The organism is Streptomyces sp. DSM 120436 (genome assembly GCF_055778765.1).
Map to the genome: position 1 here is coordinate 569,628 of NZ_JBSKBS010000001.1, position 55,373 is coordinate 625,000.

Genomic DNA, 55,373 nt, shown 5'->3' on the forward strand with positions numbered 1-55,373 from the left:
CGCCAAGGTGACCTTCGTCCCCGCCCAGGACCCGATCATCAACTTCCTCGGCTCGAAGATCGCGGGCGGCGCCCCGCCGGACGTGGCGATGCTGCCGCAGCCCGGCGCCATCAAGCAGGCCGTGGAGAAGGACTGGGCCAAGCCCCTCGGCCCGGAGGCCACCAAGGAGCTGGCCGAGAACTACTCGCAGGGCTGGCAGGACATCGGCAAGGTCGACGGCAAGCAGTACGGCGTCTACTACAAGGCCGCCAACAAGTCGCTGATCTGGTACAACGCCCAGGTCTTCGAGAACGCCGGCGCGTCCGAGCCGAAGACGTGGGACGAGCTGCTGGACACCGCGCAGATGGTCTACGACTCCGGCGTCACCCCGTTCTCCGTCGGCGGGGCCGACGGCTGGACCCTCACCGACTGGTTCGAGAACATCTACCTCTCGCAGGCGGGCCCCGAGAAGTACGACCAGCTCGCGAAGCACGAGATCAAGTGGACCGACCCCTCCGTCAAGGAGGCGCTGACCACCCTCGCCGAGGTGTGGGGCAAGAAGGACTACGTCGCGGGCGGCCCGGACGGCGCGCTGCAGACGGAGTTCCCGGCGTCCGTGACGCAGACCTTCACCGGCGGCGACCAGCCCAAGGCCGGCATGGTCTACGAGGGCGACTTCGTTCAGGTCAACATCGGCGAGACCGAGGCGGAGGTGGGCACCGACGCGAAGGTGTTCCCGTTCCCCGCGGTCGGTGACACCCCGCCCGTGGTGTCCGGCGGCGACGCCGCGGTGATCCTGGAGGACTCCGAGGCGGCCCAGGCCCTGGTGACGTTCCTCGCCTCCCCGGACGCGGCGAGCATCCAGGCGAAGCTCGGCGGCTACCTCTCGCCGAACAAGAACGTGCCCGCCTCGGTGTACCCGAACGAGGTCCAGCGGAAGATCGCCGAGGCGCTGGTCGACGCCGGCGACGACTTCCGCTTCGACATGTCCGACCAGGCCCCGCAGGCCTTCGGCGGCACGCCCGGCAAGGGCGAGTGGAAGGCGCTGCAGGACTTCCTGAAGAACCCGAAGGACGTCGCCGGCGCCCAGGCGAGGCTGGAGGCCGACGCGGCCGCGGCGTACGGGAACTGATCCGGCGATGACGTCGCAGACGGCGGCGGGGGCCCCGAAGACGGCCCCCGCCGCTCCCAGGTCGCGCAAGAGCGTCACCGGCACCCGGAGAACCGTGGCGGCGCTGTTCCTGCTGCCCGCCCTGGTGCTGCTCGGGGCGCTCGTGGTCTACCCGATCGGGTACTCGGTCATCCGCAGCTTCTACGACCAGTCCGGCGGCTCCTTCGCCGGGTTCGACAACTACCGTGCGCTGTTCACCGACGACGGCATCCGCACCGCGCTGAAGAACAACGTCATCTGGGTGGTGTTCGCGCCGACGGTCGCGACCGCGCTCGGTCTGATCTTCGCGGTGCTCACCGAACGGGTGCGCTGGGGCACGGCGTTCAAGCTGGTCGTCTTCATGCCGATGGCCATCTCCATGCTCGCGGCGGGCATCATCTTCCGCCTCGTCTACGACCAGGCCCCGGAGAAGGGCGTGGCGAACGCGGTGTGGGTGGGGGTGCACGACACCTTCGCCCAGTCCTCGGCGTTCCCGAAGGCGCACCCGGGCCGCGAGTCGCCGCTGGAGCCGGCCGGCGGGGGCGCGTTCGTCACCAAGGAGACCGTCCGCGCCGGCGACACGGTGACGCTGCCGCTGGTGGGCGTCGCCCCGGACCTGATGCCGGACGACGCGAAGCCGGCCGCGGCGCCGAAGCCGGAGGACGACCGGATCACCGGCAGCACCTGGCAGGACTTCACCCGCGGCAAGGGCGTCGGCACGCTCAACCGGGCCGACTCCTCCGAGCTGGGCTACGCCGGGATGCGGATCGAGGCGGTGAAGGACGGCACGGTGGTGGAGACGGCCACGGCCGCCGCCGACGGCACGTTCTCCTTCTCGTCGAAGGCCGACGGGGCGCACCTGCGGCTTCCGGCGAGCAACTTCGAGGAGCCGTACAACGGGCTGGACTGGCTCGGCCCGTCACTGGTCACCCCGGCCGTGATCGGCTCGTACATCTGGATGTGGGCGGGGTTCGCGATGGTGCTGATCGCGGCCGGGCTGGCGGGCATGCCCCGTGAGCTGCTGGAGGCCGCCCGGGTGGACGGCGCCAACGAGTGGCAGGTGTTCCGGCGGATCACGGTGCCGCTGCTGGCGCCGGTCCTCGCGGTGGTCACCGTCACTCTGATGATCAACGTGCTGAAGGTGTTCGACCTGGTGTTCATCATCGCGCCGGGCTCGTCCCAGGACGACGCCAACGTCCTCGCGCTGGAGCTGTACCGCAAGGGCTTCTCCGAGGACCAGCCGGGCGTCGCGAGCGCCATCGCGGTGCTCCTGCTGCTGCTGGTGATCCCGGTGATGTGGTTCAACGTACGGCGGCTGAGGCGGGAGGTGCGGCGATGAGCGCGGACGCCGGAAGCGTCACGAAGACGGGCGTGCGGCCCGCCGGGCCCGTCCGGGCGGAACGGTCGCTGGGGTCCCGGCTCGCCCAGTGGGTGAGCGGCGGGGCGGTCCGCGTCTTCCTGATCGTCGTCGGCCTGTTCTGGCTGGTGCCGACGATCGGGCTGCTGCTGGCCAGCCTGCGCACGCCTCAGGACATGGCGGCGGACGGCTGGTGGACGGTGTTCACCGAGCCGTCCCAGCTCACCTTCGACGCCTACCGGACCCTGCTGGAGAACGAGGACATCACCGGCTCGCTGCTGAACACGGTGTACATCACCGTGCCGGCGACCGTGCTGGTGGTGGTGATCGGCGCGCTCGCCGGGTACGCCTTCGCGTGGATGGACTTCCCGGGCCGCGACTGGTGGTTCCTCGCCGTGGTGGGGCTGCTGGTGGTGCCGGTGCAGGTGGCGCTGATCCCGATCGCCGAGCTCTTCGGCGAGCTGGGCATCTTCGGCTCCCTGACCGGTGTGGTGCTGTTCCACGTCGGCTTCGGTCTGCCGTTCGCGGTGTTCCTGCTGCGGAACTTCTTCGCGGAGATCCCCAAGGAGCTGCTGGAGGCGGCCCGGCTGGACGGCGCGGGTGAACTGCGGCTGTTCGTCCGGGTCGTGATGCCGCTGGCCGGTCCGGCGATCGCGGCGCTCGGCATCTTCCAGTTCCTGTGGGTGTGGAACGACATGCTGGTCGCGCTGATCTTCACCGACTCGGGCAGCCAGCCGATCACGGTCGCGCTGCAGACGCAGGTACGGCAGTTCGGCAACAACATCGACGTGCTGGCGCCGGGCGCGTTCATCTCGATGGTGGTGCCGCTGGTGGTCTTCTTCGCGTTCCAGCGGCAGTTCGTCTCCGGCGTGATGGCGGGCGCCGTCAAGTAGGCACACGGCACGCACAGTTGAAGGGCGGACCGGCCGGGGTCCGCCCTTTCGTGCGACGTGATTCCCCCGGATGCCGCAGGGGGCGTAACCAAGCCGGGCCAACGGGCGTTGCCGGGCAGAACGCCCGCACCGACCGTTGGATGCCCCTTGCCCAGGTTCAGTGTCATTGTCCCCGCGTACCAGGTCCAGGCGTATCTGCGCGAGTGCCTGGAGTCGGTGCTGACCCAGTCGTACCCGGACCTCGAACTGATCGCCGTGGACGACTGCTCGCCGGACGCCTGCGGAGCGGTGATCGACGAGTTCGCGGCCCGCGACCCGCGGGTGCGGCCGGTGCACCTGCCGGCCAACGCCGGCCTGGGGCCCGCCCGCAACGCGGGCATGGCCCGCGCGACCGGCGACTACCTGGTGTTCCTGGACGGCGACGACACCCTCACCCCGGACGCGCTGCTCGCCGTCGCCGACCGGCTGAAGGAGACCGGCGACCCGGACGTCCTGGTCTACGACTACGCCCGCGCCTACTGGACCGGCGAGACCGTGCGCAACCAGGTCGCCGCCCAGCTCACCGAGCACGGCCCGGCGCCGTTCACCCTCGCCGACCGGCCGGGGCTGCTCACCCTGCTCGCGGTCGCCTGGAACAAGGCGTACCGGCGGGACTTCGTCGAGCGCTCCGGGTTCGCCTTCCCGCCCGGCTACTACGAGGACACCCCGTGGACGTACCCGGTGCTGATGACGGCGGGGACGATCGCCACCCTCGACCGGGTGTGCGTGCACTACCGGCAGCGGCGCGCCGGCGGCATCCTGCACACCACCAGCGAGCGTCACTTCGAGGTCTTCGGCCAGTACGACCGGGTCTTCGCCCACCTCGACGAGCACCCCGCGCTGGAGCGCTGGCGGCCGGTGCTGTTCCGCCGCATGGTCGACCACCTGCTGACCGTGTACACCCGCCCGGACCGGCTGCCGCGCGGCTCCCGCGCCGCCTTCCTGCGCCGGGCCCGCGACCAGTACCGCCGCCACCGCACGCCCGGCGCGCCCGTCCCCGCCCGCGCCCGGGTGCGGCACGCGCTGGTCCGGTTCGGACTGCACCGCACCTACCGCGCCCTGCGGCTGGCCGCGGCCCTGGGCCGCCGCGCGGGCCGGCTCCGCCGCCGGTCGCTGCGCGGACTGCGCCGCGTCCTGCTGCGCACCCACTACCGCGTGCAGCGGCTGCGCCCGCTGGACACCGGCCGCGCCCTGTTCACCGTCGAGGACGACGGCGGCTACGGCGGCGACCCGGCCGCCCTGGAGTCCGCGGTGCGCGACCACGCGCCGCACGTCCGCACCGCCTGGGCGACCCGCCCCGAGCTGCACCACACCCTGCCCACCGCCACCCGCCGGCTGGTGCCCGGCACCGCCGCCCATCTCACCGCGCTCGCCCGCAGCGCGTACCTGGTGACCGACCGCGCGCTCGTGCCCGGACTGGTCAAGCGCCCGGGGCAGATCCTGGTGCACACCCCGCCCGGCACCCCGCTGGCGTACGCGGGGCTCGACCTCCAGGACCGGCCGGCGGCGGCCCGCTCCACCGACTTCGCCCGGCTGCTGGAGGGCGTCGGCCGGTGGGACCACGTCGTCACCGGCGACCGCCATTCCACGCTCACCTACGAGCGGGTGCTGCCCGGCCGCTACACGACCCTGGAGTACGGCAGACCGCGCACCGACCGGTTCCACACGGCGACCGCGGCCGACGTGGCCGTGCTGCGGGACTCCCTGGGCGTCCCCGCGGGCGCGGTGGCGATCCTGTACGCGCCCGCGCCCCGCGACTACCGCCGCACCCCGGTGCGCCTGCTCGACCTGGAGCGCGTGGTGCGCCGGCTCGGCCCCCGCTTCGTGATCCTGTCCCGCGCCGGGCGGCCGTACGACGAGCCGCTGGAGGCCGCCTCCGACCGGGTCGTGGACGTGAGCGCCCACCCCGACCTGATGACGCTGTGCCTGGCCTCGGACGCCCTGGTCACCGACTTCTCCCCGCTGATGTGCGACTACGCGGGCCTGGACCGGCCGATCGTGCTGCACGCCGAGGACCGGGAGGCGTACGCGGCGGCCCGCGGCCTGTACGTCGACCCGTGGACCTTCCCGCCGGGCGCGGTCGCGGACAGCGAGGACGAGCTGATCGAGATCTTCGCCGGGGGCCGCTGGTGCGGGCCCCGCGCGACGCGGCTGCGGGCGGCGTTCCGGGACCGCTTCTGTCCGCACGACGACGGCCGCGCCGCCGAGCGGGTGGTGCGCACGGTGCTGCTCGGGGAGTTCGCGGAGCCGCTGTCCGTCCCGCCGGAGCGGCGGCGCCCGGTGCCGGCGGCCGCCGTCGCGCCGCGGACCCCCGTGGTGTCGCTGCCGCCGCAGCCGGCGGTCTTCTGACCGTCACCGACCCCGTCCGCCCGTCGTTGCCCCACTGGGAGTACGCGTGTCCCCCGGCTCGTCACGGCCCGCCCCGGCCCGGCCGCCCGCGCGGCGGCCGACGGGGCGGCCCGGGCGGCGGCCCGCCCGCTGAGCGGCCGTCGTCACGCCCTCGTCAACGGAAAGAGCAGAATGCCCCGTTTCAGCATCATCGTCCCGTCCCATGGGGTCGCAGGCCGGCTGGGCCAGGCGCTGGACTCGGTCCTCGCCCAGTCCTTCGGAGACTTCGAGCTCATCCCGGTCTGCGACGCGGCCGGGTCCCCGGCGGCCGGGGTGGCCGACGGGCACGCCGAGCGGGACTCGCGGGTGGCGCCCGTGCACGCGCCGCCGTCACAGGGGCTGGCGGGCGCGCGCAACGCGGGCGTGCGGGCGGCGACCGGGACGTATCTGCTCTTCCTCGACGGGGACGACGTGCTGGCGCCGGGCGCGCTGGCGGCCCTGGACGCGCGGCTGGCGCAGACCGGCCCGGTCGACGTGCTGCCCTGTGAGCACGAGCGGGTCCCCTGGTGGGAGGGCGAGGCCACCCGCCCGGTGGCGACGCTGCTGGAGAGCGCCCCGTCCGGCGCCTTCGCCCCCGCCCGCGCCCCGCACCTCACCGGGGTGCGGCTGCCCGCGTGGAGCGCCGCCTGGCGCCGCGCCTTCGTCACCGAGCACGGACTGGACTTCCCGCCCGGGTACTTCACCGACGTCGGCTGGTGCGGGCGGGCGCTGCTGCGCGCGGAGCGGGTGGCGGTGTCCCGCCGGGTGCTGGTGCGGCACCGGGCGCGCCGCCAGGGCGACCGGCTGCGGCTGCCCGGGCCGCACCACGCGGACCTGCTGGACCAGGCGGAGCGGGTGCTTCGGGAGGCCGCCGCGCTGGGCCTGCCGCCCGGGCGGTCGGGGCCGCTGTTCGAGCAGCTCTTCGCGGCCGTGCTGAAGACCGCCGCGCACCCCCGGCGGCTGCCGTCCGGACGCCGGGAGTTCTTCCGCCGGGCGAGCGCCCTGTACCGCCGTCACCGCCCCGCCGGGTACCGGCCGCCGGGCGGCAGCCTCGGCGTGCAGCACCGGCTGCTGGCGGCCGGGTCGTACGAGGCGTTCGCCGCCCTGCGCGACACCCGGCGCGCGGCCGGCCGGGCGGCGGCCGCGCTGCCCCGGCCCCGCGGTCTGCGCACCCGGCTGCACTACGGCCTCCAACTGCGCCGCCCGCTCGACCCGGACCTCGTCGTGTACTGCGCGTACTGGGGCCGGGGCTACGCCTGCAACCCGGCCGCGATCCACGCCAGGGCCCGCGAACTCGCCCCGCGCCTGCGGGGCGTGTTCCTGGTGGAGGCCGACCAGGCGCACACCGTGCCCGACGACGTGGAGCACGCGGTCCTCGGCAGCCGGCGCGCCTGGGAGCTGCTCGCCCGTGCCACGTACCTGGTCAACAACGCCAACTTCGCGGAGGGCGTGGTCAAACGCCCCGGCAGCGTGCACCTGCAGACCCAGCACGGCACCCCGCTGAAGACGATGGGCGTGGACCAGTCGACGTACCCGGTGGTCGCCGCCGCCACCGGCAGCTTCACCAAGCTGCTCGGGCGGGTGGACCGCTGGGACTACAACCTCTCCTCCAACCCGCACTCCACCCGCGTCTGGGAGCGCGCCTTCCCCGGCTCCTACGAGCACCTGGAGTACGGCTATCCGCGCAACGACGTGTACGTGACGGCCGGCGCCGACGACGTGGCCCGGGTCCGTGCCGAGCTGGGCGTCCCCGAGGGCGCGCGGGCCGTGCTGTACGCGCCGACCCACCGCGACCACCGCACCGGCTTCGAGCCGGGGCTCGACCTGGAGGCGTTCTGCGAGGCGGCCGGCGAGGACGTGGTGGTGCTGCTGCGCGCGCACTACTTCTACGACCGGGGCGGGCGCGGGGGACGGGCCGGCCGGGGCAGCCGGGTCATCGACGTGTCCGCGCACCGCTCCTCGGAGGACGTGTGTCTGGCCGCGGACGCCCTGGTCACGGACTACTCGTCGATCATGTTCGACTACGCCAACCTGGACCGCCCGATCGTGGTCCACGCCGACGACTGGGAGGTGTACCGGGAGACGCGGGGCGTCTGCTTCGACCTGATGGCCGCCCCGCCGGGCCGGGTCACCCGGACGCCTCAGGAGCTGGCCCGGGTGTTCCGCGACGGCTCGTACGCGGACGAGGAGTCGGCGGCGCTGCGGGCGGCGTTCCGGGAGCGGTTCTGCCCGTTCGACGACGGGCGGGCCGCCGAGCGGGTGGTGCGCCGGGTGCTGCTCGGCGAGCCGCCCGAGGCCCTGCCGCCCGTGATCCCGCTCGCGGAGCGCGTCCCCGCTCCCGCGGCCGTCCCCCCGGTGAGGAGCTGACGTGCCCCGCTTCAGCGTCATCGTCCCCGTCCACCACGTGCAGGGCTATCTGCACGCCTGTCTCGACTCGGTGCTCGGGCAGTCGTGCCGCGACCTCGAGCTGATCGCCGTCGACGACCGCTCCCCCGACGGCTGCGGGCGGATCCTCGACGAGTACGCGGCCCGCGACGAGCGGGTCCGGGTGCTGCACCTGGAGGAGAACGTGGGCCTCGGCCGGGCCCGCAACGCGGGGATGCCGCACGCGACCGGCGACTACCTGCTCTTCCTGGACAGCGACGACACCCTCACCCCGGGCGCGCTGCGCGCGCTGGCGGACCGTCTCGACGAGACCGGCGACCCGGACGTGCTGGTCTTCGACTACGCCCGCACGTACTGGTGGGGCGGCACCCGCCGCAACGTCCTCGCCCATGTGCTGGCCGAGGCCGCCGGGAGCACCTTCACGGCCGCCGAACGGCCGGAGATCCTCGACCTGCTGATGGTGGTGTGGAACAAGGCCTACCGCCGCGACTTCGTCGAGCGGGAGGGCTTCACCTTCCCGCCCGGCTACTACGAGGACACGCCCTGGACCTTCCCGGTGCTGCTCAGCGCGGAGCGCATCGCCGCCCTGGACCGGATCTGCCTGTACTACCGGCAGCGCCGCCAGGGGAACATCCTGTCCACCACCAGCCGCAAGCACTTCGACGTGCACGAGCAGTACGCGCGGGTGTTCCGGTTCGTCGACGCCCGTCCGGCGCTGGCGCACTGGCGGCCGTTCCTGCACGCCAAGATGGGCGAGCACTGTCTCGACATCCTGTCCAAGCCGGACCGGCTGCCGCCGGCGGACCGGGCCGAGTTCTTCCGCCGCACGGCGGAGATGTTCCACGCGCACCGCCCGCCGGGTGTGCGCGTCCCCGCCGAACTGCGGGATCTGGAGGGCGGTTACGCCGGGTACGTGCTGCGCCGGAGGGCCCGGCGGACCGGGCGGGAGCTGCGGCGCCGGGCCGGGCGGGCCCGGGCGGCGACGGCGGCGCGGGCGGTGGGCGCCCGGTCGCTGCTGCGCCGCCCGCTGGACCCGGACCTCGCGGTGTACTCGGCGTTCTCGCACCGCGGGATGCTCGGCGACCCGGCGGCCGTCCACCGCGCGGCCCGTGAACTCGCCCCGCACATCAGGGGCGTGTGGGTGGTCGCCGACGAGGAGCGGGCCGCGGCGCTGCCGCCGGGCACCCCGTACGTGCTGCCGGACACGCCGGAGTACCGCCGGGTGACCGAGCGGGCCACGTACTTCGTGAACAACGTCAACTGGTCGGGCACGCTGGTCAAACGGCCCGGCAGCGTGCACGTCCACACCCACCACGGCACCCCGCTGAAGTACGCGGGCGCCGATCTGCTGGGCAAGCCGGGCGCGCGGCTGCACTTCGACGTGCCGCAGATGCTGCGCCGGGCCGACCGCTGGGACCACGTCCTGGTCGCCAACCGCCACTCCGAGCTGGTGTGGGAGCGGGCCTTCCCCTGTCACTTCACCGTGCTGCGGTCGGGCTCCCCGCGCAACGACGTCCTGGTGCGCGGGGACGAGGAGCGCGCCCGCGCGACGCGGGAGCGGCTCGGGATCCCGGAGGGCGACACGATGGTGCTGTACGCGCCGACCCGCCGGGACTACCGCAGGGACGGGCTGGTGGAGCGGATCGACCTGGCCCGGTTCGCCGCCGACCTGGGCGAGGGCCGCACCCTGGTGGTCCGGCTGCACCCCACGCTGGCCGACGGCCCGGTCCGGGGCCTCGGCCTGTCGGAGCTGCACCGGCGGGGCGTGCTGGTGGACGCCACCGACGAGCCGGAGGTGCAGGACGTGCTGCTCGCGGCCGACGTCCTGGTCACCGACTACTCGTCCGTGATGTTCGACTACGCCCTGCTGGACCGGCCGATCGTGGTGCACGCCGACGACTGGGACGCCTTCCGGGCGAGCCGGGGCGCGTACCTGGACGTCACGGCCCGGGCGCCGGGCCATGTGACGCGCTCCTACCGGGAGCTGGCGTGGCTGTTCGCCTCGGGGGCCTGGGCGGACGAGGAGTCGGCGCGGCTGCGGGCGGCGTTCCGGGAGCGGTTCTGCGCGTACGACGACGGGCGGGCCGCCGAGCGGGTGGTGCGCGCGCTGATGCTGGGCGAGCCGATGCCCGAGCCCGCCGCCGGTCCCGGCCTGCTGCCCGCCCAGCCCGCCGTCCGCGACCTGCTGGCCCCGTCGTGAGGCCGCGCACCTGGGTGCTGCTGCTGGCCGCCCTGTTCGCGCTGATGCAGCTCGCCACCGTGGAGGGCCGCGACACCCCCGACTCCAAGAACTACGTGTCGTACGCGCTGAGTCTGGGCGGTGCGGACAAGCGGGAGGCGGCGACCGCCACCATCGACCACTACTGCGCGGGGAAGGCGGCGATGGCGCACCGCGCGCAGAACGTGGACGTGGTGCGCTTCCACGCCCCGGATCCCGCGCCCCGGGTCAGGGCGGAGTGCCGGGAGCGGGAGTGGCGGCAGGTGGAGGCGCGGCTGGCGGCCGGGCAGACCGGCGGGCACACCGTGCCGTTCATGCCGGAGCGCTTCATGCGGATCTTCGAGGTGCGGCCCGGCTACCCGGTGGTCCTGGTTCCCTTCATCGCCCTGCTCGGGGTGACCTGGGGGGTGTGGGCGGCGGGCGTGGTGATCACCTGCGCGGGCGGGGTGCTCGCGTACCTGGTGCTGCGCGCGCTGGCCGCCCCGGCGCCGCTCGCGCTCACCGGGATGGCGCTGTACCTCGTCCTGCCGTGCGGGACGACGGCGATGCGCCCGATGACGGAGGGGCTGATGCTGGCCCTCACCCTGGCCGCGCTGTGGGGCTGCGCCCTGGTGCTGGGCGGGACGCGGCCCCGGGCGGGGCCGGCGCTCGCGGGCGGGGCGCTGCTCGCGCTGTTCACGGTGAAGCACTCCCAGGCGCTGTTCCTCGGGGTGTGCCTGGCGGGCGCGGGCGCCGCGGTCGCCGTACGCCGGCGGCGGCGGGGGATGCCGTCGGGGCGCGGGCCCGCGGCGCTCGCGGTGGTGGGGTGCGCGGGGGCGGTGGGCACGGTGCTGCTGGCCCGGCTGCTGGACTACCCGTCGACGTCGGACAGCGTGCAGGACCTGCTCACCGGCCACTTCGCCCGGCCCGACCGGGAGCGGCCGTGGGCGGAGTTCTTGCAGCTCCAGGGCAACTTCTGGATGGAGTGGGCGCGGCGGCAGCTGTGGGAGCCGCTGTTCGCGGCGGCGCTGGCGGCGGGCGCGCTGGGGGCGCGGCGGCGGCCGGCGTTCGGCGCCTTCCTGGCCGCGGCGGCCTGCACGGGGTTCCTCAACCAGGCGGGGCACCCGGACATCAACATCTGGGGCGACCGGCTGATCACGCTGGCCTGGCTGCTGCCGGTGCTGGGGGTGCCGCTGCTGCTGGAGCCGGTGCCGCGGCGGGCGGCGGTGCCCGCGCGGGGGTCGCTCATGGAGCCGGTGAGCTGACCGGGTGTCACTCGAAGCGGTGACGGCAGGTCGATCCCGGGCGGCGGGCGGGAACATTGGGCGAATGCCCCGAATGCCCCTTTCCCCTCGCGTCCGGTGAGCGCCGGCGTCCTCGTCCGGCGCCGCACGGTGGACGGCGCCACGGCGCTGCGCGGCGGCGGGTCCTGGCGCCCGACGCCGTACCAGTGCGCCGGTTTCCTGTTCTTCCTGGTGATGTCCCTGGCGTTCTGGCGGGTGCCGCTGTGCTGCGACGCCGGCCAGCACGCGGCGGTCGTGGAGCGCCTCGAGGACGACCTGCTGCGCCCCCGGCACCCGATGGCGGACCTGCCGGGCGCGGGCAGTCCGTACTACTCGCCGTACGCGGTGGCGCAGGGCGTGTTCGCCCGGCTGACCGGGCTGGGCGGCTGGGAGGTGCTGCGGCTCACCGGGCCGCTGAACCTGCTGGTGCTGCTCACGGGCCTGGGCCGCTTCGTGCGGGTGCTGACCCCGCGCCCCTGGGCGCCGGTGCTGGCACTGGCCGCGATGGCCCTGCTGTGGGGGGTGGAGCGCGCCTGGTGGAGCGGCTACCTGAACCTGATGTCGCTGACGGGCAACCTGCCGTACCCGTCGGCGTTCGCGATCGGGCTGGCCTTCTGGGCGTGGGCGCTGACCGGCGCGCGGGCCCGGGACGCGCGGGCCGTGCGGTACCTGGGTCCGGGCGGCCTGCGCCCGCTGTCCGGGTACGCGGGCCTCGGGCTGCTGTACGGGCTGATCCTGCTGGTGCACCCGATCACCGCGGTCGCGGCGGCGCTGGGGGCGCTGGCCCTGGTCGCCGGGTGGCAGCGGGGGTGGTCGGCGGCACTGGCCGGGCGCTGGGCGCTGACCGGCGCGGTGGCGCTGACGGCGGCGGCCTGCTGGCCGTACTTCGACGTGTTCGCGCTGGCCGGGGACGGCAGCGTGGACGCGATGCACCGGCGGCTGTACCTGGACCTGGCCGGCCAGTTCGGACTGGCGCTGCTCGGACTGCCCGCCCTGTGGCTGCGGGCGCGGCGCTCATGGCGCGACCCGCTGGTGCTGATGTTCGTCCTGGACTGCCTGGTCGTGGCGTACGGCTGGGTGAGCGGCCACTACACCTACGGGCGGGCCCTGGGGCTGACGCTGGTGCCGCTGCAGTTCGCCCTGGCGGTGGAGCTGGCGGCGCCCCGCCCGTGGCCGGTGTGGCGGCGGCTGCTGGGCGGGGCCGCGGCGGCGGGGGCGTGCGCCGGGTTCCTGACCGTGCACGCCGGGGCGGTGGTGCCGCCGGCGGCGGACCCGGTCGGTTTCCGGCAGCCCCCGGACTGGCCCGCGTACGACTGGGCCGCGCGGCACATCGCCCCGGGCGAGGTGGTGATCGCCGACGGCTACTACGCCGTCCACGCGATCGCCGGGTACGGGCCGAACCTGGCCGCCCCCGCCTGGCCGGACGCCTCGCTGGACGAACGGGAGCGGCTGCGGCGGCTGGCCGATGTGCGGGCGTACCTGGATCCCGCCTCGACCCGCGCCCTGCGGGACACGGTGGTCCGCCGCTACGGGGTGCGCTGGCTGCTCCTCACCCGGCACCAGCGGGTGCCCGAGGAGGCCGTGGTGGTGGCCTGGAGCCGGCGCACCGGCGAGGTGCTGGCGCGGGTCGGGGACGGGCGGCGGGACTACTCGATGACGAGCTCGACCGGGATGTTGCCGCGGGTGGCGTTGGAGTAGGGGCAGACCTGGTGGGCCTGCTCGACCAGCGTGCGACCGGTCTCCTCGTCGAGGCTGTCGGGCAGCTCGACGCGGAGCGTCACGGTGAGCGCGAAGCCCTCGCCCTGCTTGCCGATGCCGACCTCGGCGGTCACCGCGGCCTCGCTGACGTCCACCTTCGCGGCGCGGCCGACGGCGCCGAGGGCGCTGCCGAAGCAGGCCGCGTAGCCGGCGGCGAAGAGCTGCTCCGGGTTGGTGCCCTTGCCGTCGCCGCCCAGTTCCTTGGGGGCGCTCAGGCCGACGTCCAGCTTGCCGTCGGAGGTGACGGCGCGGCCCTCGCGACCGTGGGTGGCGGTGGCGACTGCGGTGTAGAGCGCGTCCATGGGGACACCTTTCCTTTCGGCGGGTGGCCGGCCGGGCCACGGGGACCCGGCCTCCGTGCACTCAAGTAGAGCACACAATTTAGTTGTGCACAATCAAATGGCTCGCACGGCGCTACCCTGGACGCATGACAGCGACACCCAGCCCCGCCCCGGCGACGGACGCGCCGGCCGCCCCGGACGACTGGCTCCGGCTCGACCAGCAGATCTGCTTCAGCCTCAACTCGGCCGTCCGCGCCTTCAACGGCGTCTACCGGGTGGTGCTGAAGGACCTCGGCCTCACCTACCCGCAGTACCTCGTCATGCTGGTGCTGTGGGAGGACGGCACGCTGCCGGTGAAGCGGCTCGGCGAGCGCCTGCGCCTGGACTCCGGCACCCTGTCCCCGCTGCTCAAGCGGCTGGAGGCGGCCGGTCTGGTGCACCGGGAGCGCAGCGCGCGCGACGAGCGGTCCGTCGAGGTGCGGCTCACCGAGGAGGGCGCCGCGCTGCGCGAGCGGGCCGCGCGGGTGCCGCGCCGGATCGCCGCCGCCACCGGGCTGCGGGCCGAGGAGATGCGCGCCCTCGGCGCCACCCTCGCCGGCCTCACCGCCGCGCTGGACCAGGCCGCCGCCGAAGGGGCCTGACGCCCGCGGGGACGCCCTCGGCATGCGGAAACCCACGGGGCGGGCGACGTTGTAGAGGACCTCTGCAGCGTGCCCCGAGGATGCCATGCCCCCCGACCCCGCCGCCGTTCCGGCCGACGCCGTCTCCGTCGTCGTCATAGGCCACGACGACGCCGCCCATGTGGCCGACGCGGTGCGCTCCGCGCTGGGGCAGGGGCCCGCCGTGCGGGAGGTCGTCGCCGTGGACGACCGCTCGACGGACGGCAGCGCCGCCCTGCTGGAGCGGCTGGCCGCCGGCGAGCCCCGGCTGCGGGTGATCCGGCTGCCGGTCAACAGCGGCGGCTGCGGCACCCCGCGCAACACCGGGCTGGACGCGGTGGCCACCCCGTACGTGATGTTCCTGGACAGCGACGACGTGCTGCCGCCCGGCGCCGTGGACGCGCTGCTGGCCGCCGCGCGGGAGACGGAAGCCGAGGTCACGGGCGGTCTGTGCGTGCGCCGCGAGCTGCCCTCGGGCCGCGAGGTGCCGTGGGAGCCCGCCCTGTACGCCGCCCCCGCCGTCCTCGCCCGCCCGGCCGGTCTCCCCCGCCTGGTCCGCGACACCCTCAGCGTCAACAAGCTGTACGCCACGGCCTTCCTGCGCGCGCACGGCATCCGGTTCCCCGACGGCCGCTTCCCCTACGAGGACATCGTGTTCACCGCGCGGGTGTGGGCCGCCGCGCCGCGCGTCGCCCTGGTCCCGGACCGGGTGTACGTCTGGCACGTGCGCCGCTCCGCGCGGCGGCTGTCGATCTCGCTGGACCGCGCGGACGTCGACAACTGGCGCGCCCGCACGCACGCCTGCCGCACCGCCCACGCGATCCTGCTGGACGCCGGGGAGAAACGGCTGGCGCGCGCCGTCCGGGCCAAGTTCCTCGACCACGACCTGCGCATGTACGTCCGTGAGCTGCCGCTGCGCGACGAGGCGTACCGCCGTCAGTGGTGGGCGCACACCCGCGGCCACCTCGCCGAGTACGACGCCGCCGACCGGTCGGGCGACCCGGCAGCCCCCGGCCCGCTCCTCGCGCGGGTGCTGCTGGCCTCTCCCGAGCCGCGCGACCTGCCGCGCCTGCGCGAGCTGGCCGCCCGCCCGGCCCGGCTGTGCCCGCCGTACGCCCGGACGGCCGACGGCACGCCCTGCTGGTCGGCGGAGCTGCCCGGGGTCACCCTGGAGTCCCTGCCGGACCGCCCCGTCCGGCTGCTGCCGCTCGCCGTGGACGCGGAGCTGCGGCCCCGCGCCCGCCTGCTGCGGCTGCGCCTGCACGAGCTGTACGGCGCGGTCGCGCGGGCCGGTCCGGTGGACGCGGAGGTGGAGTGGCGCCACCGGGACCGCGCGGGCGCGGTGCTGCGCCGCACGGTGCCGTTGCGGCCGTCCGCCGAAGGCGTCTGGACCGCCGGGGCGCCCGTCCCGCTGGAGCGGCTGGCGGCCCTGGGCGGGGGCGCCTGGGACCTGCGGCTGCGGCTGCGCTTCCGCGACGGCGCGGCCCGGACCGTCTCGGCCCACGCCCTCACCGGCCCCGGCCCGCTGCGCCCCCGCGCCGTCCCGAGCCGCCGGTACGGCCTGGTCCTCGTCCGCCCCTACGCCACCCACGCGGGCGCGCTGGCCCTGCGGGTGGCGGCGGGGCCGCACGGCGCGGGCCGGGTGCTGGCCGGACGGCTGCGGCGACCGGCGCCGTGACCCGCGCCGCCCTCCGGAGCGCCTTGAGGGCGTCGCGTCCTCCCGCAGCATCGCGTCGATCCAGCCCTTGGCCGGATCCAGGACCGTGGCCCTCGGCGCCGGTTTCCTCCTCGGCGGCGGGACCGCAGAGGTCAGTGCCCGCCGCACCGTCCGGCGTGCACTCCGCACCTCTCCGCGAGTGCCCGCCGCGGCGTCTCCGGATCGAGACGCTCGTCCCGCCGGACCGCGGCGAACGGCTCCGTCCGCGGCAGACCCCTCCCGGCCTCCCGACAGGACCGTGATGAAGTAACACCGCCTCCGACAGGACCGTGATCGACGCGCGAACCCTGCCGCCGCCGGGCGGACGGAGCGGCTCATTCACCCCGAAGAGGGCACGTCGCGGGGGCTCGTGTCACTTTCGCCAGAACAGGTGGTGCGTCACGCCGCTCGGGCTGGGAACGACCTCGAGGTGGAACCGGTCGAGCAGCTCGTCGGGGGAGTCCCACAGCCGCAGACCGGATCCGAGCCTCACCGGTGAGACCGCCACGTGCATGGTGTCGACGAGGTCGGCGTCGAGGAACTGCCGGATGGTGGTGACCCCGCCGCCGAGTCGGACGTCCTTGCCCTGAGCCGCCTCCCGCGCCTGCTCGAGGACCGCGGCCGGGTCGCCGGCGACGAAGTGGAACGTGGTGTCGGAGAGCGTGAACGAAGGACGCTTGTGGTGGGTCATGACGAACACCGGAGTGCGGAACGGGGGCTCGTCACCCCACCAGCCGCGCCACTCGTGGTCCTGCCAGGGCCCGCGCTGGGGCCCGAACTTGTTGCGGCCCATGATCTCGGCGCCGATGTTGCGCGCGTAGTCCCGCGTCACGTAGTCGTCGAGGCCCCGGCTGCCCCCGGGGTCAGTACGCATGGGCCAGCTGGCCGTGGCACCGGCCCACGCGAACAGCCTCGCCGGATCGACGCCGTGGCCGAACGGATTCTCCAAGCTCTGGTCCTCACCGGCGCCGATGCCGTCACTCGAGACATTCAAGTTCTGAACTCTCAGTAGCTGGGTCACGTGTTCCCTCCTGCGTCGTCGATGACGGGGACGAGACTCTCCAGGCCGCGAAAACTCATCGTTGCGTCCATGACTGGCCAGGATTCCGCCGTCCGGCCACCCGGCGGCCCAGCCTGGTCCTGATGCTCCGCGACCGCCCGTCGGTCTCATCGACCGCATAGTCCGTCCGCCGGGCCTTCCACGGCCTCCCTGACCCCCGGGTGGAGCCGGATCGACTTCTCACGCCGCGGAGCCGGTTCCGATCCGTGCGGCGGGGCGCGATGAGGTGCCCGTAGACGCTTCAGAGCGCCTTGAGGGCCTGGGCGGTCGCGCGGGCGAGACCCTCCAGGTAGCCCTTGGGCGGCTTCGGGCCGCGGATGACGACCGAGCGCCAGTACAGCGGGCCGGAGATCAGGTCGAGGGCCAGGGTGTGGTCCGCGCCGGCGCTGATCTCGCCCCGCTCCTGGGCCGCCGTGACGATGCCCCGGGCGACCCCGTCCTGGCCCTCGCGCAGGGCCTTCTGCACGGCCTCGGCGATGTCGGGGTTGCGGGCGGCCTCGGCCTGGAGGTCGGGGAGGATCTGCGAGGCGACGGGGTGGCGCAGGGCGCGCGAGCTGACCTCGTAGAGCAGCCGCAGGTCGCCCTCCAGGGAGCCGGTGTCCGGCGCGGGCAGGCCCTGGACGGCGAGCGCGGACACCACGTCGAGCACGACGTGCAGCTTGGAGCGCCAGCGGCGGTACACGGCGGTCTTGCCGACGCCCGCGCGGCGCGCGATGCCCTCGATCGACATGCGGGCGTAGCCGACTGCGGCGAGCTCCTCGTAGACGGCCGCCCGGATGGCCTCCGTGACGTCCTCGCGCAGGACGGCGGCCCCGGCGGGAGCCCGGCGGCGCGGTCGCGGCTCGGGCGCGTCGGCGTTCGTCATGCGCTCCAGCATAGGCCGCTCTCGTAGCGACGATACGGTTGCGTTCCGACGCGTATTCGACCTACGCTCGTCGTCACGACGATACGGTCCCGTTCCGACGCCGGATTCGTTGCACCCACCCCCTCCTAGCGAAAGCAGCGGATGTGAGTCAGGCACTCCACACACCGCCCGCCGCGTCGGCGCGCCCGGAACCGGACGAGACCGACCTCGCGGCCCTCGCCGCCCGGCACGGCCTCACGGTCAGCGGCGCCCGCCCGTCCCTCGGCGCGTACGTCCGTCAGCTGTGGGGGCGGCGGCACTTCATCCTGGCCTTCTCGCAGGCCAAGCTGACCGCCCAGTACAGCAGGGCGAAGCTGGGTCAGCTGTGGCAGGTGGCGACGCCGCTGCTGAACGCGGCGGTGTACTTCTTCATCTTCGGTCTGCTGCTGGGCGCCCGGAGGGGCATTCCGAGCGATGTGTACGTGCCGTTCCTGGTGACGGGTGTGTTCGTGTTCACCTTCACGCAGAGTTCGGTGCTGGCGGGGGTGCGGGCGATCTCGGGGAACCTGGGGCTGGTGCGGGCGCTGCACTTCCCGCGTGCGTCGCTGCCGATCTCGTTCGCGCTGCAGCAACTCCAGCAGCTGCTGTTCTCGATGATCGTGCTGGTCGTGATCGTGGTGGCGTTCGGGAGCTATCCGGGTCCGTCGTGGCTGCTGGTGGTGCCGGCGCTGGCGCTGCAGTTCGTGTTCAACACGGGTCTTGCGCTGGTCTTCGCGCGGATGGGCAGCAGGACGCCGGACCTGGCGCAGCTGATGCCGTTCGTGCTGCGGACGTGGATGTACGCGTCGGGGGTGATGTTCTCGATCCCGGCGATGCTGGAGGACAAGGACGTGCCGGCCTGGGTGGCGGACGTGCTGCAGTGGAACCCGGCCGCGGTCTACATGGACCTGGTGCGGTTCGCGCTGATCGACGGGTACGACGGGTCGTACCTGCCGCCGCACGTGTGGGCGTTCGCGCTGGGCTGGGCGGTGCTGGCCGGCGTGGTCGGCTTCGTCTACTTCTGGAAGGCAGAGGAGAGGTACGGCCGTGGCTGAGACCGACCGGCAGAGGATCCCGACCGTCATCGCCGACGGCGTCGACGTGGTCTACCGGGTCAACGGCACCGGCGCCGGGCGCGGCTCCGCGACCGCCGCCCTCAACCGCATGCTGCGCCGCAGGCAGACCGAGAAGGCGTCCGGCGTGCGCCGGGTGCACGCCGTGCGCGGGGTGTCCTTCGTCGCCCACCGGGGCGAGGCGATCGGCCTGATCGGCACCAACGGCTCCGGCAAGTCCACGCTGCTCAAGGCCGTCGCCGGGCTGCTCCCGGTGGAGAACGGCCGCATCTACACCGACGGCCAGCCCTCCCTGCTCGGCGTCAACGCGGCCCTGATGGCCGACCTCACCGGCGAGCGCAACGTGCACCTGGGCGGACTCGCGATGGGCATGTCCCGCGAGGAGATCAAGGCCCGCTACCAGGAGATCGTCGACTTCTCCGGCATCAACGAGAAGGGTGACTTCATCACCCTGCCGATGCGCACCTACTCCTCCGGCATGGCCGCCCGCCTGCGCTTCTCCATCGCCGCCGCCAAGGACCACGACGTGCTCCTCGTCGACGAGGCGCTCGCGACCGGCGACCGCTCCTTCCAGAAGCGGTCCGAGGCCCGCATCCGCGAGCTGCGCAAGCACGCGGGGACGGTCTTCCTGGTCAGCCACAACAACAAGTCCATCCGCGACACCTGCGACCGCGTGCTGTGGCTGGAGCGCGGCGAGCTGCGCATGGACGGGCCGACCGACGAGGTGCTCAAGGAGTACGAGAAGTTCACCTCGGGCCGCTGACGGGGGCGGCGCGGGCCCGGCGGGCTCCCTCCGGGCGCCCCTTCCGCCGACCGATCCGTCGCATCGGTGTCACTATGACTGGATACGACCGGATGACTGGTACGACCGACGGGACCGTCCGCGCCGCCGAGCAGCCGAAGGAGCCCCGTGATGCCCCAGCTCAGCGTCATCGTCCACGGGCCGAACACCCAGGACCACCTGACCGGCCTGCTCGACTCGCTCGTCGCCCACCCGCTGCCGGACGTGGAGGTCGTCGTCGCCGCCGTCGGCGACTGGGCCCGTGAGACGGCCGAGCGGCACGCCCCGCAGCTCCAGGTGGTCCCGCTGCCCGAGGGCACGTCCGACGCGGCGGCCCGGGCGGCCGGGGCGGCGCGGGCCGGCGGACGCTGGCTGCACTTCGTCCGCGCCAAGGACGGCCTCCCGCCCGGCAGCCCCCGCACCGTCGCGGAACGCACCGCCGAGCTGCCCGGCACCGCGGACGTCCTGCTCCTGGACCACCTGCGCAGCACCTGGCGCAGCTCCGCCCTGCCGTCGGCGGACGGCCCCCTCCTGGTCCGCGCCGGCCGCACCGAGCCGGCCCTCGCCGACAGCGCCTACCTGCTGCGCCTCACCCCGCTGCTCGGCACCCGCGTGCTGCGCGCCGACTTCTGGCGGGCCCACGAGGAGCGGCTCACCACCGACGACGAACCCCACGCCGCCCTCGCCGCCCTCCTGCTCGCCGACCGCGTCGCCTGCCTGCCGCACATCGCCTACGAGGACCGGCGGCTGCGCCCCGCGAGCCTCCCGCCCGTCACCCCCGAGCAGCACCTCGCGGCCGTCGACCGCTACGAGGCCCTGCTCGACCTCGCCCAGGACCGGCCCGCCGTCTACACCGTGCTCTACGAGATCATGGTCCGCGACTGCCTGCGCACCTTCGCCCGCGGCGCCGTGCCCGAGCCGGCGGCGCGGGAGTTCTTCCTGCGGGCCGGCTCCGCCGCCGTGCGCCGCCGCCCCGAGGGGTACCGCCGCCCCGGCGGCCCGGAGGGCGTGCGCCGCTCGCTGCTGGAGGAGGGCGCCCACACCCGCTACCGCGCCTTCCAGGCCGCCAACCGCGCCCGCCGCGCCGTGCGGTCCACGGTGCGCGCCGGACGGCGGCAGGCCGGCGCCCGGATCCGCGACCACCAGTACCGCGCCGCGCTGCGCCGCCCCGTCGACCCGCACCTCGCGGTGTTCTCCGCCTACTGGAACCGCGGCGTCGCCTGCAACCCGGCCGCGATCGCCGCGACCCTCGCCGAGCTGGCCCCGCACATCCACCCGGTGTGGGTGGTGAGCGCGCGCAACGCGGCCCTGCTGCCGCCCGGCACCGACCACGTGGTCCCCGGCACCCGCCGCTACTGGGAGACGCTCGCCACGGCGGCGTACCTCGTCAACAACGTCAACTTCCCGAACGCCGTGGTCAAACGCCCCGACGCGGTGCATGTGCAGACCCACCACGGCACCCCGCTCAAGCGCATGGGCCTGGACCAGAGGGCCTATCCCGCCGCCGCGCAGGGCCTGGACTTCGACGCCCTGCTGGAGCGGGTCGACAAGTGGGACTACAGCGTCTCCGCCAACAGCCACACCACCCGCATGTGGGAGCGCGCCTACCCGTCCCGGTACGTCTCCCTCGACCACGGCTATCCGCGCAACGACGTCTACTACACGGCCGGCGCGGACGAGGTGCGCGCGGTCCGCGAACGGCTCGGCATCGCCCCCGGCCGCCGGGCCGTCCTGTACGCGCCCACGCACCGCGACTACGAGGCCGGCTGGACCCCGCGCCTGGACCTCGCCACGCTCGCCGACCGGCTCGGCGAGGACACCGTCCTGCTGGTGCGCGCCCACTACTTCTACGACTCCGGCGTCTCCCCGCTGGCCGGCCTGCGCCGCTCCGGCCGCGTCGTCGACGTGTCGTCCTACGACCCGGTGGAGGACCTGTGCCTGGCCGCGGACGCCCTGGTCACGGACTACTCGTCGATCATGTTCGACTACGCCGGCCTCGACCGCCCCATCGTGATCCACGCCGACGACTGGGAGACGTACCGCACCACGCGCGGGGTGTACTTCGACCTGATGGCCGAGGCGCCGGGCCCGGTGGCGCGCACCCAGGACGACCTCACCGAGATCCTCGCCACCGACGCCTGGCGCGACGAGGGCGCGGCGAAGGCCCGGGCCGCCTTCCGCCGCCGGTTCTGCGAGTTCGACGACGGCCGGGCCGCCGAGCGGGTGGTGCGCCGGGTGTTCCTCGGCGAGGACGAGGCGTCGCTGCCCCCGGTGCTGCCGCTGGAGGAGCGCACCCCGGCGCCGGCCCCCCAGGAGGTGACCGCGTGATGTCCACGTCCCGGCTCCCCGACGTCACCGTCACGGTGATCGTGCACAACGACGCCGGACGGCTGCCCCGCGCCGTGCGGTCCGTGTGCCGCCAGACCCACCGCGACCTGGAGATCGTCATCAGCGACGACCACTCCACGGACGACACCCCCGAGGTGGCGCGGGCGCTGGCGGCCGCCGACCCCCGCGTCCGGTACCTGCGGCTGCCGGAGAACAGCGGCGGGTGCAGCGCCCCGCGCAACCGCGCCCTGGAGATCGCCCGGGCGCCGTACCTGATGTTCCTCGACAGCGACGACGAACTGCCGGAGGGGGCGGTCGCGGCGCTGCTCGCCGCGCACCGGGAGCGCGAGATCGACTTCGCGATGGGCGCGGTGCGGCGGATCCGGGTGGACACCGGGCGCCGCTCCACCTGGATGCCGCACCTGGTGGGCGAGCGCCGCACCCTGGACGGCGTCGAGGACGACCCGCGGCTGTTCTTCGAGCACCTGGCGACCAGCAAGATGTACGCCCGCGCCTTCCTCGACCGGCACGCGCTGCGCTTCCCGGAGGGCATCCACTACGAGGACCAGCTGTTCTCGGCGCAGGCCTACTGCCTGGCGAAACGGTTCACGATCGTCCCCGAGCCGGTCTACCTCTGGTACGTGGCCCCCTACGTGAGCACGGAGGCCGCGTCCATATCCAACCAGCGGCACCTGATCGGCAACGTCCGCGACCGGATCCACGTGCAGCGGCTGATCGACGCGTTCCTGGTGGAGAGCGGGCACGCGGGACTGCGCGAGGACAAGGACCACAAGTTCCTCAAGCACGACTTCCGGATGTACGCGGGCGACCTGCCGTACCGGGACGAGGAGTGGCTGGCCGCCTTCGCCGACGAGGTGAACCCCTACCTGGAGACGCTGTCCCCGGGCGCGTACGCCCGGCTGCCCCGCGCCGAGCGGGTGGTGCTCCGGCTGGTCCGGGACCGCAGGCTGCCCGAGGCCGCGCTGGCGGCACGGGGTCTGGGGCACGGCGTCGCCCCGAGGCGGCTGACCGCCGACGCGGACGGCCGGCTCTACTGGGGCGACCGGGTGCCGGACACCGTGGCCGCCCGCCGCGAGCTGGACCTGACCGAGCTGGAGCCGGACACCCGCCCGTTCCCGGGTGCGCTGTTCCGGCACGAGATCACGGGGATCGCCCGTGTCCCGGGGGGCGGCGCCCGGATCGACCTGACCGTGCGGACCTACGACCCGGCGCTGCGGCTGCCCGTCGGCCCGCAGCGGGCGAGCCTGGTGCTCTCCCCCGGCCGGCGCCGCCTCACCGTGCCGTTCCGCCTGGACCCGGTGCGGCCCGGCGTGTTCGAGGGGACGGTACGGCTCGACCTGGCCGGGGCCCGGCTGCCGCTGGGCGGCTTCGCCGGCGTCCGGCATCCGCTGGTCCGGCTCACCAGCGGCGGCCAGGGCAACCAGGCGCTGCTGCTGGCGCCCCTCGAGTTCCCGGCGCTGACCGCCCGTGTCCCCTACCGCTCCGGCGCCGCCCCGCACCGCGTCACCGTCGAGCCGGAGGGCCACAACCCGGGCCGCCTCCAGATCCGCTGGGAGCCGGCCGGCGTCACCGGAGCGCTCCGCCCGGTGGCCGCCCGCCTGGCCCGCCCGCGTCTGCGCCGCGCGGCGCGGCTGGTGGCGGGCGCCGTGCGCTGACGCCCGCGACCCGCCGCCGGCCGCGACCACCAGGAACCCCGTCAGCTCACGGCACGGCGTACAGCACCTCCCCGCGCGGCCCCCGGGCCACCGGCCGCAGCGCGGGGTCGTCCAGGACGCCGCGGTGGTCCACCACCCAGCGCACCCCGTACTCCCGCTCGGTGCCCCGCCGCTCGGCCGCCGGCGTGTCCGCGGCGAAGTACGCCCGGGTGGCGGCCGTGCGGCGCTCCTCGTCGGCGAGGAAGAAGTCGGGGTAGCCGGGGGCGACCGTGTAGGGGCCGTAGGCGGGCACCTGGCGGGCCGCCCGGCCCTCGGCCATGACGACGTCGCCGTACCGCACCCAGCGGGTGAGCCACCCGTACCCCGGCCACGGCGGATCGTACGTGCCGGCCACGGGCCCCGGCAGCGCGTCGGCCGGGACCACGTACCCGAGCGCACCCGCCTGCGCCCAGCCGCCGGCCAGCAGCGCCCCGGCGAGCAGCGCCGTCCACACCGCGCGCACCCGCCGCGACCCCGCCTCCACGACCGCGACGGCCGCCGCGATCTGCGCCGGGATCACCGCCGCCGGCAGGGCCCGGCCCCACGAGTGGTGCCCGGTGATCCGTCCCGCGACGACGATCAGCACGCCCAGGGCGCAGCAGACCACCAGCGGGTCCCGGTGGTCGCGCCGCCAGCGCGGCACGAGCGCGGCCACGCCCAGCAGCACCAGCCCGAACCGCGCCACCGGGTGCGCGTACAGCACCCGGTGCACCGTCTCCAGCCCGTCCCCGGCGTCCGCCAGCGCGAAGAAGTCGTAGTACGGCCACGCCCCCAGCACCGACACGCCCAGCAGCAGCGCCGCGCCGAGCCGGGGCCACACCGCGCGCCCGGGACGCGCCGCGACCACCGTGGCGGCCGCGCCCGCCGTGGCCACCACCCCGGAGAACTGGTGGCAGAGCAGGATCACCGCCCACAGCACGCCCAGCCCCAGCCACATCCCCCACCCGGCCCGGCCGCGCAGCGCGCCGGTCAGCCAGGTCCAGAAGTGGAAGGCGAGTCCCAGGGTGAACGTGCTCGGGTAGGCCGCCGTCAGGGCGAGCGAGTGCAGCCCCGGGAAGCCGCTCCACAGCAGGGGCTCGGAGCCCCACAGGAACAGCAGGCACAGCAGCGCGAGCGGGGGCGCGGCCGGGTGTGCGCTCAGCGTCCGCACGTACCGCCACACGCCCGTGACCAGCAGCGCCAGCCCGGCCACGGCGGCCAGCCGCAGCACCACGAACACGTCGAGTCCGCTCGCCCGGGCGACACCGCCGAGCACCAGCGTCCACGGCGAGTAGTACGGGCTCGGGGTGTTCGCGTCGACCAGCGGGTTGCCCGGGGCGAGCGGGTCGTGCCGCAGCCGCTGCACGGTCGCCGCGTGGATGCCGAGGTCGCCCCTCCACGGCAGCCGTACGACGACCGGGACCAGCAGGAGCAGGACGAGCCCGGTGACGCCCGTGGCCAGGGCCCGGCCGACGGCGGCCGGGCGGAGCGCGGAGCGGCGCGGGCCGGACCCTCCGGACGCTCCGGATCCCCCGGACCCTCCGGCCCCCCCTGATGCTCCGGACGCTCCGGACCCCCCTGATGCTCCGGACGCTCCGGACCCCCCTGATGCTCCGGACGCTCCGAACGCTCCGGACGACGAGAATCGGGCAGTCACACCAGAGCCCTATCCCGTTCCCGGGCCGTCCCCACGGGTTCGCCGCCGATTCCCGCCCAAGGCACCACACACGCGCGAGGGGCGCCGCGGACCGTGACGGTCCGCGGCGCCCCTCGACGGGTCCGGTGCCTTACGAGTGCGCCCTCAGCAGCGTGCGCATGGTCCGCATCGCCACCGACAGGTTCGCGAGGTCGAACGAGTCGGAGCCGTGGATCTCCTCCAGCGTGGTGCGGGCCCGGCCGAGCAGCGCCGCGTTCTTCTGCTCCCACAGCGCGAAGCGCCGCTGCGGCGTCGCCGAGCCGTCGCCCTCCGCCAGCACGTCCGCGGTGACCGCCGCGTGCGCCGCGTAGAGGTCCTCGCGGATCGCCGCACGGGCCATGGACTGCCACCGGTCCGCGCGCGGCAGCTCGGTGATCCGGTCCATCAGCTGGGTGATGCGCAGCCGGTCGGCGAGGTCGTAGTACACCTCGGCGACGTCCAGCGGCTCCTTGCCCGTCCGGTCGGCCACCGACACGATGTCGAGCGTCGGGAAGGCGGAGGAGAACCCGGCGACCCGGGTGGCCAGCTCGTCCGGGACCCCGGCCTCGCTCAGCTCGTCGTAGATCTTCTGGTACCAGGCCAGGTCCTCGCCGCGCAGCAGCTTGGGCAGCTCCGCCCAGACCTGCTCGACCCGCTCGGCGTAGAACGACACCGTCTCCTCGAGCTGCAGCGGCTGCGGCCGGTTGTTGAGCAGCCAGCGCGTGCCGCGCTCCACCAGGCGGCGGGAGTGCAGCCGGATCCGGGTCTGGGTGGCGGTGTCGACCCTGGTGTCGAGCGCCTCCACACCGTCCCACACCACCGAGGAGCGGAAGATCGCGCGGGCCGCGGTCTGCGCCCGGACGATCTCCTCCAGCGACGCCCCGGTCTCCTCGCGCATCCGGTGCAGATACGTGGTGCCGCCGGTGTTGACCGTGTCGTTGACCAGCACGGTCGTGATGATCTCGCGGCGCAGCGGGTGGCTGTCGATGTGCTCCGCGAACCGCTCGCGCAGCGCGGTCGGGAAGTAGGCGTGCAGCAGGCCCTTCAGGTAGGGGTCGTCGGGCAGCGAGGTGTGCAGCAGCTCCTCGGCGACCGTGATCTTCGTGTACGCCAGCAGGACCGCCGTCTCCGGCCCGGTCAGGCCCTGCCCGGAGGCGAGCCGCTCGCGGATCTGCCGGTCGGTGGGCAGGAACTCCAGCGCCCGGTCCAGGTGGCCCTCGCGCACCAGGTGCTTCAGGAAGCGCTGCTGCGCGTGGATCATGTCCTTCGACTGGGCCAGCGCGTTGGCGATGGCGGTGTTCTGCGCGTAGTTGTTGCGCAGCACCAGCCGGCCGACCTCGTCGGTCATCTCGGCGAGCAGCTTGTTGCGCTGCTTCACCGTCATGTCGCCTTCCTTGACCAGGCCGTTCAGCAGGATCTTGATGTTCACCTCGTGGTCGGAGGTGTCCACGCCCGCGCTGTTGTCGATGGCGTCGGTGTTCTGCCGGCCGCCGTGCAGCGCGAACTCGATCCGGCCGAGCTGGGTCATGCCCAGGTTGCCGCCCTCGCCGACGACGGCGACCCGCAGGTCCTTGCCGTCGACCCGGATCGCGTCGTTGCCCTTGTCGCCGACGTCCGCGTCGGACTCGGTGGACGCCTTGACGTAGGTGCCGATGCCGCCGTTCCACAGCAGGTCGACCGGCGCCTTGAGGATGGCCTTCATCAGGTCGGCCGGGGTCATCTTGGTGACCTCGGGCTCGATGCCGAGGGCCTCGCGGATGTGCGCGTTGATCGGCACGGACTTGGCGCTGCGCGGGAAGACGCCGCCGCCCGCCGACAGCAGCGCGGTGTCGTAGTCGGCCCAGGAGCTGCGCGGCAGTTCGAACAGTCGGCGGCGCTCGGCGTAGGAGACGGCCGCGTCCGGGTTCGGGTCGATGAAGATGTGCCGGTGGTCGAAGGCGGCGACCAGGCGGATGTGCTCGCTGAGCAGCATGCCGTTGCCGAACACGTCACCGGACATGTCGCCGATGCCGACGACCGTGAAGTCCTGGGTCTGGGTGTCCACGCCCAGCTCCCGGAAGTGCCGCTTGACGGACTCCCAGGCGCCGCGGGCGGTGATGCCCATGCCCTTGTGGTCGTAGCCGGCCGAGCCGCCGGAGGCGAAGGCGTCCCCGAGCCAGAAGTTGTACGCCTCGGCGACCTCGTTGGCGATGTCGGAGAAGGTCGCGGTGCCCTTGTCGGCGGCGACGACCAGGTAGGTGTCGTCCTCGTCGTGCCGGACGACGTCCGCCGGCGGCACGACCTCGCCGCCCACCATGTTGTCGGTGATGTCGAGCAGCGCGGAGATGAACGTGCGGTAGCAGGCGACGCCCTCCGCCATCCACGCGTCCCGGTCGACGGCCGGGTCGGGGAGCTGCTTGGCGACGAAGCCGCCCTTGGCGCCGACCGGCACGATGACGGTGTTCTTCACCATCTGCGCCTTGACCAGGCCGAGGATCTCGGTGCGGAAGTCCTCACGCCGGTCGGACCAGCGCAGACCGCCGCGCGCGACCTTGCCGAAGCGCAGGTGCACGCCCTCCACCCGCGGCGAGTACACCCAGATCTCGAACGCCGGGCGCGGCGCGGGCAGGTCGGGGATGGCCTGCGGGTCGAACTTCATGGAGACGTAGTCGTGCGGCTCGCCGCCGCTCGTCTCCTGGAAGAAGTTGGTGCGCAGCGTCGCCTTGATGACGGTGAGGAAGGCGCGCAGGATGCGGTCCTCGTCGAGGCTGGCGACCTTGTCGAGGGCGGCGTCGAGCTCCTCCAGCAGGGCGTCCACCAGTTCGTACCCGGCGCGCTGCCGGTCCGGCGACATCCGCGCCTCGAACAGGGAGACCAGCAGCCGGGTGGTGTGGACGTTGTTCCGGAGGGTGTCCTCCATGTAGTCCTGGCTGAAGGTGGACCCGGCCTGGCGCAGGTACTTGGCGTACGCGCGCAGCACCGTCGCCTGGCGCCAGGTCAGCCCGGCGCTCAGCACGAGGGCGTTGAAGCCGTCGTTCTCCGCCTTGCCGGTCCAGGTGGCCGCGAAGGTGTCCTGGAAGCGCTCGCGGGCGTCGTCGCCGAGGTGGTCCCCGCCGCCGGGCGCGTGCGGCATGCGCAGGCCGAAGTCGTAGATCCAGGCCACGCTGCGGTCGGAGCGCCGCAGCTCGTACGGCCGCTCGTCGATGACCTCGACGCCGAGGCGCTGCAGCACGGGCAGCACCGCGGACAGGGAGACGGCCTCGCCGGTGCGGTAGATCTTGAAGCGGCGCTCGTCGGGCCCCGCGCCCACCGGCTCGTACAGGCTGAGCGCGAAGTCCCGCTCCTCGTCCAGCTCCTCGAGACGCACCAGGTCGGCGACGGCGCTGCGCGGGGAGTGGTCGGCCTTGTAGCCCTCGGGGAAGGCGCCCGCGTAGCGGCGCAGCAGCTCGGCGGCGCGCTCCTCGCCGAACTCGGTGGTCAGCGCCTCGGCGAAACCGTCGGACCAGGAGCGGGCGGCCTCGGCCAGCCGGGCCTCCAGGCGCTCCTTGTCGCTGTCGGACAGGTGCCGCAGTGAGGTGCCCTGCGGGACGCGGACGACGAAGTGCAGCCGGGAGAGGACCGATTCGGTGTTCCAGGCGGTGAAGTCGACGCTGACGCCGCCGAGCTCCTCCTTGAGGATGTCGATGATCCGCAGCCGGACGCCGGTGGTGTAGCGGTCGCGCGGCAGGTAGACGAGGGCGGAGTAGTAGCGCCCGTACTCGTCCTGGCGCAGGTACAGCCGCAGCCGGCGGCGCTCCTGGAGGTAGAGCACCGAGGTGGCGATGGACCGCAGTTCCTCGACCGGGGTCTGGAACAGCTCGTCGCGCGGGTAGGTCTCCAGGATCTGCAGCAGGTCGCGCCCGTCGTGGCTGTGCGGCGAGAAGCCGGCCCGCTCCAGGACGTCGTCGACCTTGCGGCGGATCACCGGCACCCGGCGCACGGACTCGGTGTAGGCGGCGGAGGAGAACAGCCCGAGGAAGCGGCGCTCGCCGACCACGTTGCCGTCGGCGTCGAACTTCTTCACGCCGATGTAGTCCAGGTACGACGGCCGGTGCACGGTGGCGCGGCTGTTGGCCTTGGTCAGGATGAGCAGCTTGTGCTCGCGGGCCTTGGCGCGGGCGTCGGCGGGCAGCCGCTCGAAGGACGGGCTGACCGGGTGGTCCTCGTCGGCCGCGTGGCGCGGGTCGGAGCGCAGGATGCCGAGGCCGGTGCCGGGCAGGGCGGCGAGCGAGTCGTCGTCGCGCAGCTCGTACTCGCGGTAGCCGAGGAAGGTGAAGTGGTCGTCGGCGAGCCAGTGCAGCAGCTCGCGGGCCTCCTCGACCTGCAGCGGGGGCAGGTCGGCGGGGACGGGCTCCTCGGGCAGCGCGTCGGCCAGCGAGGTGGCCGCCTGGCGCATCTTGCCCCAGTCCTCGACGGCCTCGCGGACGTCGGAGAGGATCCGCAGCAGGTCGGTGGTGATCTGCTTGAGGTCGCCGCGGTCGGTCTCCCGGTCGATCTCGACGTGGATCCAGGACTCGACGTGCGCGTCGTGCGGCAGGTGGCGGGCGTCCTGGGGGAGGTCGCCGCCGACCGGGTCGGAGAGGACCTCGATCAGCTTGCCGGTCACGTCCCGGCGGACCACGAACTGCGGGTGGATCACCACGTGGATGCCGCGGCCCTGGCGGGTCAGCTCGTTCGTGACGGAGTCGACGAGGAAGGGCATGTCGTCCGTGACGACCTCGACGACGGAGTGGCTGCAGGTCCAGCCGTTCTCCTCGACGGTCGGGGTGTGCACCCGGACGTTCGCCGTGCCCTGCGGGCGGTTCTCGGCGAGCCGGTGGTGCGAGACGGCGGCCCCGAAGACGTCGACCGGGTCGCGGTCGGTGAGGTCCTCCGGGGCGGTGTGCAGGTAGTAGCGCTGGAGGAACGCGAGGACGGCATCCCGGTCGGGCGTGTCCCCCTCCGCGGTCCCGGTCGGGAGTTTCCCCCCGGCCGGGCTGTTCTCAGCTACCCGGGCGGCCCGGTCGAGCAGCTCGGCCTTGGCTTCGTCCAGCTTGGTCTGCATGGTCCTCTGGCTCCTGTCGCGCGCCGTTGCGTGACGTAGAAGGAAGTACGGTCTCCGACCTCGCGGTGCGGTGGTACGACACGGGGTGTCCGGTCTGTGCCGACGCTATGCCGCGAGAGGGGAGGAACGGGGGCCTTCCGTCGGAATCCGATGCGTCCGACGGGTGTGACTGCGCTCTCCGGAACGCCTGCCCCTGAGGGGTGCGCCGCGTCCCGTGCCGCCCGCGAGGATCAGCGGTCGCCACCCGGACACGGACGTCGTCCGTGCTCCCCGGGCGCACAGCGGGAACGCCACGGTCCCCGCGAGCTATCGCGCTGATCACGCCACCTAGGCTATCGCCCCCCGGAGGGGCCCCGTCATGAGCCGTATGTGTACAAAACCGGGGGGTGAACTTTGACGTTTCGCACAGTGCGGCCGGGTCTTCCCGGTCAGCCGGAGGCCGCCAGGCGCTCCGCCTCCGCCACCGCCTCGCTCAAGGTGTCGACCACCGGAACCCCGGCCGTCTCCAGGCTCGCCCGGCCGTGCGAGCCGCCGGTGTAGAGCACGGCCCGCGCGCCCGCGTGCCGCGCGGCCAGCGCGTCGTCGGCCGCGTCCCCGATCACCACCGTGCGCCGCGGGTCCACCCTGTCGCGCAGCGCGCCCAGGTGGCGCACCATGTGCTCCGCCTTGCTGCCGCCGGAGGGGCCGGTGCGCCCGTCGACGCGCAGGAAGTGGGACGAGATGCCGAAGGTCTCCACCAGCGGGACCAGGTCCTCGTGCCCGTGCATGCTGAGGATCGACTGGCTGCGGCCCGCCGACGCCCACCCCGTCAGCAGGTCCTCCACGCCGTCGGCCAGTCCGCAGCGCACCCGGTGCTCGGTGTAGTGCCGGTGGAAGACGGCGTCCATCCGCTCCCACTCGGCCTGGCTGGGCAGCCGGCCCATCAGCCGCTCGTAGAACGCCGGCACCGGCACGCAGTACAGCTCCCGGTACCGCTCCAGCGTGAGAGGCTCGAGGCCCAGCTCGGCGAAGGCCGCGTTCGTCGCCGCGACGACCGCGTCGACGTCGTGGAAGAGCGTGCCGTTCCAGTCCCAGACGATGTGTGCGTCCGTGTGCGTCCCCATGCGCAGAACCTACCCGGGCGGTCAGGCGACGAGCTGCGGGATTTCCTGCGTCGCGAACCACAGCAGCTCGTGGCCCTCCGCGCCGTCCACGACGAACCGCGCGTCCTCGTCGCCCCCGTCCGCCGCGTCCAGCGCCCGCGCCGCGGCCGCCACGTCCTCCTCGGCGTCCTCCGCGTCCACGTGCACGGCGGCCGCCTTCGCCAGCCGTACGGCCCCGGCGAGGCGCACCTCGCCCGGCGCGGCCGGGTCCGGGCCCCGGCCGGGGTCGGCACAGGCCGCGCCGTCCGCCACGTCCACGGCGACCACGACCCGGCGCCGGGGGGCGTCGGGGTCGGCGGCGAGCAGGCGCAGGGAGGCCAGCGCGGCGCGGCCGAGCGCGGCGTACTCCAGCTCCTCGATGTCGTCGGAGAGGTACCACTCGCGCAGCGCGGGCGTCACGGCGTACGCGGTGAACGGCCCGTCGCCCAGCTGCCCCGTCCTGTGCGCCTCGGCGAGACCGGGGAGGGTCAGGGGGACGTAGACGCGCATGGTCGGCCGCTTTCGTCAGCTCGGATCACTTCTCGGCAAGGTCTCAGAATACGTCCCGCCCGTCCCCCTTCGAGTCCTCACCGACCCCCTCGCGGCCGTCAACCCACGTCCGCGACGTCACCCGTCCCACCCCCGCGAGCCGGGGCCCGCCGCACGGGCGGCCACCCTGATAGGTGAACTTCCCGCCCCTCCCCGACCGGCCCTCTCCCTCCTTGCCCCGCCCCCGTACGCCCCCGTACAAGATCCCCGTCACGAAGTTACCGCCCGGTACCCGGCTCCCCCCGCCGGCCCGGCCTTCAGAACGGGGCCCCTCGTGCACAAGGTCATGAGCAGAACGCCACGCCGCTCCCCCGCGGCCGTCCCCCCACGCGTCCCCACAGCCGGCGCCCCCCTGTCCCCCGCACCGGGCGCGGACCGCCCCAGAGCCACCGCACCCCGCCGGACACGCCCGGCCGACAACCGCCCCGCGGGCCGCGCACCGTCCCTCCGGAGCCGCCCCGCCCGGGACGGCTCCGGAGGCGGAACGCCCCCCGGTGCCCCTGACCACCGGACCGAGACACCCGCTGGCACGCCGCCCCAGGACGCCGGCCGGTCGTCCGGCGACAGGGGCCGCGTGCCCGGCGTCACGGCGCGCGAAGACCACGGGCGCGTGCCGGTCGCCGCGGCGTCCGAGCACCGGCGCAGGGTGCCGTCGGGCACCGCGCCCACGCGCCCGGGCGGGGCGTCCCCCGGCGTCCCGCAGCCCCGTCCCACCGACCGGTTCGCCGAGTTGCTCGTCGCCGTGCTGAGCGGTCAGCGGCCCGTGCACGCGATGTTGCGGCACAGTGCCGGACAGGCCTACGACGAGCTGATCCGGCTCGCGGAGCGGGGGCCGCTGCGGACGCGCGGGGCGCGGCCCGTCGTACGGGACATCGGATGGTTCGTGCCGCGGGAGGGCGCCATCGAGGCGTTCGCTCGGATCGGCGCCGGGGACCGGCTCCGCGCCATGGCGTTCCGGCTGGAGCGCGGCCGGGACCTGCGCTGGCGCTGCACCGCCGTCGAGCTCGGCGGCCCCCGCTGACAGCGGGCCGGAACGGCCGGGGCCGGGCACCCTCAGGTGCCCGGCCCCGGCCGGCGGTGCGGCGGCGTCACTTCTTGCGGCGACGCCCGCCCCGCGCCTGCTTCCGGCGCTCCGCGCGGGTCAGGCCGTCCGCCGGCGAGCGCACCGGCTCGTCGTCGGTGGCCAGCTCGCCCTCGATCGTGCCGCCCTCGCCGTCCACCGTGGGAGCGGAGAAGTGGAGGTTCCGCCGCTGCGGGGCGTCCAGCCCCTTCGCGCGGATCTCCGGCCGTGCCTGCGCGGGCACCGCGTCCTGCTTCTCCAGGTCGGCGGTCGGCTTGACGTCCTCGACCGGCACCTCCTCGACCTGCTGCTCGACCTGGACCTCCAGGTTGAACAGGTAGCCGACGGACTCCTCCTTGATGCCGTCCATCATCGCGCTGAACATGTCGAAGCCCTCGCGCTGGTACTCGACCAGCGGGTCCTTCTGGGCCATCGCGCGCAGGCCGATGCCCTCCTGGAGGTAGTCCATCTCGTAGAGGTGCTCGCGCCACTTGCGGTCCAGCACCGACAGCACGACCCGGCGCTCCAGCTCACGCATGATCTCGGAGCCGAGCTGCGCCTCACGCGCCTCGTACTGGGCGCGGATGTCGTCCTTGACGGACTCGGAGATGAACTCGGCGGTCAGACCGGCCCGGTCGCCGGCCGCGTCCTCCAGCTCCTCGACGGTGACGCTCACCGGGTAGAGCTGCTTGAACGCGCCCCACAGCCGGTCCAGGTCCCAGTCCTCGGGGAAGCCCTCGGCGGTCTCCGCCTGGACGTACGCGTCGATGGTGTCGTCCATGAAGTGGTGGATCTGCTCCTGCAGGTCCTCGCCCTCCAGGACGCGGCGGCGCTCGCCGTAGATGACCTCGCGCTGCCGGTTGAGCACCTCGTCGTACTTCAGGACGTTCTTGCGCGTCTCGAAGTTCTGCGTCTCCACCTGCGACTGCGCGGACGCGATCGCACGGGTGACCATCTTGTTCTCGATCGGCACGTCGTCCGGCACGTTCGCCATGGACATCACGCGCTCGACCATCTGCGCCTTGAACAGCCGCATCAGGTCGTCGCCGAGCGAGAGGTAGAAGCGGGACTCGCCCGGGTCGCCCTGACGGCCGGAGCGGCCGCGCAGCTGGTTGTCGATGCGCCGCGACTCGTGCCGCTCGGTGCCGAGGACGTAGAGGCCGCCGAGCTTCTCGACCTCCTCCTTCTCGGCCTTCACGGCCTCCTCGGCGCGCGCCAGCGCCTCCGGCAGGGCCGCGGCCCACTCCTCGATGTGCTCCTCGGGGTCGAGGCCGCGCTGCCGCAGCTCCGCCTCCGCGAGGTCCTCGGGGTTGCCGCCGAGCTTGATGTCCGTACCACGGCCGGCCATGTTGGTGGCCACCGTGACGGCGCCGCGGCGGCCGGCCTGGGCGACGATCTGCGCCTCGCGCTCGTGGTGCTTGGCGTTCAGCACCTCGTGCTGGATGCCGCGCTTGCTGAGCTGCTGCGACAGGTACTCGGACTTCTCGACCGACGTGGTGCCGACGAGGATCGGCTGGCCCTTGCGGTGCTTCTCCTCGATGTCGTCGACGACCGCCTCGAACTTGGCGACCTCGGTGCGGTAGATCAGGTCCGACTGGTCCTTGCGGACCATCGGCCGGTTGGTCGGGATGGGCACCACGCCGAGCTTGTAGATCTGGTGGAACTCGGCGGCCTCGGTCATGGCCGTACCGGTCATGCCGGACAGGCCCGGCAGTTCCTTGCCGTTGTGGTCGTGGCGCTTGTAGAGGCGGAAGAAGTTCTGCAGCGTGATCGTGGCGAGCGTCTGGTTCTCGTCCTTGATCGGCACGCCCTCCTTGGCCTCGATGGCCTGGTGCATGCCCTCGTTGTAGCGGCGGCCGGCGAGGATGCGTCCGGTGTGCTCGTCGACGATCATGACCTCGTCGTCGATGATGACGTAGTCCTTGTCGCGCTTGAAGAGCTCCTTCGCCTTGATGGCGTTGTTCAGGTAGCCCACGAGCGGGGTGTTCACCGACTCGTACAGGTTGTCGATGCCGAGCCAGTCCTCGACCTTGCTGACGCCGGACTCGTGGATGGCGACCGTGCGCTTCTTCTCGTCGACGTCGTAGTCGCCGGTCTCCTCGATGCCCTTCAGCGGCTGGCCGGCCTCGCCGCGCTTGAGGCGCTTGACCAGCTTGGCGAAGTCTCCGTACCACTTGGTGGCCTGGTCCGCGGGACCGGAGATGATCAGCGGCGTACGGGCCTCGTCGATGAGGATGGAGTCGACCTCGTCGACGATGGCGAAGTTGTGGCCGCGCTGCACCAGCTCTTCCTTCGACCACGCCATGTTGTCGCGCAGGTAGTCGAAGCCGAACTCGTTGTTCGTGCCGTAGGTGATGTCGCACGCGTACTGCTCGCGGCGCTGGGCCGGCGTCATGCTGGCGAGGATGCAGCCGACGCTCAGGCCCAGGAACTTGTGGACGCGGCCCATCATCTCCGAGTCGCGCTCGGCCAGGTAGTCGTTGACCGTGATGATGTGGACGCCCTCGCCGGACAGGGCGTTGAGGTACGCGGGCAGGGTGCCGACGAGGGTCTTGCCCTCACCGGTCTTCATCTCCGCCACGTACCCCATGTGCAGGGCCGCGCCGCCCATGATCTGGACGTCGTAGTGGCGCTGGCCCAGGACGCGCCGGGCGGCCTCGCGGACCGTGGCGAAGGCCTCGGGCAGCAGGTCGTCCAGGCTCTCACCGTCGGCGTAGCGCTCCTTGTACTCGTCGGTGAGGGCCCGCAGCTCGGCGTCGGAGAGGCCTTCGAAGTCCTCTTCGATGGAGTTGACCTGGTCCGCGATGCGGTGCAGCTTGCGCAGGATTTTGCCTTCGCCTGCACGCATGATCTTCGAGAGGACGGACACGGGGGTTGGTCTCCTTGCCGGTCGGGCCTGGGACGGTCGGTTTCCGTTTCACTGACTGAGCAACGGCCATCGTATGCGAGGACCCCGTCACGCCGGGAGGCCTGCCGGGGCGGTGACCGTCCGCCGCGGCCGAACCGTGGTACGGCCGCTACCCGGACAACGTCCCGGACGCCCCGATGGTGCCGCGGGCGTCCGGTGAATCACACGCGGAGTGATCATCGTTTCACCGACAGCCGAAGGGATGGCGCCGCCCCCCGCGACCTGCGCAGAATCGGCCGATGGAACCCGTCACGCTCACCACCGGCCGTCTGCTGCTGCGCGCCGTCGGCCCGCAGGACACCGACGCGGTCTTCCGGATCTGCCAGGACCCGGACATCCTGCGCTGGACCACGATTCCCTCGCCGTACCTGCCCGAGCACGCGCGGGGTTTCACGGAGCAGATCGCCCCGGACGGCTGGGCGAACGGTTCGATGTTCACCTTCGGCGTCTTCCTGCCCGCCGGGGAGCTGACGGGCATGCTGAGCATCACCCTGCGCTCCTTCGCGACGGGCGAGATCGGCTTCTGGGGCGCCAAGGAGCACCGCGGCAACGGCTACATCACCGAGGCCGTGGTGGCCGCGTGCCGCTGGGCCTTCACCGAGATGTCGATCGACCGCGTGGAGTGGCGCGCCGAGGTGGGCAACACGGCCTCCCGCGCGGTGGCGGAGCGGGCCGGCTTCACCGTCGAGGGGGTGCTGCGGTCCTCGCTCGTCAACAAGGGGGTGCTGCGGGACGGCTGGGTGGGGTCCCTGCTCCCCTCCGACCTGGGCCTTCCCTCCACCACCCCGTACGTGCCCGCCAAGGTCTGACGTGCGGACGCCCGCCGTTGTCAGTGCGGCCCTCTAGGGTGCGGACGTATGACGACCCTCCCGCGTCCGATCACGGAACTCTCCGCCGACGAGGCCCGCCGCATCGCCCTGCGGGCCCAGGGACTCCTCGGCGCCCCCGACCGGCGCGCCGGCGTGCGCGGCGTCCTGCGCCACCTGGGCGCGGTACAGCTCGACACCATCTCCGTCCTCGCCCGCTCGCACGAGCTGATCCCGTACGCCCGCCTCGGCGCGGTGGGCCGCAAGGCGGTGGAGGAGGCGTACTGGAAGCAGGGCGACCAGCCCGCGCACACGTTCGAATACTGGTCGCACGCCGCGTGCATCCTCCCCATCGAGGAATGGCCGCACTTCGCCTTCCGCCGCCGCGCCTTCCGCGACCGCCCGCACTGGCACCACGATCTGCCCGACGGCGTGTACGACCAGGTCGTCAAGCAGCTGCGTACCGAAGGCCCGCTGACCGCAACCGAGTTGGGCGGCGCCAAGCGCACCAGCGAGTGGTGGGACTGGTCCGGCACCAAGGTCGCCGTGGAGCGCGCCCTGATGCACGGCGAGGTGGTGTGCGTGGAGCGGCGCGGCTGGAAGCGGGTCTACGACCTGGCCGAGCGGGCCGTCCCGGCCGGTCTGCTGGCACAGGAGCCGTCCGACGCGGAGTGCCTGCGCCGGCTGGTGGGGCTGGCCGGCCGGGCGCTGGGGGTGGGGACCCGCGCGGACATCGCCGACTACCACCGGCTGAAGGGCGAGCAGGTCGACGCGGTGATCGCCGACTCGGGACTGGTGCCCGTCACGGTCGAGGGCTGGTCCAAGCCGGCCTGGGCGGATCCGGAGGCGCTGGCCTCCCCGCCGCGTGGCCGGCACCGCACGACGCTGCTGTCGCCGTTCGACTCCCTGGTCTGGGAGCGGGCGCGCACGGAGCGGATCTTCGGCTTCACCCACCGCCTGGAGGCGTACGTCCCGAAGGCCAAGCGGGTCCACGGCTACTTCGCGATGCCCGTGCTGGCGGGCGGGCGGCTGGTGGGCCGGGTGGACCCGGCGCGGGAGGGCCGCACGCTAGTCGCCAAGCAGGTCACGCTGGACGGCCGTACGGCGGTGCCGGCGGTGGCACGGGCGCTGGTGGAGGCGGCGGGCTGGGTGAACTGCGTGGACGTCCGGGTGGAGCGGCTGGACGCGCCGGAGCTGCGCGAGGCGCTCACGGCGGAGCTGGCCCGGCTGCTCGCCTGAGCCCCGCTGCGGTCCGCCGGGTCAGCGGATCTCGAGGATCTTCTCCCGCATCGCGTAGACCACGGCCTCCATCCGGGAGTGGAGCTGGAGCTTCTCCAGGATGTTGCGCACGTGGTTCTTCACGGTGTTCTCGGAGATGAACAACTCCTTGGCGATGTCCCGGTTGTTCATCCCCGTGGCGACGAGTTTGAGGACCTCCAGCTCGCGGTCCGTCAGCCGGGGCGCGGGGACGAGCCGGCGCTCGTCGGTGCGCTGGATCATCGACTTGAACTCGGTGAGCAGCTTCGACGCCATGGAGGGGCTGATCTGCGACTGCCCGTCGGCGACGGCCCGGATGGCGGTGGCCACCTCGTCGGTGGAGATCTCCTTGAGGAGGTAGCCGGTCGCGCCCGCCTTGATGGCGTCGTAGAGGTCGGCCTCCTCGTCACTGATCGTCAGCATGATGATCTTGGCGCTGGGGGCGACCTCCTTGATGGAGGTGCAGGCCTCGATGCCGCCCCGCTTGGGCATCCGCACGTCCATCAGGACGATGTCGGGCAGCAGGTCGGCGGCCTTCTCCACGGCCTCGGCGCCGTCCCCGGCCTCGCCGACGACCTGGATGTCCTCCTCGGCGGCGAGCACGATCTCCAGACCGCGGCGGAACAGCGCGTGGTCGTCCACCACCAGGACCCTGATCGGCTCCTGGCGTGGAGTGTCCGCGTCCGGGCCCATGCCGACGACGCCGTCGCCGGCATCCCCGTCCCGCATCGGTCCGAAGCTGTCCGCCATCGCGTTCCTCCCCCTGAAGGCTGCGGCCTGTGGTCCTGACCATCGCCAACCCAAGGCAACGGCCCACCGGTTGAGCCGCTGCCGCCATGATTCCATGCCGCACCGGCACCGGGCCGCCGGTGTGGGCGCCGGGCGGTGGCACGCCGGTGCCCCTGGGGGCGCACACGCGCACCAGGGGCACCTGCTGTGCTGTCGCCCGGCGGGTCAGCCGCCGAGGGTTCCGCCCGCCTCGGGGGAGTTGTTCTCGGTGACCATCGTGTCGGTCCTGAGGTGGATCACGCCGTAGTCGTAGGCGTGGCGCCGGTAGACGACGCTGGGCTCCTTGGTCTCGGAGTCGACGAAGAGGTAGAAGTCGTGTCCGACCAGCTCCATCTCGTAGAGCGCCTGGTCGAGGGTCATGGGCGCGGCCACGTGGGTCTTCTCGCGGACGACCAGCGGTCCGTCCCCCTGGACCTCCAGGGAACCGATCTTCTTCGTGGGGACCGCCTGCTCCTCCTCCCGCGCCGTGCTCGCACCGGCCCCGTTGAGGGTGGCCACGCCGGGCACGTGGTCGGGAACCTCGGCCGCGGGGATCCTGCGCGCGCCGCGCCGTGAGAATCGCTTGTCGTGCTGCTTGCGCAGCCGGGCGTCCAGCTTCTCCGCCGCCAGGTCGAGCGCCGCGTACGGGTCGCTCGCCGCCGCTTCCGCCCGGATCACCGGACCGCGGGAGCGGAGCGTGATCTCCACCCGGTCACAGCGGTCGGCCTGTCGGGGGTTGGGCTCCTTGGACACCTCGACGTCCAGGCTCATCACCTTGCCATCGAGCTTCTGGATCTTTTCCAGGTTCAGCTTCTCGGCCACGTGCTTCCGGAACCGCTCGGGCACCTCGGTCTTGCGGCCCTTGACGACGATGTCCACGCAGAACTCCGTTCCCGGATCACTCCGCTTCGCTGCGGATGTGTCTCCCTTTTGGACCAGGCTCCGGTGTCGTCCGGAGCCTCGGACTCGGTGACGTCCACCTCCTCCCCCACGAGCGAGATCTCCAGTCCACCGGTGCGGGTGATGTCGGAAAAGCCCGCACCACCGCATTCCGATCAGAGGGGACTGGCCTGCGGCTTTCCCTCACAACCGAACATATCTCGCGCGGACGGATGGCGTCACCCTTTACCGCGACGTACCTCCATTCAGGCGAATTAACCCTCTGATCACCTGCAACGACGTAAGTTCTCGGTCAGTTCCGGTGTATTCCGAACGCATCTGGCGACGCCGCCACGACGGCCGCGCACACCACGCCGGGCGTTCCGCCGGCGCTTCCCTTCCCGCCCGTCTCCTCCGGCGGCCGGCCGGGCTGCCGGTCCGCTCCGCGCCACGCCGACGGCGGTTTCCGCTGTTGTCCTGACCCTTCCCCTGTCTCACCCGGGTACACGGACGCGGGCCGCGAATCGCTCGATGCCGCCCGGCCCATTCCGGCCGGTTCCGTTTCCGGGCCGGGCGGGTCCGGCGCGGCCCGCACCGCGCGCGCCGCCTCGGCGAGGGTCGCCCCGGTCGTCATGAGGTCGTCGACCAGCACGACCCGGCCGCGCCGAAGGAGCCGGGCGCACCCCGGCGCCACCGCGAGGGCGCCCGCGAGGTTGGCCAGCCGCTGCCGTGCGCCGAGCCCCGACTGGTCGGCCACCGGGCGCCGTTGCCGCAGCGCGGCGAGCACCGCGGCGGGCACCCCCGTGCGCCGCAGCTCACCGGCCGCCGCGTACGCGATCCGCCGTGCGGGGTCGTGCCCGCGCGCCCGCACGGCCCGCCGGGCGGACGGCACGGGGACGAGCAGCACCGGGCCGCGCGCCGTCCCGTCCGCCGTCGTACCCCTGCCGCCCCGGGACCCGTGCCCAGCCGGTGCCCGGAGCCCCGCGCGCACCGCGCCCGCCAGGGCCTCGCCCAGCGGCCGGGCGAGGGCCAGGGCGCCACGCTCCTTGTGGGCGAGCAGCACGGCGCGCACCTCGTCGGCGTACGGGGCGGCCGCGTGCACGGGCGGCAGTCCCGGCGGCGCGGGCGCCGGCCGCACCCGGCGCGGCGCACCGCCGCTCAGCGCCGCGCGGCACCGGTCGCAGAGCACGGCGCGGGTCCTGCCGCATCCGCCGCACTCGGCCGGAAGCACCAGGTCGGTGAGGTCTTGCCACCAGCTCCGCATGGGCTCACTGTGCCAACGCCCCGACCGCCCGGCCACCCCTGTGGACAACCGTCCGACCAGCCCGTCGGGCCGCCCCGGAGGCTCCGGGCAGGCCGGCCCTCACCCCGGATAGACCGGTGCCGTCCCCTGCGTCACCTTCTGCCACTGCGCCCCGGACGGCAGCCGGACGATGCCGTCCACCGAGTACGCCACCAGCGGCGCGGTCTCGTCCGCGGCGGCCGTCAGCGCCTTCACCCCGGTCAGCGCGGCGGGCGGCGGCACGTCCGGCGTGGAGCCGTCGACCTCGACGTACTTCATCTGCTCCACGCCCCCGTGCTCACGGCCGACGACCACGAGCCGGCTGTCCCCGGCCCACGACATGGCGGTGACCTGCTCCAGCTCGGGCGTCGCCGAGCGCAGTTCCACCACGGTGACCGTGGGGCGCCCGGTCGACCCGGCCTCGTCCGGGCCGCTGCGCTCGATCCGCCCGATGAGCAGGGACCGCTCGTCGCCCTTCTCCACGACGAGGGCGATCCGCACCCCGTCGGCGGCCACCCGGACCGCCTGGATGCGGCCGTCCAGCCCCGGCGTCCGTACCCGCAACGGCTGGCCGGCGCCCTTCGCCAGCAGGTAGAGACCGGGGCGGGCCGGATCGCGGTCGGCGACCCACAGTCCGCCCTGGGCGTCCCAGCTCGGCGTGGTCAGCCGGTCCTGCTCGGCCCCGCCCCGGCTGCGCAGCACCGGCTCGCCGAGGGACGAGCCCTGCGCCAGGGCGGAGACGAACAGCGCCTGGCCGTTCAGGCCGACGCCGGCCGCCGTGCGCTCGTCCCGCGCGACCGCGACCGAGCGCAGCCCCTGCTCACCCTGCCCGAGCGCCCCGGGCGCCGGGTCGGGGTCGGGATCGGGGCTGGAACTGCCCGCGGCGATCCGGACGAGCTTGTGCTGCTCGTCGAGGAAGTACAGGTAGTCGGGCTGGTTCAGCGCGCCCCGGGTGGCGACGGTCTCGGCGCCGTCCTGGGTGAGCGAGCACAGCTGCCCGCCGTCGGCCCGCAGTTCGACCTCCTCCACCGCGGGGCTGAGGTCGCGCAGCGTGAACAGCAGCTGGGCGGCCATCTCCTCGCAGCGGCCGGTGCCGATGTCGCCGGCCCGGTCGTCGAGCGGCACGGTGAGCGTGCCCCGGTCGTCCGGGGTGAGCGGACCCGTGCCCTCGCGCAGCCGGGTCCCCGCGGGGAAGCTCGAGCGGACCACGGGGTCGAGCCAGCTCGTCGGCCCGGAGATCAGCGAGCGCACCATCCGCGTCGTGGGGTCGACGTGCCGGCGCACGTACACGGGGTCCGCGACCGCCATCGGCAGGGACGAGCCGTCCACGTCCACGTTCGAGGCGAAGTAGTACTTGTTGAAGGACGTGTAGTTGCGCTGGAAGTCCGACGTGCCCATCACGACGCCCTGCGGCACCGCGTCGATGCGCCACTGACCGCTCTTCTCGTCCTTCACCAGCCGCACGACCTCGTTGTAGAGGCCGGAGGAGGGCGCGTACGCCTGCTGCGCGTCCACGGTGGCGAACTTGGTGCCGGTCAGCGTGTACGTCAGGGCGGTGCTGTCCTCCCTGATCTCCCGGTCGGCGCGGGCGCCGGGCCCGTCGGAGAGCACGGTGGTGGACTGCTCCGGCCGCCAGTACTTCGACGCCTCCGGGGTCAGGTACTGGCGTGCGGTCTCGTAGTCGGCGTCGTCGCTGGTCAACGCCTCCAGAAAGCCCTGGACGATCTGGGTGGGGGTGGCGTCGTCGCTCGGCGGCACGGCGTAGACCCGCACCTGCGCGTCCTTGCGCGGTGTGGACTCCACCCCGCGCAGGCCACCGCTGTCCGGCATCGAGGCGCACCCGGCCAGCAGGACGACACCGCAGGCGGCGTACGTCACCGCCCGGGCCGGCGTCCGCCGCCCGCGCCTCACACGCTCACCGCCCACGCGTGGCCTCCCCGTCCTTCTCCGCACCGCGCGGATCACCGTCTCCGTTCCCGTCGGCCGCCGCCCGGCCGTCGTCCGCCCCGCCGGAGGGGCCCGGGGGGCCGGAGGGCCCCGCCTCCGCCCCCGCGTTCGTGCCGGGCGCCGTGCCCGGCGTCATGCGCGTGCTGCCCGACCGGGCCACCACGCGCGCGCCGTTGCCGGGCAGGGCGGTGGGGTCGGCCGTGGGCGTCGACGTGCCGGGCCTGCGGCCCAGCGGATCGCGGGACGAGGGCGCCGGGTCGCCCGCGCCGGGCTGCCGCACCGGCACCGTGGCGCGCTTCTCGCCGTCGCCGCCGCGCGGCGGCCCCGCGTCGTCGAGGCCGCCGCGGTTGCGGCGCGAGTCCTTGGGCTCCAGGGGTATCGGGGACCCGCGCAGCGGCTCGTCCGCCGTCCTGGGCAGCGTCAGCCGGAACTGCGAGCCGCCGCCCGGCTCGCCCCACGCCTGCAGCCAGCCGCCGTGCAGCCGCGCGTCCTCCAGGGCGATGGACAGCCCCAGCCCCGTACCGCCGGTGGTACGGGCGCGGGCCGGGTCGGCCCGCCAGAAGCGGCTGAACACGCGCGCGGCCTCGCCGGGCTTGAGTCCGACCCCGTAGTCGCGCACCGCGACCGCCACCGCGCCCCCCGCGGCGGCCAGCTTGACGACGACGTCCTTGCCCTCGCCGTGCTCGACGGCGTTGACGACCAGGTTGCGCAGCACCCGCTCCACGCGCCGCGCATCGGCCTCGGCGACCACGGGCTGCTGGTCCCCGACGATCTTGACCGTGGTGCCCTTGCGCTCGGCGAGCGGCTCCGCGCCGCTGACCACGCGCCGCACCACCTCGCGCAGGTCGATCGGCTCCGCCTCCAGGGCGGCCGCGCCCGCGTCGAAGCGGCTGATCTCCAGCAGGTCGGCGAGCAGCGACTCGAAGCGGTCGAGCTGGTCGGCGAGCAGCTCCGCCGACCGCGCGGTCACCGGGTCGAAGTCCTCGCGCGCCTCGTGGATGACGTCCGCGGCCATCCGCACGGTCGTCAGCGGGGTGCGCAGCTCGTGCGACACGTCCGACACGAACCGGCGCTGCATCCGCGACAGGTCCTCGAGCTGGCTGATCTTGAGCTGGAGGTTCTGCGCCATCTTGTTGAAGGCCTCGCCGAGCCGGGCGATGTCGTCCTCGCCGGTGACCTTCATGCGTTCCTGGAGCCGCCCGGCGGACAGCCGTTCGGCGATCCCGGCGGCCATCCGCACCGGCGTGACCACCTGCCGCACCACCAGCCAGGCGATCGCCCCGAGCAGCACGACCACGAACAGTCCGGCGGTCGTCAGGGTGCCCTTGACCAGGCTCAGCGACTTCTCCTCCTGGGTGAGCGGGAAGAGGTAGTACAGCTGGTACGGGTCGCCGTTGGGGTCGTTGACCTGCTTGCCGATGACCAGGGCCGGCTGGGACTCCTTGTCGGTGGCGTAGACGATGCGCGTGTAGCTCTGCGCGGCCGTCGCGCTGGTGTCGATCCGCTCGCGCAGCGCGGCGGGGACGCTGGCGGCCGGGTTGACCCCGCCGGAGGCGCGCGGTCCGCGTCCGCTGCCGCTGTCGCCGCCGGACGGCAGGGTGACCACGTCGAAGGCGCCCTGGCCGCCGCTGGACAGCGAGGCGACGAGGTCGCTCATCCACTGGATGACGCTCTGCGAGGGGCGGCCGTCCGGCGCGGCGCCCTCCTCGCCGGTGACGCTCACGGCCTGTTCGGCCTGCTGCTTGGCCACGGCGAAACCGCCGGTGGCCTGGCTCTGCGACGCCTTCACCTTGGCGTCCAGCAGTCCGTTGCGCACCTGGCCGATGACGACGAAGCCGAGCAGCAGGACGACGCCCAGCGACATCAGCAGTGTCGTGACGACGACCTTGAGCTGGATGTTGCGCCGCCACAGCCGCATGACGGGCAGCAGCGGACGCCGCACCCAGCGCATGACGAGCCGGACGACCGGGCTGCCCTGGACCCCGCCCTGGAGCAGGTCGCCGTCGAAGAGGTGGCGCCAGCGGGTGGCGGCCGTCCTCCGGCCGACAGGCCGCCCCGGACGGTCCCCGGACCGGCCGGGCGCCGAAGCGGCACTGTCACCGGGCATGTCAGCTCGGTCCTGCCTTGTATCCGACGCCACGGACGGTCACCACGATCTCGGGCTTCTCCGGGTCCTTCTCGACCTTGGAGCGCAGCCGCTGCACATGGACGTTGACCAGGCGGGTGTCGGCCGCGTGACGGTAGCCCCACACCTGCTCCAGCAGCACCTCGCGCGTGAAGACCTGCCACGGCTTGCGCGCGAGGGCGACCAGCAGGTCGAACTCCAGCGGAGTCAGGGCGATGGACTGCCCGTCCCGCTTCACGGAGTGACCGGCCACGTCGATCACCAGGTCGCCGATGGCGAGCTGCTCCGGCGCCGGCTCCTCGGACCTGCGCAGCCGCGCTCGGATCCGGGCGACCAGCTCCTTCGGCTTGAACGGCTTGACGATGTAGTCGTCGGCCCCGGACTCCAGGCCCACCACCACGTCGACGGTGTCGCTCTTCGCCGTGAGCATCACGATCGGCACCCCGGACTCCGCCCTGATCAGGCGGCAGACCTCGATGCCGTCCCGGCCGGGGAGCATCAGGTCGAGGAGGACCAGATCCGGCTTGGTCTCACGGAAGGCGGCCAGCGCCTTGTCGCCGTCGGCCACGAAAGACGGCTCAAAACCTTCACCGCGCAACACGATGCCGAGCATCTCGGCCAGTGCGCTGTCGTCGTCGACGACAAGGACTCGTCCCTTCATAAACGACATCATCCCATTAGCTAATCGTTACCTGGCGTGACCTGGCACACAGCGGCCAGCGCCTCGGACGTCACGGGCGACACCACGCCCCCCTCGGTGACGATCGCCGTCACCAGCTCCGGCGGTGTCACGTCGAACGCCGGGTTGTACGCCGTCGTCCCCAGGGGAGCCACCGGAATCCCGCCTCCCGCCTCCGCACCGGCCGTCGGCACCTGCGGCGCCGTGATCTCCGTCACCTCATGACCGGGACGCTGCTCCACCTCGATGGACGCCCCGTCCGGCGTCCGGGGATCCACCGTCGTCACCGGAGCCACCACGATGAACGGCACGTGGTGGTACCGCGCGAGCACCGCGAGCGGATAGCTCCCCACCTTGTTCGCCACCGAACCGTCGGCCGCGATGCGGTCCGCGCCGACCAGCACCGCGTCCACCTCGCCCGCCGCGAACAGCGATCCCGCCGCGCTGTCGGTGAGCAGGGTGTACGCCATGCCGCTGCGGGCCGCCTCGTACGCCGTCAGGCGAGCACCTTGCAGCAACGGACGCGTTTCGTCCACCCACAGGCGCCGCAGCCGCCCCGCCCGGTGCGCCGCCAGCGCCACCGCGAACGCCGTCCCCTCGCCGCCCGACACCAGCGAACCGGTGTTGCAGTGGGTGAGGATCCGGTGCCCGCCGCCGGGCATCAGCTCGTCGAGGAGCGCCAGCCCGTGCGCCGCCATCCGGGCGCTGGCCCCGGCGTCCTCCCGGTGCAGCCGCCGCGCGGCGGCCAGCGCCGCCCCGGCCGCCTGCCGCGGGTCGCCGCCGCCGTCCACCACCGCCCGGTACGCGGAGTGCGCCCGCCGCACCCCGACCGCCAGGTTCACCGCCGTGGGCCGGGCGCTCTCCAGCGCGGCCGCCGCGTCGTCCACGTCGTAGCCCCGCACGGCCGCGAGCGCGACGCCGTAGGCGCCCGCGATGCCCAGCAGGGGGGCGCCGCGCACGGCGAGCGAACGGATCGCCTCCACCAGTGCGGGCGCGTCCGTGCAGACCAGCTCGACCTCCTCGGCCGGGAGCCGCGTCTGGTCGAGCAGGACCAGGACCGGACCTTCGGGAGGCTCCTCCCAGCGCAGTGCCGGCATCCCGGTCGGCCGCTTGTCGTCACCGCTGTGCGCGTACTGATCAGCCATGCGGCCAGTCTGCCCCCTGGAGCGCGGACAATAGAAGGCGAGCTGCCCCGACCTCGGCAGGACCGCCGGGAACCACCGCATGGCACGATGGCTGCCCAAGCCGCCACCGCGACCGCGGCCGGGCACCGTGAAGGAGCGACGATGAACGACACTCCGGGCTGGGCCTCGCCCGGATCCGCCCCGTCCGGCGGGCACGAACCGGGCGCGTCCGGACCCGCCGGGTCCGACGGCCGTCCGGACCCCGAGCAGTCCGCCGACCGGCCGCGGCAGCCGGGTGACGCCCCGCGGGAGCCGGGCGTGAAGTGGTCCAGGGACCAGCCTCCCGCCGGCCAGTGGTCCGCGCCCACCGGCACCCCCGGTGCGGGCGGCCCCGGCCAGACCCCGCCGCCCCCCGGCCCCGGCTGGGGCGCCCCGCCGCCCGGCGGACCCGGCGGCCAGGCTCCCTGGGGAGGCTGGGGCAACGGCTGGGGAGGCCCCCCGCCCGCGGCGAAGCCCGGCGTCATCCCGCTGCGCCCCCTCGGCGTCGGCGAGCTCCTCGACGGCGCCGTGTCGACCCTGCGCACCTACTGGCGCACGGTCCTCGGCATCTCGCTGACCCTCGCCGTCCTCACCGAGATCGTCGCGGTGCTGCTGCAGCGCTTCGTCCTGGACGACGCCAATACCGAGGTGCTCGACGACCCCAGCGCCACGTTCGACGAGCTCACCGACGTCATGGGCGACCTCCTGCTCAGCTCCGCCGTGCTCTACGGGATCACCCTGGTCGGCACGGTCGCGGCGACCGCCCTGCTCACCACCGTCACCAGCCGCGCCGTGCTCGGCCGGCCGGTGACCACCGCCGAGGCCTGGCGCGACGCCCGTCCCCAGATCCTCAAGCTGTTCGGCCTGATCGTCCTGCTGGGACTCATCGCGGTGGGCGCCGTCGCCGCCGGCGCGCTGCCCGGCATCCTCGTCAGCGTCTCGGCCGGCGCGACGGTGGGCGCCGGACTCACCGTCCTCGGCCTGCTCGCCGCCGCCGTGATCACCGTGTGGCTCATGATCCGCTTCTCGCTGGCCTCCCCCGCGCTGATGCTGGAGAAGCAGGGCATCGTCAGGGCGATGCGCCGCTCCGCCCGGCTGGTGCGCGGCTCCTGGTGGCGGATCTTCGGCATCCAGCTGCTGGCCGCGATCATCGCCTACGTCGTCGCGGCGATCATCATCATCCCCTTCACCTTCCTCGCCGCCGCGTTCAGCGGCGGCGGCGCCGGCCTCCTGGAGACCACGGGCGGGGACATCGGCTGGACCTTCCTGATCATCAGCGGCGTCGGCTCGGTGATCGGCTCCATGATCACGTTCCCGATCACCGCCGGCGTCACCGTGCTCCTCTACATCGACCAGCGCATCCGCCGCGAGGCCCTCGACCTCGAACTGGCCCGCGCCGCGGGCGTCCAGGGCGCCGACACCACCGGCGGGAGCTGATGCGGTGACCGTCGCGGGGGGAGTTCTCCAGGCCGTACCGGCCCTGCCCACGGCCACCGACACCGCCGTACGCCTGCTGGCGCGCGGCGACGGCGAACCGCCCGTCACCCTCCCGCGCGACCCCGCGCGGGAGGCGGCCCGGCGGGAGCTGTCGAAGCAGATCTACCACGAGAACGACCCCAGCTGGCTCCAGCAGGCGCTGGAGGCCTTCTGGGACTGGGTCGGCGAGCTGCTCGGCGCCGCCTCCACCGCGACACCCGGCGGCGCGCTCGGCCTGGCCGTGATCGCCGCCGCCGCCCTCGCCGTCGTGGCCGCCCTGTGGTGGCGCCTGGGCGCCCCGCGCCGCCGGCCGGTCACCGCGCCCGCCCTGTTCGACGACCGTCCCCGCAGCGCCGCCGAGCACCGCGCGGCCGCCGAGGCGCACGCCGCCCAGGGACACTGGAACCAGGCCGTCCAGGAACGCATGCGGGCCGTCGTCCGCGCCCTGGAGGAACGCGCCCTCCTCGACCCCCGCCCCGGCCGCACCGCCGACGAGGCCGCCGCCGAGGCCGGCCGCGCCCTGCCCGGACACACCGACCGGCTGCGCACCGCCGCCCGCGACTTCGACGACGTCACCTACGGCGGCCGGGCCGCCACGGAGGACGCGTACCGGCGGCTCGCCGCCCTCGACGGCGACCTGGAACGCACCAAGCCCGCCCTCGCCGGCAGCGGCGCCCGCGGCACGGACCCCGACGCCCCCCACGGAGCCGCCGGATGACGACCGAGGCCACCTCCCCGCCCACCTCGGCCTCCCCCACCGCCCGCCAGGTGTGGACGCGCACGCGGGGCGTCGCCCTCGCGCTGGTGCTGCTGCTCGTCGCGGCCGTCGCCATCGCCGCGGTCCGCTCCGACGCCCGGCACGGCCGGCTCGACCCGCGCTCCGCCGACCCCCACGGCAGCCGCGCCGTCGCCGAACTGCTCGCCGACCGCGGCGTCGGCACCCGCACGGTCACCACGCTCGACGAGGCCGCCGACGCGGCCGGCCCCGACACCACCCTGCTGGTCGCCGTGCCGGACCTGCTGACGCCCCGCCAGCAGACACGGCTGCGCCAGGCCACCGAGGACTCCGGCGGCCGCACCGTCCTGGTCGCCCCCGGCCCCGCCTCCGTGGAGCGCCTCGCCCCCGGCGTCACCGCCGACCCCGCCAACAGCCTGGACTCCACCCTCGAACCGGGCTGCGACCTGCCCGCCGCCCGACGCGCCGGCTCCGCCGACACCGGCGGCATCCGCTACTCCTCCGCCCACCCCGACGCCGACGAGTGCTACCGCAGCCACCGCCTGGCCACCCTGCTGCGCGTCCCCGCCCCCTCCGGCGACGGCGACACCGTCCTCCTCGGCGCCCCCGACATCCTCCTCAACGACCGCCTGGACGAACACGGCAACGCCTCGCTGGCCCTGCAGCTCCTCGGCTCCCGCCCCCACCTCGTCTGGTACCTCCCCTCACCCGCCGACGCCTCAGCCGTGGCCGAGGACCGGAAGAGCCTCTTCGACCTGCTCCCCTCCGGCTGGCTGTGGGGCACCCTCCAGCTCTTCGTCGCCGCCGCCCTGGCCGCCGCGTGGCGAGCCCGCCGTCTCGGCCCCCTCGTCCCCGAGAGACTCCCCGTGGCGATCCGCGCCTCCGAGACCGTCGAAGGCCGCGCCCGCCTCTACCGCAAGGCCGACGCCCGCGACCGCGCCGCCCTCGCGCTCCGCTCCGCCACCCGCACCCGCCTCGCCCCCCTCGTCGGCATCCCCGGCTCCCAGGCGCACGCGCCCGAGGCCCTGCTCCCCGCACTGTCCGCCCGCCTCGACGACGACGGACAGTCCCTCCACACGCTTCTCTTCGGCCCGCCCCCCGGCGACGACGCGGCTCTGATCCGGCTCGCCGACCGACTCGACGCCCTCGAAAGGCAGGTACGCCGTCCATGATGGACCCGACCACCGACAACGCCGCGCCCGCCGGGGACCCGGCCGCCGCCCGGGCCGCCCTGGAGGCCCTGCGCGCGGAGATCGCCAAGGCCGTGGTCGGCCAGGATCCCGCCGTGACCGGCCTCGTCGTCGCCCTGCTCTGCCGCGGCCACGTCCTCCTCGAGGGCGTCCCCGGCGTCGCCAAGACCCTGCTGATCCGCGCCCTCGCCGCCTCCCTCGAACTCGACACCAAGCGCGTCCAGTTCACCCCCGACCTGATGCCGAGCGACGTCACCGGCTCCCTCGTCTACGACGCCCGCACCGCCGAGTTCTCCTTCCAGCCCGGCCCGGTCTTCACCCACCTCCTCCTCGCGGACGAGATCAACCGCACGCCCCCGAAGACCCAGTCGTCCCTGCTGGAGGCCATGGAGGAGCGCCAGGTCACCGTCGACGGCACCCCGCGCGCCCTCCCCGACCCGTTCCTGGTCGCCGCGACCCAGAACCCCGTCGAGTACGAGGGCACCTACCCCCTGCCCGAGGCGCAGCTCGACCGCTTCCTCCTCAAGCTGACGATCCCCCTCCCCTCCCGCCAGGACGAGATCGACGTCCTCACCCGGCACGCCCGGGGCTTCGACCCGCGCGACCTGCGCGCCGCCGGCGTACGCCCCGTCGCGAACGCCGCCGACCTCGAGGCCGCCCGCCGCGCCGTCGCCGCCACCACGGTCTCCCCCGAGATCACCGCGTACGTCGTCGACATCTGCCGCGCCACCCGCGAGTCGCCGTCCCTGACGCTCGGCGTCTCCCCCCGAGGCGCCACCGCGCTGCTCGCCACCGCCCGCGCCTGGGCCTGGCTGACCGGCCGTGACTACGTCATCCCCGACGATGTGAAGGCCCTCGCCCTGCCCACGCTCCGCCACCGCATACAGCTGCGCCCGGAGGCCGAGATGGAGGGCGTGACGGCCGACTCGGTCATCGACGCGGTCCTCTCCCACGTCCCCGTCCCCCGCTGATGGCCCCCACCGGACGCGCCGCCCTCCTCGCGGCCCTCGGCTCCCTCCCGGTCGGCATCTGGGAACCCGGCTGGACGGGCCTCCTCGCCGTCAACGCGCCCCTGGCCGTCGCGTGCGCCTGCGACTACGCCCTGGCCGCGCCGGTGCGCGGGCTCGGCCTGACCCGCTCCGGCGACACCTCCGTACGCCTCGGCGGCACCGCCGACGTCACCCTCACGATCACCAACCCGTCGCGCCGTCCGCTGAGCGCCCGCGTCCGCGACGCCTGGCCGCCGAGCAGCTGGACGCCCGGCACGGAGCCGGAGTCCTCCCGGACACGGCTGACGATCCCCGCGGGCGAACGGCGCCGCGTCACCACACGCCTGCGCCCCACCCGCCGCGGCGACCGCCGGGCGGACCGCGTCACCGTCCGCTCCTACGGCCCCCTCGGCCTCTTCACCCGCCAGGGCACCCACAAGGTCCCGTGGACGGTCCGCGTCCTGCCGCCCTTCACCAGCCGCAAGCACCTGCCCTCCAAGCTGGCCCGCCTACGCGAACTGGACGGCCGCACCAGCGTCCTCACCCGGGGCGAGGGCACCGAGTTCGACAGCCTCCGCGCCTACGTCCCCGGCGACGACACCCGCTCCATCGACTGGCGCGCCACCGCCCGCCAGACGGAGGTCGCCGTACGCACCTGGCGCCCGGAGCGGGACCGCCACATCCTGCTCGTCCTCGACACCGGCCGCACCTCCGCAGGCCGGGTCGGTGACGCACCGCGTCTGGACGCCTCCATGGACGCGGCCCTGCTCCTCTCCGCCCTGGCCTCCCGCGCCGGCGACCGCGTCGACCTGCTGGCCTACGACCGCCGGGTACGCGCCCTGGTCCAGGGCCGCGCGGCCGGCGACGTCCTGCCGTCCCTGGTGAACGCGCTGGCCACACTGGAACCCGAACTGGTCGAGACGGACGCCCGCGGCCTGACGGCGGCAGCGCTCCGTACGGCCCCGCGCCGCTCCCTGATCGTGCTCCTGACGACGCTGGACGCGACGCCGGTGGAGGAGGGCCTGCTGCCCGTCCTGAGCCGGCTGACGCAGCGCCACACGGTCCTGCTCGCGTCGGTGGCCGACCCGCACGTGGCCTCCATGGCCCGGGGCCGCGGAGACGTCGACGCGGTGTACGAGGCAGCGGCGGCCGCACAGGCCCACACGGAACGCGACCGCACAGCCGAACAGCTCCGACGCCGCGGGGTGACGGTCGTGGACGCGACGCCGGAGAACTTGGCGCCGGCGCTTGCGGACGCGTACTTGGCACTGAAATCGGCGGGACGGCTGTAAAAGAAGGGGGGCGCCCTCCCCCCGGAAACGCAGAGAGCCCCCGTGCCATTCGGCACGGGGGCTCTCTTATAAGAATTGTTCGGCGGCGTCCTACTCTCCCACAGGGTCCCCCCTGCAGTACCATCGGCGCTGTAAGGCTTAGCTTCCGGGTTCGGAATGTAACCGGGCGTTTCCCCTACGCTATGACCACCGAAACACTATGAAACTGACAACCAGCCGCATGCCGTGACCACGGCATGGGGTTGTTCATGGTTTCAGAACCAACACAGTGGACGCGAGCAACTGAGGACAAGCCCTCGGCCTATTAGTACCGGTCAACTCCACACGTTACCGTGCTTCCATATCCGGCCTATCAACCCAGTCGTCTACTGGGAGCCTTACCCCATCAAGTGGGTGGGAGTCCTCATCTCGAAGCAGGCTTCCCGCTTAGATGCTTTCAGCGGTTATCCCTCCCGAACGTAGCCAACCAGCCATGCCCTTGGCAGAACAACTGGCACACCAGAGGTTCGTCCGTCCCGGTCCTCTCGTACTAGGGACAGCCCTTCTCAAGACTCCTACGCGCACAGCGGATAGGGACCGAACTGTCTCACGACGTTCTAAACCCAGCTCGCGTACCGCTTTAATGGGCGAACAGCCCAACCCTTGGGACCGACTCCAGCCCCAGGATGCGACGAGCCGACATCGAGGTGCCAAACCATCCCGTCGATATGGACTCTTGGGGAAGATCAGCCTGTTATCCCCGGGGTACCTTTTATCCGTTGAGCGACGGCGCTTCCACAAGCCACCGCCGGATCACTAGTCCCGACTTTCGTCCCTGCTCGACCCGTCGGTCTCACAGTCAAGCTCCCTTGTGCACTTACACTCAACACCTGATTGCCAACCAGGCTGAGGGAACCTTTGGGCGCCTCCGTTACCCTTTAGGAGGCAACCGCCCCAGTTAAACTACCCATCAGACACTGTCCCTGATCCGGATCACGGACCCAGGTTAGACATCCAGCACGACCAGACTGGTATTTCAACGACGACTCCACCCGAACTGGCGTCCAGGCTTCACAGTCTCCCAGCTATCCTACACAAGCCGAACCGAACACCAATATCAAACTGTAGTAAAGGTCCCGGGGTCTTTCCGTCCTGCTGCGCGAAACGAGCATCTTTACTCGTAGTGCAATTTCACCGGGCCTATGGTTGAGACAGTCGAGAAGTCGTTACGCCATTCGTGCAGGTCGGAACTTACCCGACAAGGAATTTCGCTACCTTAGGATGGTTATAGTTACCACCGCCGTTTACTGGCGCTTAAGTTCTCAGCTTCGCCCACCCGAAAGTGAGCTAACCGGTCCCCTTAACGTTCCAGCACCGGGCAGGCGTCAGTCCGTATACATCGCCTTACGGCTTCGCACGGACCTGTGTTTTTAGTAAACAGTCGCTTCTCGCTGGTCTCTGCGGCCACCCCCAGCTCAGAGCGTAAAGCCCCTCACCAGGTGTGGCCCCCCTTCTCCCGAAGTTACGGGGGCATTTTGCCGAGTTCCTTAACCATAGTTCACCCGAACGCCTCGGTATTCTCTACCTGACCACCTGAGTCGGTTTAGGGTACGGGCCGCCATGAAACTCGCTAGAGGCTTTTCTCGACAGCATAGGATCATCCACTTCACCACAATCGGCTCGGCATCAGGTCTCACCCCTGATGAGTGGCGGATTTGCCTACCACTCGGGCTACACCCTTACCCCGGGACAACCACCGCCCGGGATGGACTACCTTCCTGCGTCACCCCATCACTCACCTACTACCAGCTCGGGTCACCGGCTCCACCACTCCGACCTCGTCCGAAGACTCAGCCGGCGGCTTCACGGGCTTAGCATCACTGGATTCGATGTTTGACGCTCCACAGCGGGTACCGGAATATCAACCGGTTATCCATCGACTACGCCTGTCGGCCTCGCCTTAGGTCCCGACTTACCCTGGGCAGATCAGCTTGACCCAGGAACCCTTAGTCAATCGGCGCACACGTTTCTCACGTGTGAATCGCTACTCATGCCTGCATTCTCACTCGTCAACCGTCCACAACTCGCTTACGCGGCTGCTTCACCCGGCAGACGACGCTCCCCTACCCAACCCAGCACCCGTTGGGGCTATCTGCTGGATTGACACGACTTCGGCGGTACGCTTGAGCCCCGCTACATTGTCGGCGCGGAATCACTAGACCAGTGAGCTATTACGCACTCTTTCAAGGGTGGCTGCTTCTAAGCCAACCTCCTGGTTGTCTCTGCGACTCCACATCCTTTCCCACTTAGCGTACGCTTAGGGGCCTTAGTCGATGCTCTGGGCTGTTTCCCTCTCGACCATGGAGCTTATCCCCCACAGTCTCACTGCCGCGCTCTCACTTACCGGCATTCGGAGTTTGGCTAAGGTCAGTAACCCGGTAGGGCCCATCGCCTATCCAGTGCTCTACCTCCGGCAAGAAACACACGACGCTGCACCTAAATGCATTTCGGGGAGAACCAGCTATCACGGAGTTTGATTGGCCTTTCACCCCTAACCACAGGTCATC

General features: G+C 73.2%; 36 protein-coding genes, 2 rRNA genes and 1 pseudogene (2 of these 39 cut by a window edge). 22 read left to right on the top strand and 17 right to left on the bottom strand.

Annotation, left to right across the window (positions count from 1 at the left end; genetic code table 11):
• The 8 genes from ACWH4W_RS02580 to ACWH4W_RS02615 form a co-directional block, all read left to right on the top strand.
• Window positions 1-1,111: the 3' portion of an ABC transporter substrate-binding protein gene (locus ACWH4W_RS02580; RefSeq protein ID WP_473074226.1), read on the top strand. It extends 308 nt beyond the left edge of the window; 1,111 of the gene's 1,419 nt are visible here — the last part of the coding sequence; the start codon falls outside the window, past its left edge; the stop codon is at window positions 1,109-1,111.
• A gap of 7 nt (window positions 1,112-1,118) precedes the next feature.
• Window positions 1,119-2,468, top strand: a complete 1,350-nt coding sequence (locus ACWH4W_RS02585) for a carbohydrate ABC transporter permease (RefSeq protein WP_473074227.1) — start codon at window positions 1,119-1,121, stop codon at window positions 2,466-2,468.
• Entirely contained in the window at window positions 2,465-3,379 is a 915-nt protein-coding gene (locus ACWH4W_RS02590; protein WP_473074228.1) for a carbohydrate ABC transporter permease, read from the top strand. The genes ACWH4W_RS02585 and ACWH4W_RS02590 overlap by 4 nt, the downstream gene beginning before the upstream one ends.
• A 147-nt stretch (window positions 3,380-3,526) precedes the next feature.
• Window positions 3,527-5,767 carry a bifunctional glycosyltransferase/CDP-glycerol:glycerophosphate glycerophosphotransferase gene (locus tag ACWH4W_RS02595; RefSeq protein ID WP_473074229.1) on the top strand — a complete coding sequence of 747 codons (2,241 nt, stop codon included), beginning with the start codon at window positions 3,527-3,529 and terminating at the stop codon, window positions 5,765-5,767.
• 171 nt (window positions 5,768-5,938) lie between these two features.
• On the top strand, window positions 5,939-8,152 hold the full coding sequence (locus ACWH4W_RS02600) for a bifunctional glycosyltransferase/CDP-glycerol:glycerophosphate glycerophosphotransferase (RefSeq protein ID WP_473074230.1): 2,214 nt from the start codon (window positions 5,939-5,941) through the stop codon (window positions 8,150-8,152).
• A 1-nt stretch (window position 8,153) separates the two neighbouring features.
• On the top strand, window positions 8,154-10,370 hold the full coding sequence (locus ACWH4W_RS02605; RefSeq protein WP_473074231.1) for a bifunctional glycosyltransferase/CDP-glycerol:glycerophosphate glycerophosphotransferase: 2,217 nt from the start codon (window positions 8,154-8,156) through the stop codon (window positions 10,368-10,370).
• Window positions 10,367-11,632 (top strand): hypothetical protein, encoded by a 1,266-nt coding sequence (locus ACWH4W_RS02610; protein WP_473074232.1) that lies wholly within the window; start codon window positions 10,367-10,369, stop codon window positions 11,630-11,632. The genes ACWH4W_RS02605 and ACWH4W_RS02610 overlap by 4 nt, the downstream gene beginning before the upstream one ends.
• Window positions 11,633-11,728: 96 nt before the next feature.
• Window positions 11,729-13,348, top strand: coding sequence for a hypothetical protein (locus tag ACWH4W_RS02615; protein WP_473074233.1), 1,620 nt, complete (start codon window positions 11,729-11,731; stop codon window positions 13,346-13,348).
• Here ACWH4W_RS02615 and ACWH4W_RS02620 read toward each other — a convergent pair.
• Entirely contained in the window at window positions 13,297-13,710 is a 414-nt protein-coding gene (locus ACWH4W_RS02620) for an organic hydroperoxide resistance protein (RefSeq protein WP_106413961.1), read from the bottom strand. The genes ACWH4W_RS02615 and ACWH4W_RS02620 overlap by 52 nt on opposite strands.
• Before the next feature lie 125 nt (window positions 13,711-13,835).
• Between ACWH4W_RS02620 and ACWH4W_RS02625 the strand changes: the two genes are divergently transcribed.
• A complete protein-coding gene (locus ACWH4W_RS02625; protein ID WP_473074234.1) occupies window positions 13,836-14,330 on the top strand; it encodes a MarR family winged helix-turn-helix transcriptional regulator in 495 nt (164 codons plus the stop codon).
• A gap of 85 nt (window positions 14,331-14,415) precedes the next feature.
• Window positions 14,416-16,026, top strand: coding sequence for a glycosyltransferase (locus tag ACWH4W_RS02630; protein ID WP_473074235.1), 1,611 nt, complete (start codon window positions 14,416-14,418; stop codon window positions 16,024-16,026).
• A 391-nt stretch (window positions 16,027-16,417) separates the two neighbouring features.
• On the opposite strand, the gene ACWH4W_RS02635 is transcribed toward ACWH4W_RS02630, so the two are convergent.
• Both ACWH4W_RS02635 and ACWH4W_RS02640 read right to left on the bottom strand, forming a co-directional pair.
• Window positions 16,418-17,065 (bottom strand): dihydrofolate reductase family protein, encoded by a 648-nt coding sequence (locus tag ACWH4W_RS02635; RefSeq protein ID WP_473074236.1) that lies wholly within the window; start codon window positions 17,063-17,065, stop codon window positions 16,418-16,420.
• Window positions 17,066-17,345: 280 nt separating this feature from the next.
• Window positions 17,346-17,981, bottom strand: a complete 636-nt coding sequence (locus ACWH4W_RS02640; RefSeq protein ID WP_473074237.1) for a TetR/AcrR family transcriptional regulator — start codon at window positions 17,979-17,981, stop codon at window positions 17,346-17,348.
• A 131-nt stretch (window positions 17,982-18,112) separates the two neighbouring features.
• On the opposite strand from ACWH4W_RS02640, the gene ACWH4W_RS02645 reads away from it, so the two are divergent.
• From ACWH4W_RS02645 to ACWH4W_RS02660, 4 genes are all read left to right on the top strand, one after another.
• Window positions 18,113-19,042, top strand: coding sequence for an ABC transporter permease (locus ACWH4W_RS02645; RefSeq protein ID WP_473074238.1), 930 nt, complete (start codon window positions 18,113-18,115; stop codon window positions 19,040-19,042).
• Window positions 19,035-19,823: an ABC transporter ATP-binding protein gene (locus ACWH4W_RS02650; RefSeq protein WP_473074239.1), complete on the top strand. Its 789-nt coding sequence runs from the start codon at window positions 19,035-19,037 to the stop codon at window positions 19,821-19,823. The genes ACWH4W_RS02645 and ACWH4W_RS02650 overlap by 8 nt, the downstream gene beginning before the upstream one ends.
• Window positions 19,824-19,973: 150 nt before the next feature.
• Window positions 19,974-22,169, top strand: a complete 2,196-nt coding sequence (locus ACWH4W_RS02655; protein WP_473074240.1) for a CDP-glycerol glycerophosphotransferase family protein — start codon at window positions 19,974-19,976, stop codon at window positions 22,167-22,169.
• A complete protein-coding gene (locus ACWH4W_RS02660) occupies window positions 22,169-23,845 on the top strand; it encodes a glycosyltransferase family 2 protein (protein WP_473074241.1) in 1,677 nt (558 codons plus the stop codon). Before ACWH4W_RS02655 ends, ACWH4W_RS02660 begins: the two co-directional genes overlap by 1 nt.
• 46 nt (window positions 23,846-23,891) lie before the next feature.
• Here ACWH4W_RS02660 and ACWH4W_RS02665 read toward each other — a convergent pair whose 3' ends face one another.
• From ACWH4W_RS02665 to ACWH4W_RS02680, 4 genes are all read right to left on the bottom strand, one after another.
• Entirely contained in the window at window positions 23,892-25,325 is a 1,434-nt protein-coding gene (locus ACWH4W_RS02665; RefSeq protein WP_473077393.1) for a hypothetical protein, read from the bottom strand.
• 325 nt (window positions 25,326-25,650) lie between these two features.
• Window positions 25,651-30,600 (bottom strand): NAD-glutamate dehydrogenase, encoded by a 4,950-nt coding sequence (locus tag ACWH4W_RS02670; RefSeq protein WP_473074242.1) that lies wholly within the window; start codon window positions 30,598-30,600, stop codon window positions 25,651-25,653.
• 428 nt (window positions 30,601-31,028) lie between these two features.
• Window positions 31,029-31,703 (bottom strand): HAD family hydrolase, encoded by a 675-nt coding sequence (locus tag ACWH4W_RS02675; protein ID WP_473074243.1) that lies wholly within the window; start codon window positions 31,701-31,703, stop codon window positions 31,029-31,031.
• A gap of 21 nt (window positions 31,704-31,724) precedes the next feature.
• The gene (locus ACWH4W_RS02680; RefSeq protein WP_473074244.1) at window positions 31,725-32,231 is read right to left on the bottom strand and encodes a DUF6912 family protein; all 507 of its coding nucleotides are present in this window, start codon (window positions 32,229-32,231) and stop codon (window positions 31,725-31,727) included.
• A gap of 649 nt (window positions 32,232-32,880) precedes the next feature.
• On the opposite strand from ACWH4W_RS02680, the gene ACWH4W_RS02685 reads away from it, so the two are divergent.
• Complete coding sequence (locus tag ACWH4W_RS02685) at window positions 32,881-33,291, top strand: Rv3235 family protein (RefSeq protein WP_473074245.1); 411 nt, start codon at window positions 32,881-32,883, stop codon at window positions 33,289-33,291.
• A 67-nt stretch (window positions 33,292-33,358) separates the two neighbouring features.
• Here the strand turns inward: ACWH4W_RS02685 and secA are convergent, their stop codons facing one another.
• Window positions 33,359-36,199 carry a preprotein translocase subunit SecA gene (gene secA / locus ACWH4W_RS02690; protein WP_473074246.1) on the bottom strand — a complete coding sequence of 947 codons (2,841 nt, stop codon included), beginning with the start codon at window positions 36,197-36,199 and terminating at the stop codon, window positions 33,359-33,361.
• Window positions 36,200-36,477: 278 nt separating this feature from the next.
• On the opposite strand from secA, the gene ACWH4W_RS02695 reads away from it, so the two are divergent.
• Complete coding sequence (locus tag ACWH4W_RS02695) at window positions 36,478-37,047, top strand: GNAT family N-acetyltransferase (RefSeq protein ID WP_473074247.1); 570 nt, start codon at window positions 36,478-36,480, stop codon at window positions 37,045-37,047.
• Between the two features lie 48 nt (window positions 37,048-37,095).
• Window positions 37,096-38,283, top strand: coding sequence for a winged helix-turn-helix domain-containing protein (locus ACWH4W_RS02700; protein ID WP_473074248.1), 1,188 nt, complete (start codon window positions 37,096-37,098; stop codon window positions 38,281-38,283).
• Between the two features lie 21 nt (window positions 38,284-38,304).
• On the opposite strand, the gene ACWH4W_RS02705 is transcribed toward ACWH4W_RS02700, so the two are convergent.
• From ACWH4W_RS02705 to mtnA, 7 genes and pseudogenes are all read right to left on the bottom strand, one after another.
• Window positions 38,305-39,051 carry a response regulator gene (locus ACWH4W_RS02705; protein ID WP_473074249.1) on the bottom strand — a complete coding sequence of 249 codons (747 nt, stop codon included), beginning with the start codon at window positions 39,049-39,051 and terminating at the stop codon, window positions 38,305-38,307.
• Window positions 39,052-39,255: 204 nt separating this feature from the next.
• Window positions 39,256-39,948: a ribosome hibernation-promoting factor, HPF/YfiA family gene (gene hpf, locus ACWH4W_RS02710; protein WP_473074250.1), complete on the bottom strand. Its 693-nt coding sequence runs from the start codon at window positions 39,946-39,948 to the stop codon at window positions 39,256-39,258.
• A 313-nt stretch (window positions 39,949-40,261) separates the two neighbouring features.
• A complete protein-coding gene (locus tag ACWH4W_RS02715) occupies window positions 40,262-41,212 on the bottom strand; it encodes a ComF family protein (RefSeq protein WP_473074251.1) in 951 nt (316 codons plus the stop codon).
• A gap of 99 nt (window positions 41,213-41,311) precedes the next feature.
• Entirely contained in the window at window positions 41,312-43,156 is a 1,845-nt protein-coding gene (locus ACWH4W_RS02720; RefSeq protein ID WP_473074252.1) for an LpqB family beta-propeller domain-containing protein, read from the bottom strand.
• Window positions 43,146-45,284, bottom strand: a complete 2,139-nt coding sequence (mtrB, locus tag ACWH4W_RS02725; RefSeq protein WP_473074253.1) for an MtrAB system histidine kinase MtrB — start codon at window positions 45,282-45,284, stop codon at window positions 43,146-43,148. The genes ACWH4W_RS02720 and mtrB overlap by 11 nt, the downstream gene beginning before the upstream one ends.
• A gap of 1 nt (window position 45,285) precedes the next feature.
• Window positions 45,286-45,975, bottom strand: a complete 690-nt coding sequence (gene mtrA / locus ACWH4W_RS02730) for a two-component system response regulator MtrA (protein ID WP_004987303.1) — start codon at window positions 45,973-45,975, stop codon at window positions 45,286-45,288.
• A 4-nt stretch (window positions 45,976-45,979) separates the two neighbouring features.
• Window positions 45,980-47,126, bottom strand: a pseudogene (mtnA, locus tag ACWH4W_RS02735) (S-methyl-5-thioribose-1-phosphate isomerase).
• Window positions 47,127-47,267: 141 nt separating this feature from the next.
• On the opposite strand from mtnA, the gene ACWH4W_RS02740 reads away from it, so the two are divergent.
• Genes ACWH4W_RS02740 through ACWH4W_RS02760 form a run of 5 tightly spaced genes read left to right on the top strand, consistent with a single transcriptional unit; the run spans window position 47,268 to window position 52,827 of the window.
• Entirely contained in the window at window positions 47,268-48,581 is a 1,314-nt protein-coding gene (locus ACWH4W_RS02740) for a glycerophosphoryl diester phosphodiesterase membrane domain-containing protein (protein WP_473074254.1), read from the top strand.
• A gap of 4 nt (window positions 48,582-48,585) precedes the next feature.
• Entirely contained in the window at window positions 48,586-49,338 is a 753-nt protein-coding gene (locus tag ACWH4W_RS02745) for a DUF4129 domain-containing protein (RefSeq protein ID WP_473074255.1), read from the top strand.
• Window positions 49,335-50,528, top strand: a complete 1,194-nt coding sequence (locus ACWH4W_RS02750) for a DUF4350 domain-containing protein (protein ID WP_473074256.1) — start codon at window positions 49,335-49,337, stop codon at window positions 50,526-50,528. Before ACWH4W_RS02745 ends, ACWH4W_RS02750 begins: the two co-directional genes overlap by 4 nt.
• Window positions 50,528-51,517, top strand: a complete 990-nt coding sequence (locus ACWH4W_RS02755) for an AAA family ATPase (RefSeq protein WP_473077394.1) — start codon at window positions 50,528-50,530, stop codon at window positions 51,515-51,517. Before ACWH4W_RS02750 ends, ACWH4W_RS02755 begins: the two co-directional genes overlap by 1 nt.
• Window positions 51,517-52,827, top strand: coding sequence for a DUF58 domain-containing protein (locus tag ACWH4W_RS02760; RefSeq protein ID WP_473074257.1), 1,311 nt, complete (start codon window positions 51,517-51,519; stop codon window positions 52,825-52,827). Before ACWH4W_RS02755 ends, ACWH4W_RS02760 begins: the two co-directional genes overlap by 1 nt.
• Window positions 52,828-52,904: 77 nt before the next feature.
• Here the strand turns inward: ACWH4W_RS02760 and rrf are convergent.
• Together rrf and ACWH4W_RS02770 are read right to left on the bottom strand one after the other, a co-directional pair.
• Window positions 52,905-53,021: ribosomal RNA gene (rrf, locus tag ACWH4W_RS02765) — 5S ribosomal RNA — on the bottom strand.
• A 90-nt stretch (window positions 53,022-53,111) separates the two neighbouring features.
• Window positions 53,112-55,373, bottom strand: a 23S ribosomal RNA gene (locus tag ACWH4W_RS02770) (it continues 864 nt past the right edge of the window).

Excerpts from the sequence above, each read along its gene's own strand:
- ACWH4W_RS02585 (WP_473074227.1), top strand. The coding sequence starts at position 1,119 with ATGACGTCGCAGACGGCGGCGGGGGCCCCGAAGACGGCCCCCGCCGCT.
- ACWH4W_RS02590 (WP_473074228.1), top strand. The coding sequence starts at position 2,465 with ATGAGCGCGGACGCCGGAAGCGTCACGAAGACGGGCGTGCGGCCCGCC.
- ACWH4W_RS02600 (WP_473074230.1), top strand. The coding sequence starts at position 5,939 with ATGCCCCGTTTCAGCATCATCGTCCCGTCCCATGGGGTCGCAGGCCGG.
- ACWH4W_RS02620 (WP_106413961.1), bottom strand. The coding sequence starts at position 13,710 with ATGGACGCGCTCTACACCGCAGTCGCCACCGCCACCCACGGTCGCGAG.
- ACWH4W_RS02625 (WP_473074234.1), top strand. The coding sequence starts at position 13,836 with ATGACAGCGACACCCAGCCCCGCCCCGGCGACGGACGCGCCGGCCGCC.
- ACWH4W_RS02630 (WP_473074235.1), top strand. The coding sequence starts at position 14,416 with ATGCCCCCCGACCCCGCCGCCGTTCCGGCCGACGCCGTCTCCGTCGTC.
- ACWH4W_RS02640 (WP_473074237.1), bottom strand. The coding sequence starts at position 17,981 with ATGCTGGAGCGCATGACGAACGCCGACGCGCCCGAGCCGCGACCGCGC.
- ACWH4W_RS02655 (WP_473074240.1), top strand. The coding sequence starts at position 19,974 with ATGCCCCAGCTCAGCGTCATCGTCCACGGGCCGAACACCCAGGACCAC.
- ACWH4W_RS02660 (WP_473074241.1), top strand. The coding sequence starts at position 22,169 with ATGTCCACGTCCCGGCTCCCCGACGTCACCGTCACGGTGATCGTGCAC.
- ACWH4W_RS02670 (WP_473074242.1), bottom strand. The coding sequence starts at position 30,600 with ATGCAGACCAAGCTGGACGAAGCCAAGGCCGAGCTGCTCGACCGGGCC.
- ACWH4W_RS02675 (WP_473074243.1), bottom strand. The coding sequence starts at position 31,703 with ATGGGGACGCACACGGACGCACACATCGTCTGGGACTGGAACGGCACG.
- ACWH4W_RS02680 (WP_473074244.1), bottom strand. The coding sequence starts at position 32,231 with ATGCGCGTCTACGTCCCCCTGACCCTCCCCGGTCTCGCCGAGGCGCAC.
- ACWH4W_RS02695 (WP_473074247.1), top strand. The coding sequence starts at position 36,478 with ATGGAACCCGTCACGCTCACCACCGGCCGTCTGCTGCTGCGCGCCGTC.
- ACWH4W_RS02700 (WP_473074248.1), top strand. The coding sequence starts at position 37,096 with ATGACGACCCTCCCGCGTCCGATCACGGAACTCTCCGCCGACGAGGCC.
- ACWH4W_RS02705 (WP_473074249.1), bottom strand. The coding sequence starts at position 39,051 with ATGGCGGACAGCTTCGGACCGATGCGGGACGGGGATGCCGGCGACGGC.
- ACWH4W_RS02715 (WP_473074251.1), bottom strand. The coding sequence starts at position 41,212 with ATGCGGAGCTGGTGGCAAGACCTCACCGACCTGGTGCTTCCGGCCGAG.
- mtrB (WP_473074253.1), bottom strand. The coding sequence starts at position 45,284 with ATGCCCGGTGACAGTGCCGCTTCGGCGCCCGGCCGGTCCGGGGACCGT.
- mtrA (WP_004987303.1), bottom strand. The coding sequence starts at position 45,975 with ATGATGTCGTTTATGAAGGGACGAGTCCTTGTCGTCGACGACGACAGC.
- ACWH4W_RS02740 (WP_473074254.1), top strand. The coding sequence starts at position 47,268 with ATGAACGACACTCCGGGCTGGGCCTCGCCCGGATCCGCCCCGTCCGGC.
- ACWH4W_RS02750 (WP_473074256.1), top strand. The coding sequence starts at position 49,335 with ATGACGACCGAGGCCACCTCCCCGCCCACCTCGGCCTCCCCCACCGCC.
- ACWH4W_RS02755 (WP_473077394.1), top strand. The coding sequence starts at position 50,528 with ATGGACCCGACCACCGACAACGCCGCGCCCGCCGGGGACCCGGCCGCC.
- ACWH4W_RS02760 (WP_473074257.1), top strand. The coding sequence starts at position 51,517 with ATGGCCCCCACCGGACGCGCCGCCCTCCTCGCGGCCCTCGGCTCCCTC.